The sequence below is a fragment of the Streptomyces sp. NPDC002669 genome (genome assembly GCF_042889165.1).
GTDB lineage: Bacteria > Actinomycetota > Actinomycetes > Streptomycetales > Streptomycetaceae > Streptomyces.
This window is the reverse complement of sequence record NZ_JBIAQQ010000004.1, coordinates 1-57,523: the sequence shown is the minus strand read 5'-3', so window position 1 is coordinate 57,523 and position 57,523 is coordinate 1. Positions and strand designations below refer to the sequence as shown.

Below are 57,523 nucleotides of genomic sequence, written 5' to 3'. Positions count from 1 at the left end.
CATCAGCGCGAAGAACCGCCCGGTCGCCTCCGGCGACGGTTCCGGCGGCAGCAACTCGTACATGAGCGCCCTGCAGACCGACGCCTCGATCAACCCGGGCAACTCCGGTGGCCCGCTGCTCGACGCGCGCGGTGCGGTGATCGGCATCAACTCGGCCATCCAGTCGACCGGCAGCAGCATCGGCCAGGCCCAGTCGGGCTCCATCGGCCTCGGCTTCGCGATCCCGGTCAACCAGGCCACGAACGTCGCCCAGCAGCTGATCAAGACCGGACAGCCGGTCTACCCGGTGATCGGTGCCACGGTCACCATGAACGAGAAGACGGGCGGCGCGGTCATCTCCGACCGGGGCGCGAGCGGTACGGAAGCCGTCTCGAAGGGCGGCCCCGCGGACCGGGCGGGCCTCCGGGCCGGCGACGTCATCACGAAGTTCAACGACACGGTGGTCGACAGCGGCCCGACCCTGATCGGCGAGATCTGGACCCACCAGCCCGGCGACCGGGTGACCCTGACCTACACGCGCGACGGCAAGTCGTCGACGGCCGAGGTGGTCCTGGGCGAGCGCAAGGGCGACAGCTGACCGACCGGCCGTCCTCGCCCCGGCCCCGGCTCACGGCCGGGAGGCGCGGCCCGGTCCGCCCGGGCGGACCGGGGGAACGGTCCCGAAAACCGTCGTGGCGCGAGAGCGCCATCGCGGGCCATGGACGTGCCGGCCGGAAGGGGTGTCCCTCATCGAGGGGCACCCCTTCCGCATGGGCCCGCCCCGCCCTGCCCGGATCCGGTACGCGGACGATCCGACGGCGGCAAGTCCCCATACGGGGTTGAGTACGTGTACTCAATCCCGGGTCAACCAGGGCTGACAGCCTGTGACCCGGCGGCGCGGAGGGGCGTCGCGGAAACAGCTGACACGCATTCACGGGGAGACCTGTCATGTCCCGACGCATCGTTCTGTCCTCGGCCGCCGCCGTCATCGCCCTCGGCGGTGCCGGGGCCTTCGCCCTCGCCCACGCGGGGGACCGGCCGTTGGCCGTGGAGAACGGCGCGGCCCGCTACACGGCCCCCGAGGGGAACCGGGACGGCTCGTTCACCTTCACCACCGAGGTCACGGCGCCCTCCGGCCTCAAGAACCTGAAGGTACTGGCCTGGCCGGCGACCGGCCCCGCCTTCGCGAAGAGCGGGCCGACCGCGAAGGACATGGCCGAGGTGGAATCGGCCACCTGCCGGCCCGCCGATGACGGCATCGTCCGCTGCGCCTACGAGGTCACCGTGACCGCGGCCGACGCCGCAGCTTCCGGGAAGGGCACCTGGTACGTCGCGACCCTCGCCACCGCGGACGACGGCGAGACCGTGTTCGACGGGAAGACGTCGGCCTTCACGACCGGCTGATCCGCGAACCCGGAGACGGGACACATCGCGCAGCCGGGCAGCGGCTTCGGCGGTACGAGCCCCCGATCGGGTAACCCGGCGGCGGCGCGGTCGAGCGGGCGCACTCGCGCCGGGGACGTCACGGCACGCCCGAGAACGGCCCCACCCCAGAGACCCAGACACCCAGCCCCACCCACACGAGGAGCCAGAGTTGTCCGCCTCCCCCACATACGCCGAACCGTCGTCCGGCACCCCGCCGTTCTCCGGCCGCGCCGACGGTACCGGCCGCACCGGGCGCCGACTGCCCGCCGTCCTCGCGGTCCTCGTCGCGACGGCGCTCGTGGTGTCGGCGTTCGGCGCCGAGGACCCGGCCACCTGGGTGCTGGAGACGGTGTGGGTGATGCTCGGGCTGCCGCTGCTGATCCTGCTGCGCCGCCGGTTCCCGCTGAGCGGACTGCTGTGCGGCCTGCTGGCCGTGCACGCCGCGGTCCTCGTCGTGGGCGGCCACTACACCTATGCGGAGGTACCGGCCGGCGACTGGGTGCGCGACTGGTTCGGCCTGGACCGCAACCCCTACGACCGCTTCGGCCACCTCATGCAGGGCTTCGTCCCGGCGATCCTGGTGCGGGAACTCCTCGTCCGGACCTCGCCCCTGCGCGGCAGCCGCTGGCTCGCCCCGCTGACGGTCTGCGCCTGCCTCGCCTTCAGTGCCGTCTTCGAAATGCTGGAGTGGCTGGCTGCCGTGACCGGGGGACAGGCGGCCGACGCGTTCCTGGCCACCCAGGGCGACGTCTGGGACACCCAGTGGGACATGTTCTGCGCACTGATCGGCGCCACCTGCTCGCTGCTGCTCCTCAGCCGCTTGCACGACCGTTCCCTCGTCCGCCTGATGGTTCTCACGAAGCACTGACGCCGGGGCCCCGCGGAGGGCCGATGACGGTTCTAGCGAAGGCCGGCCCGGGCGCGAACAGGGCCGATGGACCTCGTACCGACCACGGCCCCCGGGCGGGGTCCGGGGCCGGTAGGCTGTAGCCGCTCCGCAGCAGGCGGGCGGGGCATGGGTGGGTTGCCCGAGCGGCCTAAGGGAACGGTCTTGAAAACCGTCGTGGCGCGAGTCACCGTGGGTTCAAATCCCACACCCACCGCTTTGCAGGTCAGAGGAACAGTTGTCAGAGGGTGGGCTCCGGAATCCGGAGCCCACCCTCTGTGTACACGGTGTCTCACTCTGACTCGCCTGCATCCCGGCCCTGACCCGCCCGAACACAGCCTTGTGTAACGCCCCTAGAACCGTCCGCGGATCTGCTTACCCGTTGTGCTCTCGGAGTGGTTCAGCGCGTCGTAGACCTTATGACCGGAGTCGCGGGCGCCGCCGGCCCAGGAGACGGTGCCCCGGTCGGTCACCTTGGCGGCGATACCGCTCCAGTACTTCGCCTCGCGTTCCCACTGGATGCCCTCCAGCAGACGCTCCAGACTGACGCCCTCGGGCAGGGGGTCCGTGCTCCAGGACATGACCCGATTCATGGTCGCGCCCAGTCCGGCCACGACGGCAGGGGCGGTGACGGCAGTCTTGGCGTGGAAGAGTGCGGCGTTCTCCTGCAGGAATGCTCCTACCGTCTCCATGACCTCGCGCTGGACGACGAGCTTGTCCGGGCGGTCGCCGTTGGAGTCAGCGGGGATGTCCTCGTGCTCGATGCCGGTCGATGCGGCGTGGATGCCGGCCTTACCGAGCATGGCTGTGGAGATGAGGGTCCTCAGGACCGACAGTGTCATCCATTCCGGAGCCTTGTCCGACACCTGACGCTTGCCGGTAAGGATCAGGCTGGACAGCGGGACCGTGGTCTCGTCGACCACCACCTTCAGTGACTCCATCAGCTTGCGCGTCACAGTGGTGCCGAAGTCGCGACCATCCATGGACATGGCCAGGGACTTGTCGACCGGAACGCCCTTCAGGTTGCGGTCGTGGAAGATCTGGCGAGCGGCCATGGTGCTGATGCCATGGAAGATCTCGAACGACAGCGGAATCGCGCCGAAGTCGAAGTCTTCCTCCAGCTCGAACGCAGCCGGGTTCTTCTTGATCCGGTGCCAGGCGGTGACCTGGGTCTCGCTGTCGAGAGCATAGAGGCCGTCCTTGATCGGCAGGGCCGCTGACCCTTCCTCGGAGATGACCAGCGGGCGCGGCGACCACAGGGTGATCTGCGGCAGCGACCAGCCGTCTCCGAAGTCTCCCCGCAGGCCAGCCGCAATGTAGTCGGCATACTCGCCGATGTTCTTGGCCTTCTTGCTGCCTGCCGTGCCGATGAGCCGCTGGATCTCGGCACGCGTACGGGCGTACTCGCTGACCGGCTGTCCAGCCTTCTGTGCGCGCTTGGTTGCGTCCTCGACCTCCTGGGGGTCGTTGACGATGGCGAGCAGGTTCTCGCAGTCGATGACGCCGTTCGCCATAACCCCCTTACGAATCTCCCGGAGGTCGACGGGCAGGCCGGTGGTGACCGGCTTCAGAGACTTGGGAATGGTCATGAGTCAGCCCTCCACTGGGCGTCACTTTGACGCGCCGTCATATAGGGGGACGCTACCGGTCGGGCTGTCAGACGGTCAACTGAGGTGTGTGTAATCGCCGATTCTCAATGCCGCAGTAGATGATCCCTCGTCTGCGGTAGGTGGAATCTTGCTAGAATGTGGCTGCGGTGAGTGCCTTCTATGCCAAGACGACCGTCCGCGGAAAGCCTCTCCCCTGCATCAGGTGACAAGTCACAGAGAAGGGGAGGGCGCCCTTCGTCGTTCTTCTTGTCCAGTGCGCTGACGATCGCCAGGGTTCCTCACCGTTCACGCATCCGTTCTGACCTGCTGCGCGAACCCCTGTGAACATCGGCGTACGGCCACGCGAACAGCCGGGAGGCGTGTTGGCGATGGAGGGCCGGGTGGAGGGCTGGGCAACCAGCACGGTTCATGTGCGGGCCAGTTGAGCTTTCCAGAGTGGCGCCCCGGGTGTCGGCCCAGGTCAACGCGTGCGGGTTGGAAAGTCTGGCCGGTCTTGAAAACCGTCGTGGCGCGAGTCACCGTGGGTTCAAATCCCACACCCACCGCAGTGGATTCGTCCCCCGACCGGCATCGCCGGTCGGGGGACGTTCCGTGTCACCGGTGCCCGGGGCGTCCGGTGTCGCCGGTGGTGAGGCGGGCCGCCGATTCGACGGTGGCGCGGGCCTCGTGCTCGGTGAGGCCGGTGTGGACGGCGGCCCGGACGAGGGCGTCCGCCAGGGCGTCGCCGAAGCCGTGTTCGTAGGCGCGGCAGGCGGCCCAGAAGAGCCGGGTGTTGCGCTGGCCCTCGTGGGCCGCGAGGACGAAGCGGACCAGCCCCCGGCCCCGGTCGGGCCGGGCCGTGGCCGGGCGGTGGGGGCGTGCGGGTGGTACGAGCAGGCGCAGGAGTGCGCGGGGGCAGGGGGCCGGCGGGAGGTCGGCGGTGCCCGGGGCGAGGCGGTAGCCGCCGTGGGCGGTGACCGAGCCGGGGCCCACCAGGTAGCCGCCGGCGCCGCGGACGTCGATGCCGGGGGCGAGCCGGCTCGCCGAGTTCGGCACCGGAACGTCCGGCGGGCCGGTCAGCCAGATGTGCCGTCCGCCGCTGGGGGTGAGCACCGTGATGGTCGGCGGGATCGTGAACAGGTGGTGCAGTGCCAGCCGCTGGAGCGAGGCGGCCGAGTCGCCGCCGGTGGCGTCGACGTCCAGGTCGATGCCGATGAGGTGGTGCGGGGCCCGGCCGCAGGCGATGCCGTAGCCGGTGGCCCAGGGGGCGGCCGCGAAGAGGGCGCGTACGGCGGCGGGGTCCGTGGTGGCGTCGTGGACGCCGTGGCCGGGAAGGCCGCACGCGCCCCGGCAGGTGGAACGGCGGCCGTCGTTCCGGTGCGGGGAGGGGAGCGCGGGGAGTTTGCGGGCGGTCAGCGGGAAGACGGGGAGCCCGCGCTCGGCGGCGGAGAGCGCGTGGGCGAGGGCCAGGGCGGCGGTCTGCCGGGCGGTGATGGCCATGACTCTATTTTCGTACGAATGTTCGATGAAGGGAAGGGGGCGCGAAATCGGCCGCAGGGCGGCTGCCGGAACGCTTCTCCTGCGGGGTGGCGCGGGATTCTGCGTTCCGGAAGCGGCCGAACGGGGGGCGTGAGGGGTGCGAGTCGGCACTTCCGGGGCGCATGAAGGTTTGTCGGAAGGTCCTCATGCTTGCGGGGTAATCGGGCCGTACGGGTGATTCGCCGAGGGGACGGTGGGCAGTCCTGGTCTCGCGACGTCGCGACCGACGCAGAGACGGCGGGCCGACTGCCTCGGTACAAGCCGTGCTTCCGGTTCCTGGAGGAATTCACATGGCAAGCATCCGTACCGCTCGTGTTCTCGCAGCCGTTGCCGCCCTGCCTCTCGCCGCCGTGCTCCTCGGCGGGGTGGCCCGGGCCGACAGCGGCTCGTTCGCGAACGACGGATCGAACGCGGGCGTCGCGACGGTCGTCGGCGGCGGTGTCGCCGACGACAACCTGGGCAATTCGTCCACGTCGCAGCAGCAGGCCGTCGGCGAGGAGGCGTCGAACCGGAGCGCGTCCGCGCAGGTGAACGGCTCGGCGTTCACCGCGATCGACCAGCACGACGAGAGCGTCACGGTGAACTTCGCCAACCTCTGGTGAGTCCCCGGCCGGGCAGGGTTCGGCCGGGGGCGGGCCGTGACCGGTCGGGCGGCGGCCCGTGCGACGTGCTCCGGCACCCGTGCGGGCCGCCGTGCGCCGTGCCTCGTGATCCGTGCCGTTGGCAGGGCGGCGCGCGCACCGGTTCGGGGTGTCGGCGACCTTGACAGTCGCCCCGTATCTGACGGACAGTCAGAAACCAGTCGGGGCAAGCCCCGGTCCGTACGCCCGTGTCCGGAAGGCGGCCGCCGTGCATCTCGTCCAGACGGAACGCCAGCGACAGCTGCGCGCCGAACTGCGCGCGTACTTCCGCGAGGTGATGCCCCACCGGGACACCGGGACGGCCCCGGGCGCCGAGGACCCCGCCGAGCAGCGGCGGCTGCTGCGCAGGATCGGTGCCGACGGGATGCTCGGACTCGGCTGGCCCGTCGAGTACGGCGGCCAGGGGCGCGGCGCCGACGAGCAGTTCATCTTCTTCGACGAGGCGTACCGGGCGGGCGCACCCGTCTCGATGGTCACTCTGAACACGGTGGGCCCGACGCTGATGGCGTACGGGACCGAGGAGCAGAAGGCGTACTTCCTGCCCCGGATCCTCGGCGGCGACCTCGTCTTCGCCATCGGCTACAGCGAGCCCGAGGCCGGTACGGATCTCGCCGCACTGCGCACCAGGGCGGTGCGGGAGGCATCCCCGCCGGACCCCCGCGGGGACGGGGGCGGCGAGCACTGGGTGATCGACGGGCAGAAGATCTTCACCAGCAACGCCCAGAACGCGGACTGGATCTGGCTCGCCTGCCGCACCGACCCCGACGCGCCCAAGCACCGGGGCATCTCGATCGTTCTCGTCCCGACCGACGCGCCGGGGTTCTCCTGGACCCCGATCGAGACCGTGGGCGGGCTGACCACGACGGCCACGTACTACGACGGGGTACGGGTGCCCGTCACCAACCTGGTCGGCGCGGAGAACGGTGGCTGGGGGCTGATCACCAACCAGCTGAACCACGAACGGGTGGCGCTCGCCGCGATCGGGATGCAGGCCGAGGACTTCTACGCGGCGGCGCTCGCCTTCGCCCGCACCCCCGACCCGGTCACGGGCCGGCGCCCGGCCGACGAGCCGTGGGTGCGCGCCCGGCTGGCGGAGGCGTACGCCCGCCTGGCGGCGACCCGCCTGCTCAACTGGCGCCTGGTGAGCGAGGTCGGGGCGGGTTCACCGGCGCCCGGCGAGGCGAGCGGCGTGAAGTTCGCGGGGACCGAGAGCGCCGTCGAGGTGTACCGGATGTGCCAGGAGATCACGGGAGAGGCCGGTGTGCTGCGGGCCGGTTCGCCCGGCTGTTTCGGGGACGGGGAACTGGAGCGGATGAACCGGGCCGCGCAGATCAACACCTTCGGGGGCGGGGTGAGCGAGGCGCAGCGGGAGATCGTCGCGACGATGCGGCTCGGCATGAAGAGGGGTGCGCGATGACGGGCCCGCGGGAGAAGAAGCCGGTGGCCCGGGAGCGGCCGCCGGAGGAGGAACCGGCACCCCGGGACCGGGAGCCCGACGGGCTGTACGGGCGGCTCAAGGAGTTCGAGGGCCGGCCGGCCGCGACCGCCGGGGTGGGCAAGGACCCGGTCAACGAACCGATGATCAGGCACTGGTGCGAGGCGATGGGCGACGCCAACCCGGCGTACACGGGACCGGACGCGATCGCCCCGCCGACGATGCTCCAGGCGTGGACGATGGGCGGGCTGTCGGGCCACACCGACCGCTCGGCGGCGTACGAGGAGCTCTTCGGGCTGCTCGACGGCGCCGGGTACACCTCGGTCGTCGCGACCGACTGCGAGCAGGAGTACCTGCGCCCGCTGCGGCCCGGGGACCGGATCACCTTCGACGCGGTGATCGAGTCGGTCTCGCCGCGGAAGACGACCCGGCTGGGGACGGGGTACTTCGTCACGACGCGCATGGACGTCCGGGCGGACGGCGAACCCGCCGGGACGCACCGCTTCCGCATCCTCAAGTACGCGCCCGCGGCGCGACGCCGACCGGAACGGGAGGAGCCGCCGCGGGAGAAGCGGCTGCGCCCCCGGCCGGTGGTCAACCGCGACAACGCCGGCTTCTGGCGGGGCGTCGCCGAGCACCGGCTGCTGATCCAGCGGTGCGGGGACTGCCGCACCCTGCGCTTCCCCTGGCTGCCCGGCTGCAACGCGTGCGGCTGCCAGGAGTGGGACACGGTCGAGGCGAGCGGCGAGGGCACCGTCTTCAGCCACGTCGTGATGCACCACCCGCCGTTCCCCGCCTTCGCGGCCGAGGAGGGCGGCGGACCCTACGCGGTGGCGCTGATCGAGCTGGCCGAGGGCGTGCGGATGGTCAGCAACGTCGTCGGCGTGCCGTACGACAAGGTGCGCACGGGCATGCCGGTCCGGCTGGAATTCCTGCGCACCGACCCGGACTTGGAGCTTCCGGTCTTCCGGGGAGACGAGGGCTGAGATGGATTTCGTACCCACCGACGAACAGGCCGCCGCCCAGGGGCTGGCGGCGCGGATCTTCGCGGACCTGTCGACGCCCGAGCGCCTGGCCGGAGCCGGTACGGGCACGGACGCCGAGCTGTGGAAGAGCCTCTGCGCGGCCGGACTGGTCGCGGCCGTCGAGGAGATCGGCCTGCTCGGCCTGGTGCTCCTGCTGGAGGAACAGGGCCGGACGACGGCACAGGTGCCGTTCGCGGCGAGCTGTGTGTACGGGGTCCTCGCCGTCGCCCGGCACGGCACCGACGAGCAGCGGGAACGGCTGCTGCCCATGCTCCGGGACGGCGGCGCGGTCGCCACCGGGGCATTTCCGGAACGGGGCGGGGTGCGGGCGGACGCCGAGGGCCGGCTGAGCGGCGCCGTGCCGTACGTGCCGTGGCTGCGGGACGCCGGCCTCGTGCTCGTCCCCGACACGGAGCGGCGGCTGTGGATCGTACGGACCGGTGATCCCTGGGTGAGGACGGAGCCGGTGGAGACCACGGCGCCGTGGTCGGCGGCCCGGCTCGTGCTGGACGGGGCGCCCGGGGAGCGGATCGGCGGGGACGGCGCGTACGAGGAGGTGCTGGCCATGGGACGGACGGCGTTCGCCGGGCTCCAGGCGGGGGTGTGCGCCGGCTCGTTGGCCCGCGCCGTCGACCACGCGAACACCCGGGTGCAGTTCGGGCACCCGCTCTCCACCAAGCAGGCGGTCCTGCTGCGCGCCGCCGACGCCCACATGGACACCGAGGCGATACGGGTCACCGCGTACGAGGCCGCCTGGCGCCACGACGCGGGCCTGCCGTACGGGCGCCGGGCGCTGACCGCCGCCTGGTGGGCCTCGGAGGCGGGCAAGCGGGTGGTGCACGCCGGACAGCATCTGCACGGCGGCACCGGCGCGGACCTCGACCACCCGGTGCACCGCCACTTCCTCTGGGGCCGGCAGCTCGACGCCCACCTGGGCTGCGGCAGCGAGGTGCTCCAGGAACTCGGTGCGTCGCTGGCGAAGGAGGGCGCGGAATGAGGGCCGGCGAGGAGCTGGCGCCGCTGGAGATCGCGGTGACCCGCACCCTGATCGTGGCGGGCGCCCTCGCCTCCCGCGACTACCAGGACGTCCACCACGACGCGGAGGCCGCCGGGGAAAAGGGGTCCCCGGACATCTTCATGAACATCCTGACGACCAACGGCCTGGTGGGCCGGTACGTCACCGACCGCCTCGGCCCCGCGACCGTGCTCCGCAAGGTCGTCATCAGGCTGGGCGTGCCCAACTACCCCGGCGACACCATGGTCCTGAGCGGCAGGGTCACCGCCGTGGGGGAGGACGGGACGGCCGAGGTGGCGGTCGTCGGCACGAACGGACTCGGACGACACGTCACCGGCACCGTGACCGTCGGCGTCCCGGCGGAGCCGAGGACCGTCGCCGTCCCGGCGGCTCCGGGGGAACGGAACGGCCGGGAGGGGGCGGCATGAGCATCCGCAGGGCCGACTCGCTCGGCGGCAGGGCGGCGGTCGTGGGCATCGGGGCGACCGAGTTCTCCAAGGACTCCGGCCGCAGCGAACTCAAGCTGGCCGTCGAGGCGGTGCGGGCCGCCCTGGACGACGCCGGGCTGACCCCGGCCGACGTGGACGGCCTGGTCACCTTCACCATGGACACCAGCCCCGAGATCACCGTCGCCCAGGCGGCCGGGATCGGCGAGCTGTCGTTCTTCTCCCGCGTCCACTACGGGGGCGGGGCGGCCTGCGCCACCGTGCAGCAGGCGGCGATGGCCGTGGCGTGCGGAGTGGCCGACGTCGTGGTCTGCTACCGCGCGTTCAACGAGCGCTCCGGCCGCAGGTTCGGCTCCGGGGTGCAGCGGCGGGAACCCACCGCGGAGGGCACGGCGCTCGGCTGGAACCTCCCCTTCGGGCTGCTCACGCCCGCCTCCTGGGTCGCCATGGCCGCCGCGCGCTACCTGCACGCATACGGGCTGACACCGGAGGCGTTCGGCCATGTCGCGGTCACCGGCCGGCGCCACGCGGCCCGCAACCCGGCAGCGTACTTCCACGGGAAGCCGATCACCCTGGCCGATCACGCGGCGTCCCGGTGGATCGTCGAACCGCTGCGGCTGCTCGACTGCTGCCAGGAGACCGACGGCGGCCAGGCGATCGTCGTCACGAGCACCGAGCGGGCCCGGGACCTGCGCCGGCCGCCCGCCGTGGTCGTCGCCGCCGCCCAGGGGGCCGGGCGGATGCAGGAACAGATGACCAGCTTCCACCGCGACGGCCTGACCGGCCTGCCGGAGATGGGGGTGGTGGCTCGCCAGCTCTGGCGCACCTGCGGCCTCACCCCCTCCGAGATCGACGTGGGCATCCTCTACGACCACTTCACCCCGTTCGTCCTGATGCAGCTGGAGGAGTTCGGCTTCTGCGCGCCGGGCGAGGCCGCGGACTTCGTCGCGGCGGACGCGCTGCCCCTGAACACGCACGGGGGCCAGCTGGGGGAGGCGTACCTGCACGGGATGAACGGGATCGCGGAGGCGGTCCGGCAGATCCGGGGCTCGTCGGTGAACCAGGTGGCCGGGGCGGCCAGGGCCCTGGTCACGGCCGGTACCGGCGTGCCCACCTCGGGGCTGATCCTCGGCACGGACGACTGACCGCGCCCGGCCCGAGGCCCGTGCCCGCACCCGCGAGAAGCGCCCCGCGGGCCCCCGGGGCGGGGACCGGCCTCTCGGGGGCGCCCCTGAGCTCCCCACGACGACGGGTCCACCTTCAGGAGGTGGGGCCTGCACCACCCCTACACCCTGAGGGGGACGCGGTTTCGGGACCTGGGGCCGATCCCCCCGGCGGCGCCCGCTCCTAGCGTGGAGCCATGACCACGCCAGTCTGCACGGGCGGCTCCGGGGGAGCCGCCGCCACCGGTCGTGCGCCGCACACGTCGTACCCGGTGCACCCGCCGCACAGCACGGGGCACGGCTCGTACAACCAGCCGGGCTCCCACGGTCCGCACGCGTCGCAGAGCGGCGCACACGCCTCGCACGGCGCGTGCTCCCCGTACGCCTCACGGCCCCAGTACGTCCCGTACCCGTCGTTCTCCTCCTACGTACGGGCGAGAGGGCCCGTGCTGCTGCGCACCGCGCGTTCGCTCACCGCCAACCCGAGCGACGCCGAGGACCTGCTGCAGACCGCGCTGGCCAAGACGTACATCGCCTGGGAGCGGATCGAGGACCACCGGGCGCTCGACGGCTACGTGCGCCGGGCGCTGCTGAACACCCGGACCTCGCAGTGGCGCAAGCGCAAGGTCGACGAGTTCGCCTGCGACGAGCTGCCCGAGCAGGAGGCCGCCCCGGCCCCCGACCCGGCCGAGCAGCAGACGCTGCACGACGCGATGTGGCGGGCGGTGCTGAAGCTCCCGGACCGGCAGCGGGCGATGGTCGTCCTGCGCTACTACGAGGACCTGAGCGAGGCCCAGACCGCCGAGGTGCTCGGGGTGTCCGTCGGCACCGTGAAGAGCGCCGTGTCGCGGGCGCTCGGCAAGCTCCGGCAGGACCCGGAGCTGGCCCCGGTCAGATGACCGGGCCCGGTCCGGTCACACCCGGCGTTCCCCCGGTGACCAGGGGCGACGTCGATGCGCCGAGCGGGCCGATTTTGCCGAGCGACACCGATTCGTGCTCCCGGGACTAGTGACATACCGCGCGGTATGCGCGCAGAATCAGCGAAACCCTACTGCCGCGTAGCGCCCAACGGGAGGACGCCGTGCTGAGCACCATGCAGGACGTACCGCTGACTGTCACCCGCATCCTCACCCACGGGATGACCATCCACGGCAAGTCGCAGGTGACGACCTGGACCGGCGAACCCGAGCCGCAGCGGCGCAGCTTCGCCGAGGTCGGCCGGCGCGCCACACAGCTCGCGAACGCGCTGCGCGACGAGCTCGGGGTCCGGGACGACCAGCGGGTCGCGACCCTCATGTGGAACAACGCGGAGCACGTGGAGGCGTACCTCGCGATCCCCTCGATGGGCGCGGTGCTCCACACCCTCAACCTCAGGCTCCCCGCCGAGCAGCTGATCTGGGTCGTCAACCACGCCGACGACAAGGTCGTCATCGTCAACGGCTCCCTGCTGCCGCTGCTCGCGCCGGTGCTCCCCCACCTGAAGTCGGTCGAGCACGTGATCGTGACGGGGCCCGGCGACCGTTCCCTCCTGCACGGCGCGGCGCCCCGGGTGCACGACTACGAGGAACTGATCGCCGGCCGCCCGACCACCTACGACTGGCCCGAGCTGGACGAGCGCCGGGCCGCCGCCATGTGCTACACCTCCGGCACCACCGGCGACCCCAAGGGCGTCGTCTACTCCCACCGCTCCATCTACCTGCACTCCATGCAGGTCAACATGGCCGAGTCGATGGGGCTGACGGACCAGGACACCACGCTGGTGGTCGTCCCCCAGTTCCATGTGAACGCCTGGGGCCTGCCGCACGCGACGTTCATGTCCGGCGTCAACATGCTCATGCCGGACCGTTTCCTCCAGCCCGCCCCGCTCGCCGAGATGATAGAGCGCGAACGGCCGACCCACGCCGCCGCGGTGCCCACCATCTGGCAGGGCCTGCTCGCCGAGGTCACGGCCAACCCGCGCGACCTGTCCTCCATGGCCCGCGTCACCATCGGCGGCGCCGCGTGCCCGCCCTCCCTCATGAAGGCGTACGACGAACTCGGCGTCCGGCTCTGCCACGCCTGGGGCATGACGGAGACCTCACCGCTCGGCACCATGGCCCACCCGCCCGCCGGTCTGACCGAGGAACAGGAGTGGCCCTACCGCGTCACCCAGGGCCGTTTCCCGGCCGGGGTCGAGGCGCGGCTGGTCGGGCCCGGCGGCGAACACCTGCCGTGGGACAACGAGTCGGCCGGTGAGCTGGAGGTGCGCGGCCCGTGGATCGCCGGCGCCTACTACGGGGGCGCGGACGGCGAGGACCTGCGGCCCGAGGACAAGTTCAGCGCGGACGGCTGGCTGAAGACCGGTGACGTCGGGGTGATCAGCGAGGACGGCTTCCTCACCCTCACCGACCGGGCCAAGGACGTCATCAAGTCCGGCGGCGAGTGGATTTCGAGCGTCGCGCTGGAGAACGCCCTGATGGCGCACCCGGAGGTGGCCGAGGCCGCAGTCGTCGCCGTCCCGGACGAGAGGTGGGGCGAGCGCCCGCTCGCGACCGTGGTCCTCAAGGAGGGGGCCGACGCCGACTACGAGGCGCTGAAGGACTTCCTCGCCGAGTCCGGCATCGCCAAGTGGCAGCTGCCGGAGCGCTGGACGGTCATAGCGGCGGTACCGAAGACCAGCGTCGGCAAGTTCGACAAGAAGGTGATCCGCAAGCAGTACGCGGAGGGCGAGCTGGACGTCACCCGGCTCTGACCGGCTGCCCGCCCGGCAGGCTCGGGCCCGGCGGAACGACGCGAGGGCGGTACGGGGTCTCCCGTACCGCCCTCGCCGTGTTCCGGTGGATCAGTTCGTGCCGATCTTCGCGAGCAGGTCGACGATGCGCGACTGGACCTCTTCGCTCGTGGAGCGCTCGGCCAGGAAGAGCACGCTCTCGCCCGACCCGAGCTTCGGCAGGTCCGAGCCGGACATGTCGGCGGAGGTGTAGACGACCAGCGGGGTGCGGTTCAACTGGCCGTTGGCGCGCAGCCAGTCGATGATGCCGGCCCGGCGGCGGCGCACCTGCATCAGGTCCATCACCACCAGGTTGGGCCGCATCCGGCCGGCGAGCGACGCAGCCTCGCTGTCGGTGGCGGCCCGCGCCACCTGCATGCCGCGCCGTTCCAGCGCCTCCGTCAGCGCCTCCGCGATCTCCTCGTGCTCCTCGATCAGCAGCACCCGCGAGGGGTGCTGCTCGCTGTCGCGCGGGGCGAGCGCCTTGAGGAGCACGGCGGGGTCGGCACCGTACGCCGCCTCCCGCGACGCCTGCCCCAGACCGGCCGTCACCAGCACCGGGACCTCGGCCGCCACCGCCGCCTGGCGCAGCGACTGGAGGGCCTTGCGGGTGATGGGACCGGTGAGCGGGTCGACGAAGAGCGCGGCGGGGAACGCCGCGATCTGGGCGTCCACCTCCTCGCGGGAGTGCACGATCACCGGCCGGTAGCCGCGGTCGCTCAGCGCCTGCTGGGTGGAGACGTCGGGCGCGGGCCACACGAGCAGCCGGCGCGGGTTGTCCAGCGGCTCCGGGGGCAGCTCGTCGTCGACCGGCTGCGGGGACGGCCGGTTGGCCACCTCGACCGCGCCGCCCGGACCGTCCAGCGGCTCCGGCCCCTCGGCGCCCTCGTCGGGCGCGCCTATGGCGAACGAGCGTCCTTCGGCCTCCGGCGCGGGCAGCCGCTGTCCGGGCACCTGGCCGTGCGGACCGTCCGGAGTCCCGGCGGACGGCGACGGCTGGGCCGTCTGGGGCCTGGCCGACGGCGACGGGGCGCCCTGCGACGGAGGCGCGGCCTGCGGGCCGTGCTCGTCCTCCGGCGGGGCGGCGAGCTTGCGGCGCCGCCCGGCACCGCCGAGCGTCTGGTTCTGCTGGTGCGCGATGTGCTGGGCGAACGGCACGCCCTGCCCGAGCGTCCGCACGCTGAACGCGCGCCCCTGCGTCGAGTCGGACGAGCCGCCGGGCACCGGGGCCTCCGCGGGCAGCGGCTGCCTGCGCGCGTCCTGAACGGGCGTCGCACCCCGCGCGGAGCCCTCCGCACCGCCCGCGGGAGCAGGGACGGCCGCGGTGCCGGTGGTGTGCGTGGTGTGCCCGGGGGCGTCGGCCGCGGCGTCCTCGACGGGGCCGACGGGGACCTCGGACCGCTCGCCGGGCGCGACCGGCACGGCCGGGCCCTGGCCCGAGGAACCGTCCTCGTCCCAGCCGCCAAGTCCCTGGGGTTCCTGCGGCAGGTGGGGCGGCTGCGCGTGCTGCGACGCGCCCTGCCCGCCCTGGCCCGGCTGTTGGGGCTGCTGGGGGGCTTCGGGACGGCGGGCCCGGCGCCGGCCGGTCGGCATGGGGTGCGGGTGGGGCGGGGTGTGGTCCTCGCCCGGTGCGAGGGCCACGGCGTCATGGCGTCCGGGCAGCGAGGCGTCCGGATCGGCCGCCTCGGCCGGGGAGCGGTCGGCCTCCGCGGGCGGAAGCGCGAACGCCGTACGGGCTCCCGCCGGCGCGTCCTGGGCGGACCGCTCCTGGGTGGCGGCCAGCGCCCGCCGGGCCCTGCGCCCGGTCGGCTGCTGGGGCGCCTGCGCCGGACCGGCCGCGGAATCCGGCACCGGGGAAGCCGCGTCCGGGGAGACGGGCGCCGGGGCCGCAGTCGTGCCCGCGGCCGGGGCCTGCGCCGGTACGGGGGCGGCGGCAGGCAGGGCCGGCCGGTTTCCCGCGCCGTGCCGCGCCCGGTGACCACCCGTCGGCACCGGAGTCTGCTCCCCGGCCGGAACGCCCTGCGGCGGCACGGTCCGGCCGAGCTGCGGACGGTCGCCGTCCTGCGCGCCGGTCTCCGCCGTCACCGCGGCCGGGGCCGCGGGCAGCGCCAGCGCCTGCCCCGGGCCCTGCTGACCGTCGGTCTGCCCGGCACCGGGCTCCCGCCCCTGTTCGGGCGACTGGAGCAGCTGGGCGGGCAGCGGGATCCGGGCACCGCTCTCGGCCGGGCTGGGCCGTCCCCGCCTGCGCCCCGACCCCTGGGTCCGCTGGGCCGCGGCGAGTTCCTGCGGGTCGTAGGCGGTGCCGCCCTGCGAGTCGTTCGCCCCGGACCCGCGACGGGCCCGGCGCCGACCGGTCGGCTCGGCCGCGGCGGTGTCGCCGTCCTGACCGGAACCGCCCACCGGGCTCTCCAGGAACGCGTCCGTCGACGCCCGGCGCGCCCGCCGCCGGCCACCACCGGTCTGCTGCCCCGCGGTCTCTGGGCTCCCGTCGCCGGACGGCACACCGGCCTGCGGCCCGGCCTCCGCCTCCGGCCCGGGCGAGGGCGGCGCCACCGTGCCCGAACCCGCGCCCAACGGCACCTCCAGCACGTACGCGCTGCCGCTCGTCCCCGGGACCTCGTGGGTCTGGAGCACCCCGCCGTGCGCCCGCACGATCCCGCGCACGATCGGCTCGTGCACCGGGTCTCCCCCGGCGAACGGGCCGCGCACCTCGATCCGTACGACCTCGCCGCGCTGTGCCGCCGCCACGACGATCGTCGAGTCGACGTAGCCGCCGCCCGGCACCACGCGGGCCTTGCCGGTCGAGTCGACCCCGGCGACGTCCGCGACCAGGTGGGCGAGCGCGGTCACCAGCCGGGCCGCGTCCACCTCGGCCTCGATCGGCGGCGCGTGCACCGCGAACTGGGCGCGGCCGGGGCCGATCAGCTCGACGGACGCGTCGATGCCGGCCGTCACGACCGAGTCGAGCAGCACGTTCGACTTGGTCAGCTTCTCGGCACCGGCGTCCAGGCGCTGGTAGCCGAGGACGTTGTCGACGAGCGTGGTCATCCGGGCGTAGCCCGCCGCCAGGTGGTGCAGGATCTGGTTGGCCTCGGGCCACAGCTGGCCGGCCGGGTCGGCGGCGAGCGCGGCGAGTTCGCCGCGCAGCTCCTCCAGCGGGCCGCGCAGCGACTCGCCGAGCACGGCGGTGAGCTGGGTGTGCCGGGCGGTCAGCGCCTCCAGCTGCTCGGTCCGGGCCTCCAGCTCGGCCGCGTACCGCTCGGAGCGGTCGGCCAGTTCGGTGCTGTGCCGTTCGTCGAGCGCGGCGATCTCGGCGGTGTGCTTCCCGGTCAGCTCGGCGATCTCGGTCCGGTGCCGCTCGGTGAGCTCCTCGTAGGGCCTGCGGTCGGTGAACGTCATGACGGCGCCGACCAGCTGGTCCCCGTCGCGGACCGGCGCGGTGGTCAGGTCGACCGGCACCCGGGCCCCGCTCTTGGACCACAGGACCTGCCCGCGCACCCGGTGCTTGCGCCCGGACCTGAGGGTGTCGGCCAGCGGCGACTCCTCGTACGGGAACGACTCGCCCTCCGCCCGCGAGTGCAGGATCAGCGGGTGCAGCTCCTGGCCGCCCAGGTCGCTGGCGCGGTAACCGAGTATCTGCGCGGCGGCGGGGTTGACCAGGACGACCCGGCCGTCCGTGTCCGTGCCGACCACGCCCTCGGCCGCGGCGCGCAGGATCATCTCGGTCTGCCGCTGCGAACGGGCCAGCTCCGCCTCGGTGTCGACGGTGCCCGACAGGTCCCGCACGACGAGCATCAGCAGCTCGTCGCCCGAGTAGCCGCCGCCGTACCCGTTCTGGAAGTCGTTGTACGCGGCCTGCCCGTCCTCCAGACCGGCGCTGGTGACCTCGACGGGGTACTCGGTCCCGTCGGTCCGGCGCGCGATCATCCGGGTCGGCTTCGTACGGCCGCGCTCGTCGGCCGCCTCGGGCCGCCGCATCGAACCCGGGATCAGCTTGGAGTCGAACTCCGGCAGCAGGTCGAGGAGCCCGCGCCCGACGAGCGCGGTGCCCGGCGTCTCGAACATTTCGAGCGCGATGGTGTTGGCGTTGACGACCGTGCCGTTGCAGTTGACGAGCAGCAGCCCGTCGGGGAGGGCATCGAGTATGGCTGCGAGGCGAGCAGTGCCTCGGGACGGCCTGCTGCTCACGACGACGCTTCCTCCCTGATTACCGCACCTTGCCGACAGCGGGCCCCATCTTGCCCCTCGGGCCGCAGGCTGTCACTGGACGAGTCTAAAGGCAGCCGGGGGGCGGGGGACGGCGGATGAGGGGGAGCTCTCACCAAGGACCTGTGCATGTGGTGTACGACTCCTGCCCGTCGTGTGCTGTCCGATGGCCCCGGAACGGCGCGCGCCGCGCCCGTCCGGGGCGACGAACCCCTGGTCACGGGGCCGTCCCCCGGCCCGTACCCGGAACGGGCCCGTCCACTCGCCCGCCCCCGCCGCCCTTCCTCGAATCCGTTCGAATGAATCCGGATCCATCGGATCGTTTCGTCGAAGGGATCCGGCCGCCGTCTCACCGGACGTTGGGGAGCACCGGCCGCAGATTGTTCCAGCGGGAGATCTCGCAGCCGTTGACCCGGGTGAAGACCGTGTCGATGTGCCGTCCGTCCCAGGTGCCGGTGACGTGGGCGGTGGCGGGTCCCCCGTACTGCATGGTGCACGGCGCGTTCTCGGGCACCGGGGCGAACGGGTTCTCCCCCTCGTCCGCCAGCTCCTCCAGCCGCCCGCAGGCCCGCCCCGCCACCGGATGGGTCCCGCCCGCCGGCTCGCACCGCAGCTCGAAGGTGCCCTCGGCCGCGGGGTCCCCCGAGTCCGAGACCGTGATCGTCAGCCGGGTGGGGCCGTCCTCCCCCTCCAGTCCGGGCAGGGGCAGCGGGATGGGCAGCGGGAGCGGACGGCTGTCCGCGGTCGCGGCCGGTGCCGCCGCGGACAGCACGGCGAGGGACACGACGGCGGTGAGGGCGAGACGACGCAGCATGCGGGCTCCTGTGCTCGTGCACTTCGAAGGGAGTGCCGGTGGAACGACGTGAACGACCGGAGGACGACGCCTCCGCCTTCACTAACGCTCCGCACGCCGCGGCGTTGCGCAACCGCGGGCACTTTGCCCTCGCGCCCGGATCCCTAGTACCGTAGGCGGCGATTGGTGACACGGCGCTCAGCTGTGTCATCATCTGCACACACCGCTCGCGCTCGCGCGGGAAGTGTATGGAGGCGTCGCCTAGTCCGGTCTATGGCGCCGCACTGCTAATGCGGTTTGGGTCTTAAAGCCCATCGAGGGTTCAAATCCCTCCGCCTCCGCTTTCTGCTCGGGGAGTTCGGCCCACTTCGGCCGGACTCCCCGAGTCGTTTCCCGAGCCTTCTCCGGAGCCGGTCCACCACCCTTGCGCCGATCGGTGACTCTTCCGGGCTACGGCTGCTTCCGGTCGGCGCAGGGGGTGCAGCAGGACGGGGCCGGTTCGACGCAGATGACGACCGTGTCGGTGTTGTCGCCGGGGTCGGGGTCCTTCTCATTGGCGGTGGCGGAGGCGGAGTTGCTGACCGGGCCGGGTCCGGTGGCCCTGGCGCGCAGGACGAGGGTGGCCCCGGCGCCGACGTCCAGGGCGCCCACGGCCCACCGGCCGGTGGCCGGGTCGTAGCTTCCGGGCCCGTCGGCGGACAGGAGGGCGAGGCCGTCCGGGAGCCGGTCGGTGACGGTGACCCCGGTGGCCCGGTTCGGTCCGGCGTTGCGCACGGTGACGCGGTAGGTCACCGTCTGGCCGACGGTGACGGTGGTCGCGTCGGCCGCCTTGACCACGGCCAGATCCGCGGCCGGGTTGACCTGTGTGACCTGCTCGTCGGAGGTGGACGTCAGCGGCTCCGGGATGTCGCCGAGCCGGTTCTCGTAGGTGGCGGTGGCGGTGTTCCTGATCTGCGTGCCGCCGGAGGCGCGGTCGATGGTGACCCGGTACTCGGCCGTGGTTCCCCCGGGCAGGGTCTCGGTGTTGGGCAGACTGCCGCCCTCACCGGCGGTGGCGGTGTTGCCGAGCCGGAAGACGACGCTGTCGGCCGAGGCGTCGTAGTACGCCTGATCGCCGTCGCGCGCGTCGGTCTTCACCCCGGCGTTCGGGCCGTCGACGATGCGCAGGGAGCCGGGCAGGTACGTCGTGCCCGGCGGGACGGCGTCGGTCAGGACGAGGTTCTCGGCCGCGCCGCCGCCCTCGTTCCTGGCGTTGACGCGGTAGGTGATGACGTCGCCCACCTCCAGCGGCCCCGTGGGTGCGGCGGTCTTGGTGAGCACCACGTGGGGGGCGGTGCCGAAGAAGATCCCGTCCAGGAAGTTGCCGATGCTCTGGTTGCCGCCAGCGGCGGAGACGGAGCGGAAGGCGAAGCGCGTCAGCGTCTGACCGGCCGGGACGGTGTAGGTGCCGGTGTAGTGGCCCCAGGCGGTGGTGCCGTCGGTGAAGCGCCGCTGCTGCACCGCGGCGCCCGGCGCGCCGATGTCCAGCGCCATGGTGTCCTCCCCCTGGCGGCCCCGGTGGTACAGCCGCCAGTACAGCTTCGTCCCGGGAGTGGTGGGCAGGTCCTGGTAGAGCGTGGAGACCTGATTGGCGTTGAGCTCGGCGAACTGTGCGCCGTCGGCCGCCGGCACCCCGTTGAAGCCCGAGTGCCACAGCTCGATCAGGTGGTCGGAGGCGGTGGTGCGCCAGCCCGGAACGCGCTTGGGCGCCTGCGTCTGCGAGGCGTCCGGAAGGAATTCCATACTGGCGACGGCGGGCTGTTCGAAGCTGCCGTTGACCAGGTTGACCCGGAGCGGGGCAGGAGGTGTGGACATGGTTCTTCCCCTCAAGTCGACGCTGCTGGACTGCACCGCCGTCCGGCCGCACGTCCGTGCGCCGTGGCGGAGCCGACGCACCCGGTAGCGCAGTACATTCGAGGCGCTGCGTAAAGTGACGGCCGGAGGGGTTCGGTCAATCCCGCACGACGGGTTTGCACTCCCCGCTCCCGTCCCCCGCCCGCCGCCCCGCTGCCCGGCCCGGCCCCTCGCGCCGCATCCCTCGCGCAGGCCCCCCGATCCCCTCCAGCCCACCCCGTCATGGCCGGAAACCTCCGCCGTACCTCCGGCCCCCACCCTTGCGCAGGGTGAAACCGTCCCCAACGGAGTTGACGCCTCCCGGAGTCATGACGGAGCCATGGCGGAGCCGCGACGGTGCCCGTGCGGAAGCGGCCTCATGGCCGCGGGCCACCGCGGACTCAGATGTTCCGGATCTTGCGCCGACGCCGCGCCGCGCCCCGGCCCCCGCGCGGAGCACCGTCACGCGAATGGCGGCGGAGAGACCTGCCCGAGCCGCCCACCAGCTGCCCCGCGCAGCCGCGAAACGAGGCGTTTCTGCAGGTAGGGGCGGGTTTGGTTAATGGATTTCGCGCTACGGCGCAGGTCATGTAATGTTGTTCTCGCAACGCCGACCGGGAAGAAAAAAGCCCGGAACGCCAAGCACTCGTAGCTTAACGGATAGAGCATCTGACTACGGATCAGAAGGTTGCAGGTTCGAATCCTGCCGAGTGCACAGCAAGCAAGAGGCCCCGGAGAAATCCGGGGCCTCTTGCGTTGTCCGGACGTACCGCAACGAAGTACGGCACGGGTGCGGGGTGCGCGGTCGACAATGGCCGCATGACGTTGACGATTTGGGTTGACGACTGGCAGATGCAGTGCTGCGGAGAGCGCTTCGTGCCGGGGGACGTCGTCTCGTGGAGGCTGCTGGAGGTCGATCCGGAGGAGTACGCCGATGTCGTCGGCAGTGAGCGCGCGGCCGGGATCGACTTCCGCGAGGAGCGTCACGGCCAGGGGGAGGAGCGCGCGCCCACCACGGTGGAGGTGGTCTCGATCGACGAGGTGCACTGCCGTTACGGGGTGCCCCCGGGTGCCGCGGACAAGGTGAACCACCCCGTTCCGGGCACGACCGTGCTGGTTCCGGTCGGGGCGGCGGACGGGTGGGCGGAGGCCGGGCTGAAGCTTCGCTTCGCGGGTTACCTGGTGACCGCCCGGCGTGTCGCGGACGGGGCGGGAGGTGCGGCTGCTCGCGACCGCTGAGGGAGCCGGTGGGACGGGCCTCGCGGGTCTCCCCGGCTTCCCGGGTCTCCCCGGCTTCCCGGGTCTCCCCGGTCTCGCCGGGCTCCCGGACCTCCCGCGTCGGCCGTACGGTGATGGTCACGTCGAAGGTGTCGGGGGAGGACGGTCATGGGCGTGGAGCATCCGCACGGGTGGGCGGTCGACGCGATCCGGCGGGTACGGGGCGACGGCGGTCCGGCACCGACGCCGCTGCGTCGGCTCCGGCTTCCGGGCCCCGCCTTCCAGGACGTCGAGGTCCACGCCAAGGACGAGTCGGCGCATCCCACCGGCAGCATGAAGTACCGGTTGGTGCGGGCCATGTTCTGCCATGCGATCGCGAGCGGAACCCTCACGGCGGACACGCCCGTGATCGCCGCGACGAGCGGGGCGGTCGCTGTCGCCGGAGCCCGTTTCGCGAGGCTTCTGGGGCTGGAGTTCACGGCGGTCGTACCGGGGCGGACCCCCGCGCGTGCCCTCGCCGGGATCGAACGGGAGGGCGGGCGCTGGCGGGTGGGCGAACTGCCTCCGGCCGCGGTGCAGGAGGAGGCGGGAGCGCTGGCCGGGCGGTGCGGCGGCTGGTTCCTGGACCACTTCACCGACGCGGAGCCGGCGACGGCCGGATCGGGCGAGCCGACCATCGCCGAGGAGATCTTCGAGCAGATGGGCGGCGAACCGCACCCCGTCCCCGCGTGGATCGTCGTCGGCGCCGGGACGGGTACGACGTCGGCGACGATCGGGCGCCATCTGCGGCGGCACGGACACGGGTCCGGGCTCGCGGTGGTGGACCCGGAGAACTCGGCCTACTTCCCGGCGTGGGCGAGCGGTTGCCGCGACTACGCCACGGGGATGCCCTCGCGGATACCGGGCATCGGCCGCCCGCGGACCGAGCCCGGTTTCCTGCCGACGGTGATGGACCTGGTCATCCCGGTACCGGACGCGGCGTCCATCGCCGCCACCCGGTGGCTTCGCACCGTCACCGGGATCGAGGCGGGGCCCGCCACCGGCACCAACCTCTGGGGGATCTGCCGGCTGACGGCCCGTATGCGGGAGGAGGGGGTGCGGGGCAGCCTGGTCACCGTCATCGGGGACACCGCCGAGCCGTACCGGGCGACGTGCCTCGACCCGGACTGGGCGCGGGCGCAGGGGCTCGACTGCGCGCCCCACGAGGCCGTTCTCCAGGAGTTCGCCCGCACCGGGCGATGGCCGGGGGCGTGACACCCTCGGTCGGCGGGCGGCAGGGGCCGGGGGGAGTTGCCCCCGCCCGGTGGGGTTCTTCTGGGAGCCTTGGGGGTCTTTTCGTCGGTCCTGCGCGGGGGTTCGTACACATGGGGTGGCAGTGCACCGGGATGCGGTGGCCCGAGGCGCGGGGGGTGCCGGTGCTGGGGTGGCGGCGGGGCGGGGAGGTGCGGGTGAGTGCGCCGGCGTACGGGACGGAGGTGGGGTTCCGGGCCCGGGGCGAGCGGCACTGCGTCGGGGCGCGGGGGAACGTGTGCCCGGTGGGGGCCGTGGTGCCGGGGCGGAGCACGGGGGCGCGGTGTCCGGAGTGCGCGCGGCTGGACCGGGCGCACTCGGTGGCCGCCGACACGATCGCCGACGACCCGAGGACGTACCGGGTGTACCTGGCCTGGTTCGGGCCCGGCATGGTGAAGGTCGGGATCACGGCCGAGGCGCGGGGAGCGGCCCGGCTGCGGGAGCAGGGGGCCGTGGTGTTCAGCTGGCTGGGGCGCGGGCCGTTGATGGCGTGCCGCCGCACGGAGGAGGTGCTGCGGGCGGCGCTCGGGGTGCCGGACCGGATTCCGTACGCGCGGAAGAGGGCGGTGCGGGGGATGCTGCCGGGGGCGGCGGAGCGCGGGGCGGAGCTTTCCGGGCTGTACGGACGGGCCGCGGCGCTGGAGGGGGCGGGGTGGCCGGAGTCGCTGGAGCGGTTGCCGCTCGAAGTGGTCGACCACGTCGGGCTGTTCGGGCTCGACGGCGGGGTGGAGGTGGCGTGGGCGGTCACCGGGCTGGTGGACGGGGGCGCGGTCGCGGGGCGGCTGGTGGCGGCGGCCGGGCCCGATCTGCATCTGGAGACGGCGACGGACGGGCCGGTGGTGCTGGACACCCGGTTGATGACGGGGTGGGAGCTGGAGGCCGCCGGGGCCCGGGGCGGGGTGCGGGTGCCGCTGAGCGACATCGGGGGCGGCGGGGTGCAGGGCGGGCTGTTCTGAACGTCCGGGCGGGGGTGGTGGGGAGCGGCCCGTGGCGTTCTGGGATCGTCGGTCCGGGACGGCGGTCCGTCCGGCGGCGATGCGGGAGAGGGGCACGGGATGAGTGGCACGAGCGGTGACGTCGACGACGTCGTGCGGTTCCGGGAGCGGCTCGGGCTGCCCGGACTCATCGACGTCCACACGCACTTCATGCCCGACCGGGTGCTCCGCAAGGTCTGGGCGTACTTCGACTCGGCCGGGCCGCTGACCGGGATGGAGTGGCCGATCGCCTACCGGCACGACGAGGACGAACGGCTCGCGCTGCTGCGCTCGTTCGGCGTCCGCCGGTTCACCTCGATGCTGTACCCGCACAAGGCCGGCATGGCGGCCTGGCTGAACGGCTGGGCGGCCGACTTCGCGCGCCGGGTGCCGGACTGCCTGCACACCGCGACCTTCTTCCCGGAGGAGGGCGTGGAGCGGTACGTGCGCGAGGCCGTGGAGGCGGGGGCGCGGGTCTTCAAGTCGCACGTCCAGGTCGGGGCGTACGACCCCAACGACCCGCTGCTGGAACCGGTCTGGGGGCTGCTCGCGGAGGCCGGCGTCCCGGTGGTGATGCACTGCGGCTCGGGTCCGGCGCCCGGAAAGCACACGGGCCCCGAACCGGTCGGACGGCTGCTCGCCCGGCATCCCCGGCTGCCGCTGATCGTGGCCCACATGGGGATGCCGGAGTACACGGACTTCCTGGACCTCGCGGAGCGGTATCCGCGGGTGCGGCTCGACACGACGATGGCGTTCACGGACTTCACGGAGGACTTCACCCCGTTCCCGGCGGCCGGACGGGGGCGGCTCGCGGCGCTCGGCGACCGGATCCTGCTGGGCACGGACTTCCCGAACATCCCGTACCCGTACGCGCATCAACTGCACGCGCTGGAACGGCTGGGGCTGGGGGACGACTGGCTGCGGGCGGTCTGCCACGGGAACGCGAGCGCGCTGTTCGCCGTGGACTGACCGGCCGGGGCGATCCGCCCTCCGGGTTTTCTCAGGGAATTCACAGAAACGGGAAAGACCCCTCTCAGAGGAGCCTCACAGGGTGGGGGCATGACGACGACCTCGCCCCGGACGCCCATGACCTCGCCCCGGACCACGATGCCTTCGCACCGGGCGGCGGCACCTTCGACTTCGCCCCGGACGACCACGGCCCCGCCCCGGACCACGGCCTCGCCCCAGGGGCGTACCGAACTGCTGAGGGCGGACCGCAGCCCCGTCCGCGTGCTGGTGGTGGACGACGAGGCACCGCTCGCCGAACTGCTGTCCATGGCCCTGCGCTACGAGGGCTGGGAGGTGCGCAGCGCCGGGGACGGCGCCGGGGCCGTCCGGATGGCGCGCGACTTCCGGCCGGACGTGGTGATCCTCGACGTGATGCTGCCCGACACGGACGGCTTCGCCGTGCTCGGCGGGCTGCGCCGGGAACTCGCCGAGGTGCCGGTGCTGTTCCTGACCGCGCGCGACGCGGTGGAGGACCGGATCGCCGGTCTCACGGCGGGCGGCGACGACTACGTCACCAAGCCGTTCAGCCTGGAGGAGGTCGTGGCACGGCTGCGCGGGCTGATCCGGCGCTCCGGCACGGCGACCGCGCGCAGCGGTTCGACGCTCACCGTCGGCGACCTGGTGCTCGACGAGGACAGCCACGAGGTGAGCCGGGGCGGCACCTCCATCCACCTGACCGCCACCGAGTTCGAGCTGCTGCGCTTCCTGATGCGCAACCCGAAGCGGGTGCTGAGCAAGGCGCAGATCCTCGACCGGGTGTGGAACTACGACTTCGGCGGCCAGGCCAACGTCGTCGAGCTGTACATCTCGTACCTGCGCAAGAAGATCGACGCCGGGCGGTCGCCGATGATCCACACCCGGCGCGGGGCGGGGTATCTCATCAAGCCCGGGGAGTGACCCCGGTGAGCACCCCGGGACGGGCGGGACGCGCGGGGCGGGGGGCGCGGAAGGGGTCGTGGACGCTGCGGACCCGGCTCGTGGTCTCGGCGGTGATGCTGATCGCCGTCGTCGCCGCGGTCATCGGGTCGGTCACCACCATCGCCTACCGCAGCTACATGTACGGGAAGCTCGACGACCAGCTGGACGCCGTCGCCGTACGGGCCGCGAAGCCGCCCGGCGGCGGGCTGCCGATGCCCGGCGACGACCGGCCGTGGATCCGCGACCCGCTGGCCTTCGTCGACGCGCGCGGACTGCCCGTCGGTGCCTTCGGGGCCGTGGTGGCGGACGACGGCCCGGTCACCGCGTCACGGGTGGTCGTGGAGAGCACCACCGTGCCGGGGCCCGGGGACGAGGACAGCGGGCAGCCGATGACCACCGCCCAGCGCGACGCCCTGGCGGCGGCGGGCATCGCCGCCGGGGAGGGGGCGCGGAACGTCGACCTGCCGGGGCTCGGCTCCAGCCGGGTGCGGGCGGTCACGGACCCGAAGGGGACGACCCTCGTCGTGGGCCTGCCCGCCGCCGAGGTGGGTTCCGCGCTCACCACTCTGATCCTCGTCGAGGTCTGCGTCACCGGGGCGGGCCTGATCGCGGCCGGCATCGCGGGCGCCGTCATGGTCGGCGTCGCGCTGCGCCCGTTGCGCCGGATCGCCGCGGCCGCCACCCGGGTCTCCGAACTCCCGCTCCACAGCGGCGAGGTGGCGCTCCTGGAACGGGTCCCGGACGCCGAGGCCGATCCGCGCACCGAGGTCGGCCAGGTGGGCGCCGCGCTCAACCGGATGCTGGGCCACGTCGGTTCGGCCCTGGCGGCGCGTCAGGAGAGCGAGACGCGGGTGCGCCGGTTCGTCGCGGACGCCGGCCACGAGCTGCGCACCCCGCTGGCCTCGATCCGCGGCTACGCCGAGCTGACCCGGCGCGGGCGCGAGGAGACCGGCCCCGACACCCGGCACGCCCTGGGCCGGATCGAGTCCGAGGCGGAGCGGATGACGGGCATGGTGGAGGACCTGCTGCTGCTCGCCCGGCTGGACGCCGGACGCCCGCTGGCACCGGAGCGCACGGACCTCTCCCCGGTCGTCGTCGACGCGGTGAGCGACGCCCGCGCCGCCGACGGGGGCGGCCACCACTGGCGCCTGGAACTGCCGGACGAGCCCGCGACCGTGCACGGCGACCCGACCCGGCTCCATCAGGTGCTGGTCAACCTGCTGGCGAACGCCCGCACCCACACCCCGCCCGGTACGACCGTGACGGTCGGCGTGCGGGCCGCGACCGGCCGGCCGTGGGTGACGCTGGAGGTCCGGGACGACGGGCCCGGCATCCCGCCCGAGCTGCTGCCGCACGTCTTCGAACGGTTCGCGCGCGGTGACGCCTCGCGTTCGCGCAGCGCGGGCTCGACCGGGCTCGGGCTGGCCATCGTGGAGGCCGTCGTCGCCGCGCACGGCGGCCGGGTGGAGGTGGACTCGGTGCCCGGACGCACGGTCTTCGCCGTGCACCTGCCGGTCGGGCCGCAGGACGCGCCGGAGCATTCACAGGCGGAGGACAGGCTCGGCACATCGGTGTGACAGCGCGGTCGGTGAACGTCGGGGCATGCGAACCGACACTCCCCGGAGCGCCCTGCCGGCCCGGGACCACCTGCTCGCCGCGACAGCCGGTACGGCCGATGCGGCCGGTCCGGCGGGTGCCCCCGTGCTCGACGTGGTGGTACCCGTTCACAACGAGGAGAAGGACCTCGAACCCTGTGTGCTGCGCCTGCACGAACATCTGACGCGCACCTTCCCGTACGCCTTCCGGATCACCGTCGCGGACAACGCCAGCACCGACCGGACGCCGCAGGTGGCGGCCCGGCTCGCGGCGGCGATGCCCCGGGTGCGGTCGCACCGGCTGGAGGAGAAGGGCCGGGGGCGGGCGCTGCGCACCGTCTGGTCGCATTCGGACGCCCCGGTCCTGGCGTACATGGACGTCGACCTCTCGACCGACCTCAACGCGCTGCTGCCCCTGGTCGCGCCGCTGATCTCGGGCCACTCCGACCTGGCCATCGGCTCCCGGCTGACCCGCAGTTCGCGGGTGGTGCGCGGGTCGAAGCGGGAGTTCGTCTCGCGCGCCTACAACCTCATCCTCCGTTCGTCGCTGGCCGCCCGGTTCAGCGACGCGCAGTGCGGGTTCAAGGCGATCCGCCGCGAGGTGGCGCAGAGTCTGCTGCCGATGGTCGAGGACCCCGGGTGGTTCTTCGACACGGAGCTGCTGGTCCTCGCCGAGCGGGCCGGGCTGCGCATCCACGAGGTGCCGGTCGACTGGGTCGACGACCCGGACTCCACCGTCCACATCGTGCGGACGGCGGTGGAGGACCTGAAGGGCGTGTGGCGGGTGGGGCGGGCGCTGGCGGTCGGCGCGCTGCCGCTCGACCGGCTGGCGCGGCCCTTCGGGGACGACCCGCGCGACCGCGTGCTGAAGGGGGTGCCCGGCGGCCTGGCCCGTCAGCTCGTCGGGTTCTGCGCGGTCGGCGCGCTCTCCACGCTCTTCTACCTCGCCCTGTACTCGCTCTTCCGGCTGGGCGCCGGCCCGCAGCTCGCCAACGGGGGTGCCCTGCTGGTCTCGGCCGTCGCCAATACGGCGGCCAACCGGAGGCTCACCTTCGGGGTACGGGGCCGGGGCGGGGCCGTCCGCCACCAGGCGCAGGGCCTCGTCGTCTTCGCCATCGGACTCGCCCTGACCAGCGGCTCGCTGGCCGCGCTGGGAGCGGCCTCCGGATCACCGTCGCACGGCACGGAACTCGCCGTGCTGATCGCGGCCAACCTCGCGGCGACCGTCCTGCGGTTCCTGCTCCTCCGCGCCTGGGTCTTCCCGGACCGGTCCGGCGGAGTCGCCGGGGCCACCGGGGCCACCGGGACCGCCAGGGCCGCCAGGGCCGCCGGGACCGCCGGGACCGACGGGACCGACGGGGCCACCGGGGCCGCTGGGATCGCCGGGGCCGCCGCAGACATCCACCACGAACAGGGGAACGCCCGATGAGCACGCCGCATCCCGATCGCTTCCCGCCCCCACAGGTCCCGTCCCTGCCGCCGTCCTCCTCGCCGCCACCGCCCTCGTCACCGGCCGCCGCCGCGCCGGGCCACGGGCGTCCGGACGGCCCGGTGCGCCGCGCCCTGCGGGGCCGGCCCGAGGACCCGCGCTGGGCGCGCCCGGCCTTCCTCGGCCTGCTGCTGGTCGTCGCGCTCGCGTACTTCTGGAACCTCAGCGCCTCCGGCTACGCCAACTCCTTCTACTCCGCCGCCGCCCAGGCGGGCAGCCGCAGCTGGAAGGCCCTCTTCTTCGGCTCGCTGGACGCGGCCGACGCGATCACCGTCGACAAGCCGCCCGCCGCGCTGTGGCCGATGGCCCTGTCGGTGCGGGCCTTCGGCCTGAACTCCTGGGCGATCCTGGCCCCGCAGGTGCTGATGGGGGTGGCCACGGCCGGGGTGCTGTACGCGGCGGTGCGCCGCCGCTTCAACGCCGCGGCCGGGCTGATCACGGTGGCGGTGTTCGCGCTCACGCCGGTCGCCGCGCTGATGTTCCGCTTCAACAACCCGGACGCGCTGCTGGCGCTGCTGATGACCGTCACCGTTCACTGCGTGCTGCGCGCGATGGAGAACGGCCGGACGGCGTGGCTGGTGTGGGCGGGGGTCGCGGTCGGGGCGGCCTTCCTGGCGAAGACCCTCCAGGCGTTCCTGATCCTGCCGCCACTGGCCGTGCTGTACGCGGTGTTCGCACCGGTGTCCGTCCGCCGGAGGTTCGGCCAACTGGGGCTCTCGGCGCTGGCGATGACCGTCGCGGGCGGCTGGTGGGTCGCGATCGTCGAACTGTGGCCCGCCTCGTCGCGCCCGTACATCGGCGGCTCGCAGAACAACTCCTTCCTGGAACTGACCTTCGGCTACAACGGCCTCGGCCGGATCAACGGCAACGAGACCGGCAGCGTCGGCGGGGGCGGCCGGGGCGGCGGTCCCGGTGGCGGTGGCGGTCAGTGGGGGGAGACCGGCATCGGCCGGATGTTCAACTCCGAGGTCGGCGGCCAGATCTCCTGGCTGCTGCCCGCCGCGCTGATCCTGCTCGTCGCGGGCATCGTGCTGACCCGGCGGGCGAAGCGCACCGACACCGCCCGCGCGGCGTTCCTCGCCTGGGGCGGCTCGCTGCTGATGACGATGGTCGTCTTCAGCTTCATGGCGGGCATCTTCCACCAGTACTACACGGTCGCCCTGGCCCCGTACCTCGCCGCGCTCGTCGGCATGGGCGTCACGGTCCTGTGGGAGGAACGGGCCAGGTGGTGGCCGCGTGCGGTGCTGGCCGGCTCGGTCGCCGTGACCGCGCTCTGGGCGTACGTCCTGCTGGGCCGGACCCCGGACCACCTGCCGTGGCTGCGCTGGGCGGTCCTCGTCGGCGGCCCGGCGGGCGCGGTCGGGCTGCTGTTCGTCGCGCGGGCGGGGCGCCGGCTGGTGGTCGCGGTGGTGGCGGTGGGTTTCGCCGCGTCGCTGGCGGGCCCGACGGCGTACACCCTCAGCACGTTGAACACCGGGCACCAGGGCTCGATCGTCACGGCGGGGCCCTCCGGCGGCGGCCCGATGGGCGGTCCGGGCGGCGGTCGCGGGGACGGCGGATTCCCCGGCGGCATGCGCTTCCCGGGCCGGAACAACCAGCAGAACGGCAATCAGCCGGGTACGAACCCCGGCACGAACCCGGGCCCGCCCCCCGGCGGCACCTTCCCCGGCGGCATGCCCGGTGGCACGTTCGAGGGCGGTCAGGGCGGTCAGGGCGGGCCCGGCGGCGGTGGAGGCGGCGGCATGGGCGGCCTCCTCAACGGCTCGTCCGTCGGCTCCGAGGCGAAGAAGCTCCTGGAGAAGGATGCCGGGGACTACACCTGGGTCGCGGCGGCCATCGGCTCGCAGAACGCCGCGAGCTACCAACTCGCCACCGAAGAACCGGTGATGGCGATCGGCGGCTTCAACGGAAGCGACCCGTCCCCGACGCTCTCCCGGTTCAAGGAGTACGTCGAGGAGGGCCGGATCCACTACTTCCTCGCGAGCGGCATGGGAGGCGGTCCGGGCGGCGGCGACGGCACCTCGTCCTCGATCTCCTCGTGGGTGGCGGAGAACTTCGAGGAGGTCACGGTCGGCAGCGCCACCTTCTACGACCTGACCAGCCCGAAGAACGACACGTAAGGACTCAAGGGCTCAGGATCTCGGCTCCGCAGCAGCGGGTCCGCGACGACAGGGCGGTGGGGGGGGGGGGGGGGCCGGCCCCCCCCCCCCCCGCGCGCCCCCCCCCCGCGCCCCCCCCCCGCGGGGGGGGCGGCGGGGGGGGCGGGCGGGCGGCCCCCCCCCCCCCCCCCCCCCCCCCCCCCCCCGCCGCGTCGCGTACCCGCACGGAGTCGCGTCCCTCTGCGTTGTACACCGTACGAGAACTCTTGTACGGTGTATGTCGACCATCACTTGTACGCCGTACAGGAAAGCGGGGAACCGTATGACGGCGACTGCTGCAGAACAGAGCCCCCTCTCGGCGCCGAGCCATCCGCAGCGCTGGCTGATCCTCGGCGTCATCTGTCTGGCCCAGCTCACCGTGCTGCTGGACAACACCGTCCTCAACGTCGCGATCCCCTCCCTCACCCGGGAGCTGAAGGCGTCCACCGCCGATGTGCAGTGGATGATCAACGCCTACTCGCTCGTCCAGTCGGGCCTGCTGCTCACGGCGGGCAGCTCCGCCGACCGCTACGGGCGCAAGAAGATGCTCATCACGGGGCTCGCCCTGTTCGGCATCGGTTCACTGGCGGCCGGACTGTCCCAGTCGTCCGGGCAGCTGATCGCGGCCCGCGCCGGCATGGGCGTCGGCGGCGCGCTGCTGATGACCACGACCCTGGCCGTCGTCGTGCAGGTCTTCGACGACAGCGAGCGGGTCAAGGCGATCGGCATCTGGTCGACCGTCAGCTCGCTCGGCTTCGCCGTCGGGCCGCTGGTCGGCGGGGTGATGCTCGACCACTTCTGGTGGGGCGCGATCTTCCTGATCAACATTCCGGTCGCGGTCCTCGGACTGGTGGCCGTCGCGCGGCTGGTCCCGGAGACCAGGAACCCCAGCGGCGACCGGCCCGACCTGCTCGGCGCGCTGCTGTCCACCATCGGCATGGCGGCCACCGTGTACGCGATCATCTCCGGCCCGGAGCACGGCTGGACGTCGGGCCGGGTGCTGCTGACCGCCGCCGTCGGCATCGTCTTCGTCGCCGCCTTCGTGCTGTGGGAGCTGCGCATCCCGCACCCGATGCTGGACATGCACTTCTTCCGCAACGAGAAGTTCGTCGGGGCGGTCGCGGGCGCGATCCTCGTCGCCTTCGGGATGGGCGGTTCGCTCTTCCTGCTGACCCAGCAGCTCCAGTTCGTCCTCGGCCACGGGCCGCTGGAGGCCGGGCTGCGCACCGCCCCGCTGGCGCTGAGCGTCATCGCCCTCAACCTCACCGGTCTGGGCGCCAGGCTGGTGCCCAGGCTGGGCACGCCGGTCACGATCGCGGCCGGGATGAGCCTGCTGGCCGCGGGCCTGGCCGCCGTCGCGCTGCTCGGCGGCAACGGTTACGGCGGCATGCTGTTCGGCCTGGTCGTGATGGGGGCGGGCATCGCGCTCGCCATGCCCGCCATGGCCAACGCGATCATGAGTGCCATTCCGCCGGAGAAGGCGGGCGTGGGCGCCGGGGTCAACGGCACCCTCGCCGAGTTCGGCAACGGGCTGGGCGTGGCCGTGCTCGGTGCGGTCCTCAACTCCCGGTTCGGGGCCCTCGTCCCGGCCACCGTGGGGACCGCGTCGCTGCCCGTGGCGCTCGCCTCGGCCGCCGACGACGGCGAACGGGCGCGGATCACGGACGCCTTCGCCTCGGGGCTGGAGGCCAGCCAGCTCGTCGGGGCGGCCGCGGTGCTGGCCGGCGGCCTGCTCGCGGCCCTGCTCCTGCGCCGCGCGGAGCGGGCGGAAGCCGTTCGGGGAGCCGCGGCCGGTACCGCGGCATAGCATCGTGCCGGGGCGTGCGGGTCCTGCCGCAGGTCCGCCGCGTGCGCCTGAGCACGCGGCGGAACCGTCCCGGAGGCAGGGTTCCGCCCCCACGGGCAAGACGAGGAGAGTTACGTCATGGTGTCCGCGACCGGTCGTGTGAAGAACCCCGCCAGGCCCAGCGTGTGGCTGGACCGGCCGGCACCCTCACGCACCCGCAGGACGGACCAGCAGCCCGGCCTCGACCGGGACAGGATCACCGCGGCCTCGGTCCGGCTGCTGGACGCCGAGGGCCTCGCCAAGTTCTCCATGCGCCGGCTCGCCGCCGAGCTGAACGTCACGGCGATGTCCCTCTACTGGTACGTGGACAACAAGGACGACCTGCTGGAGCTGGCCCTCGACGCGGCCTTCGGCGAACTGCCGCCCCCCAGCGAGGACGCGCCCTGGCAGGACCGGCTGCGCGAACTGGCGACCGAGTACCGCAGCCTGCTGGTCCGGCACGTCTGGGTGTCCACGCTCGCCGGGCACTACCTCAACATCGGCCCGCACGCGCTGCTGATGTCGCACTCCGTCCAGGACGTGATCCGGGCGACGGGCCTGCCGCCGGAACGCCGCCCCGGCGCGCTCTCCGCGGTCTTCCAGTTCGTGTACGGATTCGGCACCATCGAGGGCCACTTCGCCCAGCGCAGCGCGGCCGCGGGCATGACCCAGCAGGAGTACTACCGGTACGCGCTGGGGACCGTCCGGGACCAGCCGCAGGCGAACCAGATCATGGAGTCCGCACAGGAGCTGATGGAGGCCGGGGGCGGCGACACGGTCGAGGAGATCCGCGACCGCGACTTCGCCGTCGCCCTGGACCTGCTCGTCGCGGGCATCGAGGCGCTCCGGGACCGGTAGCGGCCCCGGGCACCAGGGCGCACGGCCTTCGGCCCCCGTACGCGGGCCCCGGACGGACGGCCGTCAGTCGCCGGACGCCGGGCGGGCCGGGAAACCCCCGGTGGCGACCGGACCCCAGCGCTCCGGAGTGATCCGGATGATCGACTTGCCCTGCTCGACCATCGCCGTCCGGTACTCGTCCCAGTCCGGGTGCTCACCGGAGATGTTGCGGAAGTACTCGACGAGCGGCTCGACCGACTCCGGCGCGTCGATCACCTCCGCCACCCCGTCGATCTGAACCCACGGACCGTTCCACTCGTCCGACAGCACGATCACGCTGACCCGCGGATCCCGCTTCGCGTTGCGGGTCTTGGCCCGCTCGGGGTAGGTCGAGACGACGATCCGGCCCGAGTCGTCGACACCGCAGGTCAGCGGGGAGCCCTGCGGACGGCCGTCGGCCCGGGCGGTCAGCAGGATCGCCCGGTGCCGGGGCCGTACGAAGGCGAGCAACCCGTCGAGTTCCACGGTCGTGTTCGTCGCGATGTTCGGTGCCATGTCCGCAGATTACGACGGCGGGGTCCGCCCCGCAGGGCACCGCGTCCGGCACTCCGCGCGGCACTTCGGGCGGGCCGGGCCCCGGCCCGGATCACGACGACGGGGAATCGCCCTGCACGGCCTGGATGTCGAGGTCCACCCGCAGCGTCGTGCCGATCGCCGAGATGCCCGCCCGCACCACCTGGTTGTAGTTCATCGCGAAGTCCTCGCGGTGCAGCTCCGCCGTCGCGCTGAAGGCCGCGCGCACCCCGCCCCACGGGTCCGGGCCGGTGCCCAGGTAGCTCAGGTGCAGATCCACCGGGCGCACCACGCCGTGCAGCGACAGTTCACCGTGGACCAGCCAGCGGTCGGGACCGACCGGGGACAGCCCGTTCGAGCGGTACGTGATCTCCGGGAACCGGTCCACGTCCAGGAAGTCCGGCGAACGCAGGTGCTTGTCCCGCATGCCGTTGCCGGTGTCGATGCTGGCCGCGCCGATCACGGCCTCCACCCGGGACTGCTCGACGTCCTTCGAGATCTCGATCCGGCCGCTGAACTCGGTGAACCGGCCGCGCACGCTGGAGATCCCCAGGTGCTGCGCCGACGCCCCCACCGAGGAGTGCGCCGGGTCCAGCGACCAGGTGCCCGGCGGCGGCAGCTCCACGCCGCCCTGGCGGGCCAGCACCACCGTGCCGGCCTCGACCCGGCCGCTCGCCGTGACGAGGGCGGTGGAGGCGGCGGGGGCGTACCCGATCGCCGTGACGATCACCGTGTACGCGCCGGCCTGGAAGGGGGTGTCGGTCCGTACCGCCCCGTCCTCGTCGGCCGTGGCCCGCAGCACCTGCGCGCCGGTCATGTCGGTGACCGTCACGACCGCGTGCTGGACGGCCCAGCCGTCCCGCGTCCGTACCTGTGCGCGAAGTCCCATGCGTTCTCTCCCTGCTCTTCCTGCTCGCCTTGCCGGTTCTGCTCGTCCTGCTCGGTGCCCCCATGAGTCGGGCCCCGGGGCGGGGACGGCAGGCCGTCCCCTGCCTGCCGTCCCCGCCACCGGGGCCCATTTCCGCCCGCGGGTGCGGCGCCTCCGCTCGAAGCGCCGCCCCCGCCGGAGGTCCGTTACTCGCCGGGGTGGGCGAGTTCGATGTCGTGGCCGTCGACCCCGTGACCGGCCACGGTCAGCGCGCCGGCCACCGGCGGGTAGCCGGTCGCGACGACCGAGTACTCGCCCGCGTCCAGGTCGGCGAAGGCGTACGCCCCGTCCTCCCCGGTCGTCGCGGTGGCGACCACATTGCCTGCCGCGTCCACCAATGTCACCCGTGCGTCCGCGAGCGGCTGCCGGGCGGCACCGGCCCGCACGACGCCCCGCACCAGGGCGCCGGACCGCAGCGCGGCCTCGATCCGGGTGACGCCCTGGCCGCCGATCTCCACAGGCAGGGCCAGCGGGCGGAACCCGGCGGCGTTCACCGCGACGGTCACCGAACCGGGCACCAGCTCCCCGAAGGCGAACTCGCCGCTCTCGCCGGACGCGCCGGTGGCCAGTACGTCGCCGCGCACGTCGGTCACGATGACCATGGCGCCCCGGACCGGCTCGGCGGTCTCCGCGGTCCGCACGGTTCCGGCCAGCCCGCTCGTGCCGGAGAGCAGGATGTCGAACGCGACCGGCTCGTCGCCGACGACCACGGTGGACGCCTGCGGCTGGAAGCCGTCGGCGGACGCGATCAGGACGTAGCTGCCGGAGCCCGGCGCGTCCAGCTCGTAGCCGCCGTCGGGCCGGGCGACGGAACGTCCCAGCTGCCGGCCGGCCAGCGAGATCAGCGTGACGGCGGCACCCGCCAGGGGCGCGCCCTCGGCGCCGCGGACCACACCGCGCACGGCTGTGCCGCGCAGGGTGGCGACCGGTGCCTCCAGGGTGTCGGCCGGGGCGCCCCCGGCCGATTCGACGGCGGTGACGGCCGGGGCCCCGACCGCGGCGACGGGGACCGTGTCCGTGACAGCGGCCTCGACGGCGGTGGCCTCGACGGCGGTGGCTTCGACGGCGGTGGCTTCGACGGCGGGGGTCTCGCTCACCGTGTTCGACTTCAGCGCGACCTCCTTGATGAAGATCGTGATCAGGAAGGCGACCAGCGCGGCTGGAGCGGCGTACAGGAAGACGTCGCCGACCCCGTGCCCGTAGGCGCTCTCCACGACCGTGCGGAACGGCTCGGGCAGCTTGTCCAGGTCGGGGATGCCCCCGCCGCCGGTACCGCCGTGGCCCATGGCCGCGCCCTGGGGACCGAGGTCGGCCAGGCCGTCCTTGACGTAGTGGGTGACGCGGTTGGCCATGACGGCGCCCAGCGCCGAGACCCCGATCGCACCGCCGAGGGAACGGAAGAAGGTGACGACGGAACTGGCGGCACCGAGATCGGACGGGTCGACCTGGTTCTGCGTGGCGAGCACCAGGTTCTGCATCATCATGCCGATGCCGAGACCCATCACGGCCATGTAGACCGCGATGTGCCAGTACTCCGTGTCGTACCGGATGGTGCCCAGCAGCCCGAGCCCGGCGGTGACCAGGAAGCCGCCGCTGACCAGCCAGGCCTTCCAGCGGCCGGTCTTGGTGATGATCTGGCCCGAGACGGTCGAGGAGATGAACAGACCCGCGATCATCGGGATCGTCAGGACACCGGACATCGTCGGCGACTCGCCGCGAGCCAGCTGGAAGTACTGGCTGAAGAAGACGGTGCCGGCGAACATCGCGATGCCGACGAACAGCGAGGCCAGCGAGGCCAGCGTGATGGTGCGGTTGCGGAAGAGGCGCAGCGGGATGATCGGCTCGCTGGCCCGGGTCTCGACGGCGACGAAGACCGCGCCGAGGAGGACGGAACCGACGACCATCACGGCGGTCTGCCAGGACAGCCAGTCGTACTTGTCACCCGCGAAGGTCACCCAGACGAGCAGCAGCGACACGGCGGCGCTGATGAAGAACGCGCCCCACCAGTCGACCTTGACCTCGCGCTTCACGACCGGGAGCTTCAGCGTCTTCTGGAGCACGATCAGCGCGATGACGGCGAACGGCACACCGACGTAGAAGCACCAGCGCCAGCCCATCCAGCTGGTGTCGGTGATGACACCGCCGAGCAGCGGGCCGCCGACGGTGGCGACGGCGAACACCGCACCGATGTAACCGCTGTAACGACCGCGCTCGCGCGGGGCGATCATCGCCGCCATCACGATCTGCGCCAGGGCGGAGAGACCGCCGACGCCGATGCCCTGGATCACGCGGCAGGCGATCAGCATGCCGCTGCTGGTCGACAGACCGGCCACGACCGAGCCCGCGACGTAGATGACGAGGGCTATCTGGACCAGCAGCTTCTTGCTGAACAGGTCGGCGAGCTTGCCCCACAGGGGGGTGGTGGCGGTCATCGCCAGCAGCGAGGCCGTGACGACCCAGGTGTAGGCGCTCTGGCCGCCACCGAGGTCGGAGATGATCTCCGGAAGGGCGTTGGAGACGACCGTCGACGACAGGATCGCGACGAACATGCCGAGCATCAGCCCGGCCAGGGCCTCCATGATCTGCCGGTGTGTCATCGGCGCGCCGGACGAGGGATCGGGTGACCCCCCGTGCTTGGCGTGGCCGCCCCGCACACCGGTGGGTGTGGTCGTAGCCATTGAGTTCCTTGTCTTTGCTTCTGTTACACGGGTGTACGGGTGTGCACGTCGTTGTCGCCGTCGGCCTGCCGGGAACGGCAGTCGCCGCCGTGCTTTCCGGGGCCGCACCCACCGGGGCCGCGACAGACGAAGCTGTCGCGCAACCGGGCCAACAGCGTGTTGAGCTGTCCGACCTCGTCGTCGGACCAGTCGGAGAGGTTGTGGGCGAACATCTCGGTGGTCCGCCGGTTCAGATCGCCGAGGACGGTGATTCCGTCGGGGGTCAGCCGCAGGATGCGGGACCGCCTGTCCGCCGGGTCGGGAGACCTCTCGATCCAGCCACGCTCGGCCACATGGGCGACATGACGGCTGGTCACCGACATGTCGACGTCCAGCAGCTCGGCGAGCCGGCTGATCCGCATCTCGCCGTGCTGGTGGAGAAGGGCCAGCACGACGGCGGAGCCCCCCGGGCAGTCGGCGGGCAGGCTGCGGGCGAGACCTCGCTTGACGGCCCCCACGGCGCTCAGCTGCCGGGCCAGTTCTTCGTACTGACTCCGTGCGGCCACGGGACCCCCCAGACATCTCATCAGTTCATGTTGTTGCTTAGGGCAACCATATGAGCCATTGGTTGCTACAGGCAAACGAAAAGGGGCTTGCAGAAGTAAAGGAACGCAAAAGGCTCCGTAGGGTGCGAGTCAAAGGCGCAGCGTGCGGGGGCCGCCCTGGGGCGGATGTGTCTCGCGTCACGGGCGGGGTCCGTGGGGCGGGCGCGAAGGGCGGCCGGGACGGTGGCCCGGGACGCGATCGCGGAGGCCCGCGGGGGCTTCCGTCGCCGGTTTCCGGTGCCCGGTGTCCGGGGCATGATCGCGGAGGCTTCCGTACCGGTTTCCGGGGGTTCCGCTCCGGCCGTCGGGCCCGGCTCCGGCCCTTCGCCGACCCGGGGGTTGGGCGGTTGTGCCGAGTTCGCTAGGGTCCTGGCCCATGGCACACAACCCCCACGCCCCGCAGGGCCCCGAGGGCAATCACGACCCGGCCGGCAGCACCCAGATGTTCCGCGCCTTCGTCGACGAGGGCGAGCCGCAGCGCCGGCAGCAGCCGGCCGCGTCGTCCGGACCGAAGGTCGGGGTGATCGCCGCCGTCGTCGCGGTGGTCGTCGTCCTCGGCGCGGTCGCCTGGCTCGCGCTCGGCTGACCGGAGCGGGACCGCTCCACCGACCGCCGGGTGATCACCCCGATCACCGCGGCCGCCGCATGATCACCGCGGCCGCCGTCCGTCCCCGTCCGTCCCCACCCGTCACTCCGATACGGCGGTGACCTCCCTGGTCTCGACATGCATCCCCAGGGGCACCCGCCAGGCGTCCACGCAGACGGTGTACGTCCCCGTCCGTGCCGCTCCCGCGTCGATCGGCACGGGCAGCGGCCCGGTCGACTCGACGGTCCCCCAGTCGATCCCCAGCCCGCCGATGATGTGCGTGGCGAAGGTGACCGTCCCCGAGCGTGCCGGAGACCCTCCGGTGTTCCGGAACTCCACGGTCACCTTCTCGCACCAGCGCTCGTCCGCCGCCGCCCGCACGGGGGTGCCCACCGTGAGCACGGCGGGCCCCGCCGGGGTGGTGGCCCCGGGGCCGGGGCGCGAGGGGGACGCGGACCCGCCCCCGGATCCCGGCGTACCGGGTGTGCCGGGCGGCCGGGAGGGCCCGCCGCCCGCCCCGCCCGTACCGTCCTCCGTACCGCTCCCTGCCCCGCCCTCCGGCCCGCTGCCCGGCGCCGACGGTCCCGGGGTGGCCCCGGGGCTCCCGGGGCGCTTCCCGCCCCTCCGCTCGTCCCGGCCACCGTCCCGGTCGCGTCCCGCGGCGCGGCCGTCCCGGTCCAGCGGGACCAGAGTCACCTTCCCCGACGGCGCCACCGCTCCGGCCGGACTCCGCCCGGATTCCGCACCGGCCGCGCCGACCGCCGTGTAGCCGTCGCCCGTCGCGCCGCCGCAGCCGGTCAGCGCACCACCCAGCCCCAGACACAGCACGACCGCCGAGGCGGCTGTCACGGTGCCTCGGCGGCCGTTCGAATCGAGCATCTGACGTCGCATCGCGCCAGTGTGGCTGACGGACCGTCAAATCTGAACCCTCGTGCTCCGGTGCGGGAGTCCACGGCGATCAGTCGGCGATGAGTCCTTCCCTGAGCTGGGCGAGCGTACGGGTCAGCAGGCGCGAGACGTGCATCTGCGAGATGCCGACCTCCTCGCCGATCTGCGACTGGGTCATGTTGGCGAAGAACCGCAGCATGATGATCTGGCGCTCGCGCGGCGGCAGCTTGGCCAGCAGCGGCTTCAGCGACTCGCGGTACTCGACGCCCTCCAGCGCCGTGTCCTCGTAGCCGAGCCGGTCCGCGAGGGAGCCCTCGCCGCCGTCGTCCTCGGGGGAGGGGGAGTCCAGCGAGGAGGCGGTGTACGCGTTGCCGACGGCGAGCCCGTCGACCACGTCCTCCTCGGAGACCCCGAGCGCCTTGGCCAGCTCGGGCACGGTCGGCGACCGGTCGAGCTTCTGGGCGAGCTCGTCACTGGTCTTCGTCAGCGCGAGCCGCAGCTCCTGGAGCCGGCGCGGGACGCGCACCGACCACGAGGTGTCGCGGAAGAACCGCTTGATCTCGCCGACGACGGTCGGCATCGCGAACGTCGGGAACTCCACGCCCCGTTCGCAGTCGAACCGGTCGATCGCCTTGATCAGGCCGATCGTGCCGACCTGGACGATGTCCTCCATCGGTTCGTTGCGGCTGCGGAAGCGCGCCGCGGCGTACCGCACCAGCGGGAGGTTGAGCTCGATGAGTGTGTCCCGTACGTAGGCACGCTCCGGGCTGTCCGTTCCGTCGGGGCCGACGGGGCCCAGCGCGGCGAGCCGCAGGAACAGGGAGCGGGACAGAGTGCGGGTGTCGATGGCTTCCGGCGAGCTGGTGAGCGCTGCGGGTGCGGGTTCGTTCTTGGTGAGCGTGAGCACCTTCGAGCTGCCCTGTTCTTCGGACATGCCACCCCCTTGAGGTCGCGGACGGTCGCGTCGAGCCGCGACCATCGGAGGAACGCAGCCTCCACCTGAATACCGGAGGCGAGGCCACGGCAAACGCGGTTCCCGCAGAATGTCACATGTCGGCAACACGCTGTAGTGACAAGTCGACAAGTCTTTGTGGCGTCTGCGCAGTTAACAAGGGGTGCGGCGGAACAGGGCCGCGAGAAACGGACTTTGGCTTCTCTACCCGATCCGGTTATGCCTCGATCCTGTTTGCGGATCGGAGCCGGGCGAAGCTTCTGGCCAACAGCCTTGACACGTGCATCTGGGAGACGCCCAGCTCGGCGCTGATCTGCGACTGCGTCAGGTTGCTGTAGTAGCGCAGCAGGAGGATGCGCTGCTCGCGCTCGGGAAGCTGGACGAGCAGGTGCCTGACGAGATCGCGGTGCTCGACCCCGGCGAGGGCCGGGTCCTCGTAGCCGATCCGGTCCAGCAGCCCGGGCAGCCCGTCACCCTCCTGGGCGGCCTCCAGGGAGGTGGCGTGGTACGAGCGCCCCGCCTCGATGCAGGCGAGCACCTCCTCCTCGGAGATCTTCAGCCGCTCGGCGATCTCGGCGGTGGTGGGGGAGCGGCCGTGGGCGGTCGTCAGGTCCTCGGTGGCCCCGGTGACCTGCACCCAGAGCTCGTGCAGCCGACGGGGCACGTGGACGGTCCGCACGTTGTCGCGGAAGTATCGTTTGATCTCGCCGACGACGGTCGGCATCGCGAACGTCGGGAACTGGACGCCGCGTTCTGGGTCGAACCGGTCGATGGCGTTGATCAGGCCGATCGTGCCGACCTGGACGACGTCCTCCATCGGCTCGTTGCGGCTGCGGAAGCGCGCCGCGGCGTACCGGACGAGGGGCAGGTTCGCCTCGATGAGCGCCGCCCGCACCCGGCCGTGCTCGGGGCTGCCCGGCTCCAGTTCCTTGAGCTGGCCGAAAAGCACCTGTGTGAGGGCCCTGGTGTCGGCCCCCCTGTTCCGTGCGGGCGTCGCCGCTTCACTCCGTTCGACGCAGTCGTCCCGACTGCTCCGGTCGACCTGGCCGCCCTGCCCGGCGTGACCGGACTGACTCGTCTGTGCGGACTGGGGAGGCACTTGAGGCGCTGTACTGGCCGGCACGATGAGGCCACCCCTTTGCGGTCGACTTCGGTCAACTCGTCCATTAAAAGCGGTCATAGCATCACAAGACATGTGCACTGTGTGCAAGCACCGTATAACATCGTGTTGGGGTCAAACTGGTTCAACTTGGTTTAAATGCCAAAAAAGCCCCTCACCGTCATGGTGAGAGGCAATCGAACAGTGGCACTTCGTCAGGAGCGCCAAGCCATCGAACGCATGGGGCCCACCGGCCCCTGCGTTCATCGGGGCCGTGGGTTCATCGGGGCCGTGGAGGCATCCGCCCGCCCGGTTTCGGCCTGTCCGGACCGATCAGAACGGGTAGTCGGCGATCACCCAGGTGGCGAACTCGCGCCACTGCCCGGCGGCGGCCTGGTGGGCGGGGTGCTCGATGTACCGCTTCAGGGCGTCCTCGTCGGCGACCGCGGAGTTGATGGCGAAGTCGTAGGCGATCGGCCGGTCGGTGATGTTCCAGGCGCACTCCCAGAACTCCAGCTCGGGGATCTGCCCCTCCAGGTCACGGAAGGCCTGCGCCCCGGCGACGACCCGCGGGTCGTCCCGCTCGACGCCGTCGTTCAGCTTGAACAGGACCAGATGGCGGATCATGGGTACTCCTACTTCACGAGCTCGGTCATGAAGTCACCGACGCCCTGTGCGGCACTCGAAACGCCCTCGAACCCTACCTGGACCAGGTCGGCGGCCCGCGCCGGGGAGGTGATGATCGTGTACAGCACGAAGACGACTACCACGTAGAGCGCTATCTTCTTCGCTTGCGCCATCAGCCCCTGCCTCCCCTTCGATCCCCTGTGCAGTCGGGCGATTCTATCCGTACGTACGACCGCATCCCCGTGGGGATCGCGCCCACTCACACGGCCTTTAAGGACGAAGGACCCCCCGATCGAGGCCCTTCGTCCGCCCGCCGGCCCCCTTCGAGGGAGCAGGATGGGGAGTGCGCCCGACGGATCCGGCAGGAGCCCGAAGGGCGAGGAACAGGCCCTCACCACGGGACCCCGCCGCGAGATCCCCCCTGACCGCGACGAGCCCCGAGAGCCCGTTCCCCGGGGGAAGCGGCTTGTCCCCCCGATACCGCTTCCCCCGCCAGTCTTTCCCCGCATCAGCGGGGAACCGCGCCGCTGGCCTCGGTCCTGCGACATCTCGGGGTCAACCCCGCGTTCGCGGGGACCACCCACTGTCCCAGGCTTCGGCAAGCGGAACCATGGGACCACTCCTCGGCAGCCGCGCGGAGCATGGTCATGCAGGGACCACCCCCGCACGCGCGGGGACCACGCGGAGCGGCCGACGACGGCCGACATCATCGGGGGAACACCCCCGCACGCGCGGGGACCACCGTGGTACTTCGCGAACGAGGACTGCTCGATGGGGGAACACCCCCGCACGCGCGGGGACCACGGATCACCATGAAGTCCATCAAGCTCCGTCACGGGAACACCCCCGCACGCGCGGGGACCACTCGACCGCGGCGACCAGGGCCTCGACCTGTCCGGGAACACCCCCGCACGCGCGGGGACCACCCGATTTCGTCGAGGATCGGCTCGGCCTCGCGGGGAACACCCCCGCACGCGCGGGGACCACGGCCCGACCCTGGATCGAAGACCCCGCCGGTATGGACGTCCTGGGAACACCCCCGCACGCGCGGGGACCACCAGCTCCTCAACAACGACGATGCCTGGCGCAAGGGAACACCCCCGCACGCGCGGGGACCCCGGGCCTTGTACCCGGCCTTGGGAACACCCCCGCACGCGCGGGGACCACACGGGAATTCAAATACCCCTGCCGCGCTGCGGGGGAACACCCCCGCACGCGCGGGGACCACAGAGTAGACGTCCTCCCAGTAACCCAGGGGGCGGGAACACCCCCGCACGCGCGGGGACCACAAAAATCCCGACCAGCGCCCCGCGCAGCAGCGGGGAACACCCCCGCACGCGCGGGGACCACCGCCCGGAAGGCGGGCGGCCCGTCAGTGCGGGGGGAACACCCCCGCACGCGCGGGGACCACCGGTACGCCCGGTAGCGCCACTGCGGGCGCTGCGTCTCGGGGGGAACACCCCCGCACGCGCGGGGACCACCACCCCGGCGACGAGGAGGCCGAGGGGTGGGCGGGAACACCCCCGCACGCGCGGGGACCACCGGTTGAGCTGGGACAGGAGCACCACGGGGATGGGAACACCCCCGCACGCGCGGGGACCACACCGGATCGGAGGCCCGTTTCGACAACTGACGAGGAACACCCCCGCACGCGCGGGGACCACTACCTAGATCGACTCAGGCCCGGCGGCCGGGAGGGAACACCCCCGCACGCGCGGGGACCACATCGTCGGCTACGAGCGGGCCTTTGAGGACACGGGAACACCCCCGCACGCGCGGGGACCACAGCAACTGACCTGCTGGTTTATGCGCGGCAGAGACCGTTTTTACTTACTTCCTCGGATACCGGCAAAGGTATCTTTCCTCTCTTTTCGGATGCCGGGAATCGGTGCTCGGCTCCGTCCCGCGAGGTCATCGCTTCGTACAGCCGTATCTATCGGCCGCCGTATTTTCTCCGCTTCGACGCCTTGCTCCAGCCCTGGCGGGGTACGCCGGCCGGTTTTTCCGTGGAGCGTGGGGATTTCGGGTTCGGGCGGCGGATCAGGGTGAGGCCCTCGTGGTCGGTGGGGTGCCATGAGTGGTCGTGGGTCTCGAAGGTGTAGCCCTGCTCGTTGTTCGTCTGGTACGCGAGCAGCGCCCGCCCCTCGCCCGCGTACTGGCGGACCTCGTTCCACAGGGCTTCGCGGATGCGTGCCGATGGCGCACCCAGGAAGACCCCCGGGGAAATCTCCAGCAGCCAGCGCGTGAGGAATCCCCGCAGACCGACGGGACAGTTGGTGAGGACGATGACGGTCACCAGATGATCTCGTCCCCGTAGTTGCGACCGCTCTCGACGTGGCGGTCGCCGTCGGACTGGAGGGTGACCCGGTCCTGCGATGTGCCGTCCGCCTCCACCGTGTCACGGGTGCCGTCGTAGCCGAGCAGATCCTTGATGTCCTGGACACAGCGGTCGAGCAGGCCGATCCGGTTGATGTGGTCCCGGAGCATCCGGCGGGTCCGCGTCGCCACGTCCTCCTCCCCCTCGGCCGCCGCGTCGAACGCGACGGGGATCGCGATCTCCGTCCGGTAGAAGTCCGCCACGTCCATGACGAACGAGCGCTCGTGCCCGGAGTGCACGAAACCCAGGCCGGGAGAGCAGCCCAGAGCCGCGATCACGGAGTGCGAGACCCCGTACATGCACTGGGCTGCGGCCGTGATGGCCTGGTTGGGTGCGTCCCCCGCCGAGAAGTCGTCGCGGTGGTACTCACGGCGCCGCCACGGTACGCCCGTACGGGACGCCTCGCGTTTGTAGCAGTCCCTCAACCGCCGCCCTTCCATCCCGAGGAGGTCCTGCCGGGTGCGACCCGCGGTGTCCTCGCCGGGGAAGCGCAGGCGGTACATGGCCCGCGCCACGTCCAGCCGGGTGCGCCGGTTCGCCCAGGCGGCGGCCTGTGCCTCGATCATCCCCGAGGAACGTGTCAGGGCCCGCCCACCCGCGTAGTACCGCACCCCGTGCTCTCCCACCCAGGTCACACCGGCACCGGATTCGCCGAGGAGTGCCATTGCCTGGTGGGTGACACGGGTGCCCGGTCCGAGCAGCAGAGTGCCGATGGTGGCGGACGGAATGTGCGTGATGCCGTCCGCGTCCTCCGCGGTGATCGCGTTGGAATCCCGGTGTACCGTGCAGCGCTCCAGGTAGACGAAGGAGAGCCGGTCCCCGACCCGGGTGAGTTCTCGGGGCGAGGACGCGCCCCTGCGGCCGACCGTGCTCATGCCTTCCCCTGTACCGCAGTCAGGGTCATCAGGCCGCAGCCGTACGCCTTTGCCTTCCCCAGACCGTGGGTGAGCGTGCGGCGGAAGAGAGCCGCGTCCGTGATGCGCAGACGGCCGTCGAAAGTGACCTTCGTGATCTGTACGTCGTTCCTGCCCGCCTTCTCCGGGGCACGACGGAACCTCAGCGGGATCTGGTCGCGGACGAGCAGCTCGTACTCGTCGCCCTCGGGCAGCAGCCGGCGCTCCTCCGGCTTCCGGACGATCTCGAAGCCACCGGTTTCCTCCCGCTTCAGCAGCCAGTTCATCTGGTGACGGGGTGTCTTGTGCGCGGCACGCTTCGTCCGCTCGCCCTCCTTCACGTACTCGTGGCGGATGTTGTGCACGGGATTGGCGGTGAGCCTGAAACCCCAGGTGTCGCCCGGTTGGAGGGCGGTGAGGAAGTCCTCGTACCCGAACGTCGTCCAGCCCGGCTCGTCCGAGGCGGGCCAGCCTGCCTGTTCGACCAGGTGGGTCAGGTCGGGGCGGGTGGGGCTGACGATGTACAGCAGCGTCTCGGACGTGCCGTTGCGGTCCACCCGCCACAGCACCCGGGGACCGGTTCCTTCCCGGGACGGCGGAGTGGGGAAGGACATGTTCACCGCTCCGTGCATGCGGTGCGGTGAACCGAGCAGTTGCCGGGCATCGGATCGTCCGGTGTTCACGCGGAAGCGGGTGAGGTACATCAGGCGGTCCTCGATGTGACGGGCGTGAGGAGATCGGTGGGATCGTGGGGAGGGGGAGACGACTGAGGTGACCCGGCCGTGCCGGGCGCGGGGATCCGGAGCGTCCGGATCCCACGCAGTCCGTATCGCCGGTGCCGCGCGTCGAAGCTCACCGGAAGGTCCCGCAGCGTGAAGTCCGGCCGGACTTCGGGCGGACTGTCCAGCAGTAGATCCAGATGCGCCGCGCCGGATGCCGTCAGGCGTCTCCGGTACCGCTCGGACGCCTCCCACTTCGCCTCGCGCAGGGCTTGCTCCAGGCCCATGTCCAGCGGTTCCCCGATCGTGATGGGCTCTGAGGGCGGGCAGGAACGGCGACCCAGGTACGGCAGGAAGACGGGTTCCAGCAGCGCCTCGTACAGCCGCTGGACGAGCGCCGCCTCGCCACTCACACCCGCGACGAACACGGCGTCCGCCAGATAGAAGCGCTCCGACAGCGGCATCGCCTTGAGCGTGTCGCTGTGGTGCGCCGTCTGGAAGTCCCGCAGCCGGGTGCCGGGCTGATCGATGCGGACGCCGAACTCCAGCGCCGCCAGATCGGAGAGGTCCGCGTCCCGCCTGCGTCCCTGGGACGCGGCGAGGAGCCCGGCGACTCCGCTCTTCGTCGGTGCGTTCTCGGTGGTGCGGCGCACGAAGCGGGCCGCGGACCCCCAGGACTGCAGAGGGCCCGCGAGCCGCATCAGCAGCACGCTCATGCCCCGGACTCCGAAGACGCACCGGTACGGCCGACGGTCGCCGTCTCCGGTTCAAGCCGGGCGACCACGGTGTCCCCCACGGCCGTCAACAGCTCGGACAGGCCCACGTCGGTACCCAGGACGTCGAGCGCGCTCGTCTCGTCGCCCACCCGCAGCACCCAGCCCTGATCGTTCCCGGTGAGTCCGTACCGGCCTTCCAGGTCCGGGGCGAAATCGGCGAGTTTCTTGCAGGCGTTCCGCAGGTAGCCGCCGTTCTCACCCATCGGCACCGGCTGCTCGAAGGCTCCGACATAGCTGACCGGTCGCCGGGAACGGACCTTGACGATCACGGCGGCCGGCAGCGTCTGGTTGCCGAAGGTGTTGATCTTTCCCGTCGGGAGCGAGGTGATGAAGCCTTCGAGGAACGCGGTGACCGCGCGCCGGGTGGGCTCCACCGGCCGGTTCTCGTCGTCCCCACCGGAGCCCAGGTTCTCCTGGAGCCGGTTCACGTCGACTGCCGCGTACCGGTACAGGGTCGCGGAGTTGAACTCGACCGTGCCGATCATCCCGGCGCCCGACTCGTCGTCGGGGTTCCTGTCGTCGACCGCCGTGTAGTAGTCCGACTCGACCTCCACCGGGTGCACGCTCAACGCGTGGGCGACCTGCACCGCCGCGTCCACGTTCAGATCGGCGGAATCCGCGACCATGCGCCCGAACAGTGCGATGTCCACGGAGTGCTCGGTCTTGACGGCCTCCTTGGCGCGGCTCTTGTTCGCCTTGACCCCGAGGAATTCCTTGAGCGCCTTGACGTCACCGCCCTTGCCGCCCTCGACCGTCAGCGCGGCGAGCGCGCCGAACTGCCGGTCACTGAGGAACATGAGGTACCCGGATTCCCCGGCGAGGTCCTCGGCGTCGGCGTCCTTGCTCTTGCGCTTGGGTGCGGTGATCTTCGAGCCCGTCGCCGTGGAGACCGTCTCGGTGGCCAGCTCCCGCGCGGCGGCGAGTGTCAGCGACGGATCGAGTGCCTGGACGCGTCCCGCGAGTTCCTCGACCACCTTCTTGGTACGGACGCCCAGCTCCGACTTGTCGAGCAACTCGTCGAACGCCTTGCGCGTGGCCCGCTTCCACGCCTGGCTGGACACCCGGGAACGCCGCACACCGCCGTACGTCGCCGACTTCGGCGCCCCCGTGTCGTCGCGGTTCAGATTGCTCGGCGGGACGGTCTGGAGGATGTGGATGTCGAGAATCGTCCTGGTCACGTGCTTTCAAGTCCTCTGTTCGGTAGGGCGGTACGGATGGCGGGAGCGGTTCGTCGAAGTGACGGTGGAAACACGGAAGAGATGGCGAAGACGACCGTGGGACTCACTCCCCGGCGGCGTACCCGGCATACGTGCCGTCGTCGTCCGCACCCAACGTCGGGTCGATCGCGTCGCCCTTCTCGGCGGCCGATGCCTTTTTCCTGGCGGCCAGGTGGAACTCGCGCCCCCACTCGCGCTGCACGCCGGCGCGTGCGCTGCGGTCCTGCCACCGGTAGAGCTGACCGGCCAGGCGCGCGTAGTCGAGGGGCAGCGGCTCGGGCACGGTACGCAGGAGCATCACGATCTCCCTGAGCCGCACGGCGACGGACTGGAACGACTCGGCCGTACCGACCCTGACCAGGCGCTTGCGCAGGGTGGACTCCTCCTCGTCCGCCCGCTCCGGTTCCTTCAACCGGATCAACGCGCGGACCGCACCGCCGAGGTCCTTCCCCCTGGTGTGCGTGTTCTGGTCACGGCGGGACTGCTGGTGCAGCGCCCACAACGTCGAGGCGAGGAAGACTGCCTCCTCGGCGTCCTTCCGGCGGTCGAAGTCCGTTCTTCCCTCCAGCAGTTCGGAGAGATTCTCCAGAGCGCCGATCCCCCACAGGTCCTGGACCTCATGCGCTCTCTTTCCCGCGCCACGCCGCAGCCGGGCCAGTTCCGACACGGCCGTCGACTCGTCCTTGAGATACCGGGGTTGGATCCGTGCGATGTACGTGTGCGTCGCGCGCTCGACCAGTTCGCGGACCGTTGGTTCGTCCGGTCCGCCCTTGCCGCCGACGCGATCGGGTTGCGTCGAGGTGGTGCTCATGTGGTTCCTTCCGAAGGGTTGGCGTCGGGGCGAGGGCCGTCGGAGGGAGGCCCGGAGGGTGGCTTCGGCAGCACCTTGTTGATCCGGGTCCGGAACCACAGGTCCGCCCGCGAGCTGTCGACCCAGCGTTTGCCGACCCCGGGAACCTCCACCACACGTCCCTCAGCCGCCGCCCGCCCCGCGCTGTCGAGCAGTTCGCGGCCGAGGGCGAGGACGATTCGGCGGGCGTCGGCCTGCCACGCGGTACGTGCGGCGATCGGGTCCGAGGTCTCCCCAAGGCTCACCACCCAGTGCCGGTACGGCCCGTCGAGTGCCCCGAACCCCAGGTCGCGCGCGGTGTCCGTGGCCGGGCCGGGCGGCGCCCCCGTCGCGCGGGCGAGGTTCCCCGCCAGATGCCCCAGCGCCGACACGGCCCGCTCGGCGTCCGTGACCGCGTCCACCGCCGCCGCACCGTGCAGCGGACGGTGCTCGTGCAGCAGCACGACCGGCAGGGTGATGCCGTCGTCCACCACCTCGTCCACCACGGACTGCTGCGTTCCGTACACCGCGCCGACGAGCCGGGTCCGGAACAGAGCCTTCTCCGGCAGAACACCATCGCTCGGGTTGGAGAGCATGGCCAGCCACTTCACCACCCCGGGCGGCTTGCTCTCATCCGTTCCCCGCCCCGATGTCTCGCCGTCCGACTTCTGCGCGTACAGCAGGCTCGCCAGCCCTCGCCAGGCGGCCCGGCCCGGATCGTGCTGACGCGGAAGGTAGACCAGCGGCCGCCCCAGTTTCTTCTCCTGTGCCCGGCTGCGCCGCCATCCGGTCATGGGCTCCGTCTTCCACCGGTTGGCGGGCGCGAGCGCGTCGCCGTAACCGAGTACGACCCCCGTCACGTCATCGCCTTCGGTGTGCAGGAGCAGCCGGCGCGACTGCCAGGTGTAGAGGTCGCGCGGACCGGCGGGGCGGGGGACGGACGGGTCGTCCTCCAGCACCCCGGGGCCGGGCGGATGCTCGCGGCGCCAGACCGGCAGGTCAGCGGCCGGGTCCGCGATGAATTCCACGATGCCTTCCCCGGTCGGGATCAGGTTCAGCAGCAGCGTCTCGCGCAGTGTGTGCCCCTCGGCGTGGACGCCGCCGAGCCCACCCACCCATCCGACGCCCTGGGGATAGACCTTCCCGCCCTTGGCCCGGTCGTCGCCCTCCATCCCTGACTTGATGCCGGACGAGTCGTAGGCATGGGTGTGGACCAGCCACCGGGCCGCCTCGGCCGGGCTCAGCCGGTCCACCCCGGGCCGACGCATCGAGAAGAACGCCTCCCCGTTCGGAACGTCGGCGACGATCCGGTTCAGCGAGGCGACCTCGTGCTTCGCCGTGTGCAATCCGGCGACCTGGAAGAACGGGCGCTCGGGGTGGAACAGGTCGAAGCGCTCGCGGTGACGGTCGAGGTAGTCCGCAACGACGGCGAAGGACTTCTCGTCGTGCCACAGCTCCTCCCAGTCCTCCAACTCCGCCGGAGCACCGGACCTCTTGCGGCTTCCGGACTTCCCGCCCTCCGCCTCGTCGAACGCGTCGTACAGGATCGCGAGCAGCAGCCGCAGCAGGGCGAACTCCTGGGTGGGCAGATCACCCACCAGCCGCCGCAGCGTGTGGGCCTGGGCGAAGACCTCCGCCAGTGACAGCTCGTCCGTCGTGCCGTCGTCGCGCTGCACGGGCAGCCAGGGTCGGGAGACCAAGTCGTAGGAAGGCACCATCGGTTCGAGCCCCTCTGTTCCGCTTGCTCTGCGCGTGCTGCTTGTTCTGCGCGTGCCGACGGAACCCACCCGGAGTCCGTCATCGGCGCTGTAGTGGATCTCCAAGCCTGACAGGCGGGTCTGACAATGCTCGTCGAGCACGAGCAGCAACTCGCCCGCCAGCCACGGGCACTCCTTCACCTGCCAGGCCGGAACGACGAATCGCTCCAGCTCGGAGATGGTCCGGTCGATCATGCCCTGGTGCGTCAGGACGCGGGGCAGCGTCAGCGCGCTCGCGGCGACCGCCTCGGCGGCCCGGCGCACCGGCGGCGTGTGCTCCGGAAGATCCAGCCCACCGCGCCCGTCCCCGAGCCAGCCCACCGTGGTCAGTCGGCCGTCCTCCCGGCGCTGGACGACGAGCACCTCCAGGGTTTCCTCGCTGTCCCGTACCTGGGCCAGCCCGGCGCGGCTGTCGTCGGCGTCACCGGCGTTGCCGTCCAGCCAGCCGATCACCGCCCGCCCGGCCCGCCGGACCGGGGAGAGCCGGAACGCGTCCGCGCTCACCCGCTTCTCGGTGAGCTTCTTCAGATACTCCCGTCGGGCGATGGCCAACGCGGACGCCCAGTCCTCGGGGCCGACCGGACGGTCGTCGTAGGCGGCCTGCACGAGCGGACTGATGTGGTCCGGCAGCACCAGCGGGGTCCCGTCGAAATGCGGACCGAGTACCGCCAGCGCACGCAGCAGGGTGTGCTTCCCCTGGTACACGGCGATCGAGCCATCCACCGGAGCAGGCGGTTCAGCGCTCCAGTCGGACCCCCCCGTCACCAGGCAGCGCGCCTTCACCAGCAGCGGCGGACGGGTACGGGGATGGCGGTGCAGCCGCCCCATGCGCTGAAGCATCAGGTCCACGGGGGCCAGGTCGGTGACCAGGAGGTCGAAGTCGATGTCGAGCGACTGCTCGACGACCTGGCTGGCCACGACGATGTGCGGCCCGGTCGGCCGGTCGCCGCCGGGGCCGAACCGTTCGCGCAGTTCGGTGTCCTTGCGCGCCCGGTCGGCGGCGAGGAACCGGGAGTGGGCGACGGTCACGGCCTGCGCGCCGAAGCGCTCCCGCAGGTGCTCGGCGGCCTCCAGCACCCGGTCGACGGTGTTGCGCACGACCAGCGCGCATCCCCCGTCCCGCAGCTCGCTCTCCAGCCGTCCCACCAGCGCCGGGAGGTCGTCGTCGAGCCGTTCCACCAACACCTCGGTATGGCGCCCCGAGGCGGGCTCGGGCCGCGCGGTGCGGACGACGCCACCGGGCGCGACCGCGGTGATCAACGGGTAGGCGTCATCGGGCAGATGCAGCGCTTCGGCCAGCTCGACCGTCTCCCCACCGGCATACGCCGCGGCCAACTCCCGCCGCCTCGATGCCGGCAGGGTCGCGGAAAGCATCACCACCGGCACCCGGTAGGCGGCCAGCCACTCCAGTACCCGGTCGAGATAGGTGTTCATGTACGCGTCGTAGGCATGTACTTCGTCGATCACCACGACCTTGCCCGCGACGGCCAGATGCCGCAGCGCCAGATGCCGGCTCTTGAGCCCGGCGAAGAGCACCTGGTCGATGGTCCCCACCGCGAAGGAGGAGAGCAGCGCCTTCTTCCGTCCGCGCAGCCATTGATGGGCGTGGAGCCCGGCCGGGTGGGTGAGATCGGCGCAGCCTGGATCGGACAGCTTGTCCTCGCTGTCCAGCTCCACGGCGGCGATCGTGCGGCTTCCCTCCTTCAACATCCCGGCCCACACCTCGTTGAGCGCGGCCTTGGCATGGGCGAGGACGACGGACCGCGGCCCGTCCGCGGGCAGCCGCTTCAGCCAGCCGAGCAGCCGGGGGAACATGGCGTCCCCGGTGGCCCGGGTCGGCAGCGCGACCAGACAGCCCCCCGCGCCGGTACGGGCCGCCAGAATCTCCGCCGCCGCGAACGCCGCCTCGGTCTTGCCCTCGCCCATCGGCGCCTCGATGATCAGCAGCCCGGCGGCGGGCATGCTCCGCGCCATCCGTACGGCTTCCTCCTGCACGGGCCTGATCCGGGCACCGTCGGGCAGCTCGAAGCGCTCCCGGAAAAGCTCCTCCGCACTTCCCTCCGGTTCCTCCGGCCGCCACGGTCCCGGCAGATCCAGCCCCTCCCAGGCGGCATCGAGCCGCCGGGCCTCGCCGTCCTTCCCGTCCAGCGACGACCAGGACGAGGCGTCATACGGGAACAGCTCGGACGAGCTGGCGATCCAGTCGGAGACGATCACGAGCGCCGTCAGCACCACCTGGACGGGCTGCGGCAGCCGCACGGCCTGCCACTGGGCGAGCCGCCCCTCCACCCCGGCCCGCCGCGCACACGCGTCCAGCAACTCGTACTGCACCGAACGCCAGACGGCCTCGCTGTCCCCTTGAGTACGCAACAGCTGCGGATGCAGCCCGAGGTCATGGATTTGCTGGTGGTCCGGCGGCGTCCCGTGATGCCCGCCGGCCACGATGGCGAACTGCGCCGAGGCCCGCCCGCTCCACCCGAACCGCTCACCCAGCCACTCCTGTATGAGCAACTGCCCGGCCAGCCCGTGCGGAGCCATCCGACGGTCTTTGCCGAACTGCTTCTGGTCCGGCATGTCGAGCCCAGCCCGCCGCATCCGGTGGGCAAGCCCGTCCACCTGGCATGCAAAAGCGGGCGTGGCCTTACCGATATCGTGCGAACACGCCAGAAATACGGCCAACTGTCGGGCGCCCCCCGCGCCTTCCGGAAGCGACTCCGCGATGAGTGCTTTCACGTTCTCCGGCACCCACACGTCCCACAACCGCCCGGCGACAGCGGCACTGTCCGCCATGTGCCGCCACAGCGGGAGCCACTCCTCTGTCACCCGATCGTGCTTGCCCCAGGCCGTGCGAGCTGCGGGGGACAACTCGACGTAGGCGGTGAGGACTTCGGGGTGATCATGGCGCATGGGTGTATTTGACATGAGTGGATGCCGTTCATGTGTCGGATTCCGAAATGGATCAAGATTGATCGATTCTGATCGAGCTGGGGCTTTGGGTGGTCGGCTCTTTGTCCACAGGTTGAGGGCCGGGGCGTCAGGGATGTATAGGGCAGACACCTGGTCATTCGCGAGGCGCGGCCGGAAACCGGTCGTGGGCATTACGAGGACTCCTTGCCGGACTTGCTGAGGTCCCAGGGCCGCCACACCGAACTGGATGGGCCGGGTCTGGGATCGCCCGCATGCACGGGGACCACCACCTGGCCCACTGGTTCCTCGCGCGAGAGCAGGGACCAACCCCGCGTGCGCGGGGACCATACGACGTCCATGAGGTGCGCGACGGTGAACGGGGGACCAACCCCGCGTGCGCGGGGACCACACGGGAACGGATGGGACACCCACTGCTTAGGGGGGACCAACCCCGCGTGCGCGGGGACCACACGTCGTGGTGATCGATGTGCCTGGCCTCGTCGGGACCAACCCCGCGTGCGCGGGGACCACGTGGCCGCGCTGGCCCTCCCCGAGGACCAGTGGGGACCAACCCCGCGTGCGCGGGGACCACACGGTCGACGTCGCGACCGGCCAAGTCGTCCAGGGACCAACCCCGCGTGCGCGGGGACCACGTATCTCACTCGCGCCCGAACTCGCCGCCCAGGGGACCAACCCGGCGTGCGCGGGGACCACGGACCCTCTCGACCTCGGCCCGCATCCGCGGGGGGACCAACCCCGCGTGCGCGGGGACCACACCGGCCTTGAATGCCGCCTGGGCGTACAGGAGGGACCAACCCCGCGTGCGCGGGGACCACCGGACTCGGGCATGATGCAGCCGGCCCAGTCGGGGACCAACCCCGCGTGCGCGGGGACCACGAGGATCAGGTCGGTGTGGAAGTCCTCCGGCAGGGACCAACCCCGCACGCGCGGGGACCACACTTCCTTGTCGAGGAACTTCAGGGCGTCCTGGGGACCACCCCCGCACGCGCGGGGACCACGGCGCACAGGCGACCGCAGACAGGCGGAGCAAGGGACCACCCCCGCACGCGCGGGGACCACCGCCGGAACGGACCTCGCACAGCTCCGCCACGGGGACCACCCCCGCACGCGCGGGGACCACCCCGCCGCCCCAGGGCGCACCGCCGTCCTCCGGGGACCACCCCCGCACGCGCGGGGACCACCTCCGGGCCGACTGGAAGTCTTCGAGCTGAGCGGGACCACCCCCGCACGCGCGGGGACCACGTCGGGACCCTTGTCCGGTGTGTTCTATGGGTAGGACCACCCCCGCACGCGCGGGGACCACAAGCGCGGCCGCGGCCGCAACTCGATGGTGCCGGGACCACCCCCGCACGCGCGGGGACCACCCCCGGAAACACCGAGCCTGCCCTACGTGCTGGGGACCACCCCCGCACGCGCGGGGACCACGCGCCTCGGAAACCGCGGCCTCAACGTCCCGAGGGACCACCCCCGCACGCGCGGGGACCACCGTGCAGTTTGGCCGGCGGACCCGGCCCGCGGAGGACCACCCCCGCACGCGCGGGGACCACGACGCGCTCTTCGACGGCGAGGACGCCGCCGAGGGACCACCCCCGCACGCGCGGGGACCACCTGGCGTGTGCCCACGGCGGGCGCACCGGGCCGGGACCACCCCCGCACGCGCGGGGACCACGAAGTCGTCGGCGGCGAGACCGAGTTCACGGAGGGACCACCCCCGCACGCGCGGGGACCACGTGCACTCGCCCACGGTCGCCGGATCATGATCGGGACCACCCCCGCACGCGCGGGGACCACGTGCACTCGCCCACGGTCGCCGGATCATGATCGGGACCACCCCCGCACGCGCGGGGACCACATATCCGGCCAAGCTGCCTCCGTGGACGGCGTGGGACCACCCCCGCACGCGCGGGGACCACCTGCTGGCGGTCGGCTTCGGCGCGGGCGATGAGGGACCACCCCCGCACGCGCGGGGACCACGTGTGGTCCTTCTTGAACTCCTCGGCAGTCTTGGGACCACCCCCGCACGCGCGGGGACCACTTCCCGCCCGACATGATGACCGTGCTGCCCGAGGGACCACCCCCGCACGCGCGGGGACCACCCGTTGTTCACCGACGTCTACGGCCTGCGCGGGGGACCACCCCCGCACGCGCGGGGACCACCACAGCGGTCCCTCACAGGTGTGCGCGTACGGGGGACCACCCCCGCACGCGCGGGGACCACCAGGTCGCTGGCAGGAAACCGGGCGACTTCGTGGGACCACCCCCGCACGCGCGGGGACCACCGGCTGAGCGAGGGCCGGTCAGGTCATCAGCGGGGACCACCCCCGCACGCGCGGGGACCACGGGGTCAACGCCTTAGCCACGTTCTTCCTGTTGGGACCACCCCCGCACGCGCGGGGACCACGTGGATCAGTGCCGGTCAAACCCGCCGTACTGGGGACCACCCCCGCACGCGCGGGGACCACTCGGTAAGTCCCTTTTTGTGCGCTGGCATGATGGGACCACCCCCGCACGCGCGGGGACCACAGCCGCCCATGCTTCCCCAGGTACAGAACGCGGGGACCACCCCCGCACGCGCGGGGACCACCCCGTACGGGTCATCAAGAGCCTGACCGTTTCGGGACCACCCCCGCACGCGCGGGGACCACAGCAACTGACCTGCTGGTTTATGTCGGGCAGAGGCTGTTTTTACTTACTTCTTGAAAATCCGGCAAACGGGGTGCTTTCGCTCTAAGTGGAGCATGTAGGGCACTCCTGGGTGACTCCATGCCCCCACCTCCACCAGGCAGGCAGTAGCTTCCCGCCGACGCATCCGCCCCGTGAGCGTAGTTCACCTGGCTCACTCCGTGCCCCCGGTTGGCAGGTCCCGTGCCGTGTAGTAGGCCCGGAGTGCGGCTTCGCTGCCGGAGCCGAGGGCGGTCTGGATGCGTTGGTAGTGGGCCGAGCGGAGGTCGCCGGCCACGATGAGGTGGGGGTGCTGGGTGGCGGGGGGGGGGGGGGGGGGGGGGGCGGGGCGGGGGGGGTGGCGGACCCGGTAAGCGGGTGGGGAAGTCGGAGCGG

43 protein-coding genes, 3 tRNA genes, 1 pseudogene and 2 CRISPR repeat arrays (1 of these 49 cut by a window edge) are annotated in these 57,523 nt (G+C 72.2%); of the genes and pseudogenes, 25 read left to right on the top strand and 22 right to left on the bottom strand.

Translation table 11 applies throughout. From position 1 onward, the window contains the following. The 4 genes from ACFYW1_RS07170 to ACFYW1_RS07155 form a co-directional block, all read left to right on the top strand. Positions 1–577, top strand: the end of a protein-coding gene (locus ACFYW1_RS07170; RefSeq protein WP_388988315.1) for a S1C family serine protease. It extends 941 nt beyond the left edge of the window; only the last 577 of its 1,518 coding nucleotides appear in the window; its start codon lies off the left edge, out of view; its stop codon occupies positions 575–577. A 350-nt stretch (positions 578–927) separates the two neighbouring features. Then, complete coding sequence (locus ACFYW1_RS07165) at positions 928–1,383, top strand: DUF5707 domain-containing protein (protein ID WP_388988310.1); 456 nt, start codon at positions 928–930, stop codon at positions 1,381–1,383. A gap of 280 nt (positions 1,384–1,663) precedes the next feature. Further along, positions 1,664–2,272, top strand: coding sequence for a DUF2238 domain-containing protein (locus tag ACFYW1_RS07160; RefSeq protein ID WP_388989290.1), 609 nt, complete (start codon positions 1,664–1,666; stop codon positions 2,270–2,272). Between the two features lie 150 nt (positions 2,273–2,422). Continuing rightward, positions 2,423–2,507, top strand: a tRNA-Ser gene (locus ACFYW1_RS07155). A gap of 136 nt (positions 2,508–2,643) precedes the next feature. On the opposite strand, the gene ACFYW1_RS07150 is transcribed toward ACFYW1_RS07155, so the two are convergent. Next, positions 2,644–3,879 carry a DNA sulfur modification protein DndB gene (locus ACFYW1_RS07150; RefSeq protein WP_388988307.1) on the bottom strand — a complete coding sequence of 412 codons (1,236 nt, stop codon included), beginning with the start codon at positions 3,877–3,879 and terminating at the stop codon, positions 2,644–2,646. Positions 3,880–4,494: 615 nt separating this feature from the next. Beyond that, positions 4,495–5,379 carry a bifunctional DNA primase/polymerase gene (locus ACFYW1_RS07145; RefSeq protein ID WP_388988304.1) on the bottom strand — a complete coding sequence of 295 codons (885 nt, stop codon included), beginning with the start codon at positions 5,377–5,379 and terminating at the stop codon, positions 4,495–4,497. Positions 5,380–5,708: 329 nt separating this feature from the next. On the opposite strand from ACFYW1_RS07145, the gene ACFYW1_RS07140 reads away from it, so the two are divergent. The 8 genes from ACFYW1_RS07140 (at position 5,709) to ACFYW1_RS07105 (ending at position 13,874) form a co-directional block, all read left to right on the top strand. Then, positions 5,709–6,020: a hypothetical protein gene (locus ACFYW1_RS07140; protein ID WP_388988301.1), complete on the top strand. Its 312-nt coding sequence runs from the start codon at positions 5,709–5,711 to the stop codon at positions 6,018–6,020. A 247-nt stretch (positions 6,021–6,267) separates the two neighbouring features. Then, on the top strand, positions 6,268–7,476 hold the full coding sequence (locus ACFYW1_RS07135) for an acyl-CoA dehydrogenase family protein (protein WP_388988298.1): 1,209 nt from the start codon (positions 6,268–6,270) through the stop codon (positions 7,474–7,476). Next, complete coding sequence (locus tag ACFYW1_RS07130; RefSeq protein ID WP_388988295.1) at positions 7,473–8,480, top strand: bifunctional MaoC family dehydratase N-terminal/OB-fold nucleic acid binding domain-containing protein; 1,008 nt, start codon at positions 7,473–7,475, stop codon at positions 8,478–8,480. The genes ACFYW1_RS07135 and ACFYW1_RS07130 overlap by 4 nt, the downstream gene beginning before the upstream one ends. A 1-nt stretch (position 8,481) precedes the next feature. Beyond that, entirely contained in the window at positions 8,482–9,516 is a 1,035-nt protein-coding gene (locus ACFYW1_RS07125) for an acyl-CoA dehydrogenase family protein (RefSeq protein WP_388988292.1), read from the top strand. Continuing rightward, positions 9,513–9,962 carry a MaoC family dehydratase gene (locus ACFYW1_RS07120; RefSeq protein WP_388988289.1) on the top strand — a complete coding sequence of 150 codons (450 nt, stop codon included), beginning with the start codon at positions 9,513–9,515 and terminating at the stop codon, positions 9,960–9,962. Before ACFYW1_RS07125 ends, ACFYW1_RS07120 begins: the two co-directional genes overlap by 4 nt. Continuing rightward, on the top strand, positions 9,959–11,125 hold the full coding sequence (locus tag ACFYW1_RS07115) for a lipid-transfer protein (protein ID WP_388988286.1): 1,167 nt from the start codon (positions 9,959–9,961) through the stop codon (positions 11,123–11,125). Before ACFYW1_RS07120 ends, ACFYW1_RS07115 begins: the two co-directional genes overlap by 4 nt. A gap of 215 nt (positions 11,126–11,340) precedes the next feature. After that, complete coding sequence (locus ACFYW1_RS07110; RefSeq protein ID WP_388988283.1) at positions 11,341–12,042, top strand: SigE family RNA polymerase sigma factor; 702 nt, start codon at positions 11,341–11,343, stop codon at positions 12,040–12,042. A gap of 182 nt (positions 12,043–12,224) precedes the next feature. Further along, positions 12,225–13,874, top strand: a complete 1,650-nt coding sequence (locus ACFYW1_RS07105) for a long-chain fatty acid--CoA ligase (RefSeq protein WP_388988280.1) — start codon at positions 12,225–12,227, stop codon at positions 13,872–13,874. Positions 13,875–13,964: 90 nt separating this feature from the next. On the opposite strand, the gene ACFYW1_RS07100 is transcribed toward ACFYW1_RS07105, so the two are convergent. Together ACFYW1_RS07100 and ACFYW1_RS07095 are read right to left on the bottom strand one after the other, a co-directional pair. Next, positions 13,965–18,080, bottom strand: coding sequence for a PAS domain-containing protein (locus tag ACFYW1_RS07100; protein ID WP_388988277.1), 4,116 nt, complete (start codon positions 18,078–18,080; stop codon positions 13,965–13,967). Between the two features lie 367 nt (positions 18,081–18,447). Beyond that, entirely contained in the window at positions 18,448–18,912 is a 465-nt protein-coding gene (locus ACFYW1_RS07095; protein ID WP_388988274.1) for an SSI family serine proteinase inhibitor, read from the bottom strand. 229 nt (positions 18,913–19,141) lie between these two features. On the opposite strand from ACFYW1_RS07095, the gene ACFYW1_RS07090 reads away from it, so the two are divergent. Further along, a tRNA-Ser gene (locus tag ACFYW1_RS07090) sits at positions 19,142–19,232 on the top strand. Between the two features lie 109 nt (positions 19,233–19,341). Here ACFYW1_RS07090 and ACFYW1_RS07085 read toward each other — a convergent pair. Next, positions 19,342–20,745, bottom strand: coding sequence for a hypothetical protein (locus tag ACFYW1_RS07085; RefSeq protein WP_388988271.1), 1,404 nt, complete (start codon positions 20,743–20,745; stop codon positions 19,342–19,344). Between the two features lie 660 nt (positions 20,746–21,405). Between ACFYW1_RS07085 and ACFYW1_RS07080 the strand changes: the two genes are divergently transcribed. From ACFYW1_RS07080 to ACFYW1_RS07030, 11 genes are all read left to right on the top strand, one after another. Beyond that, positions 21,406–21,478: transfer RNA gene (locus tag ACFYW1_RS07080), tRNA-Arg, on the top strand. Positions 21,479–21,582: 104 nt separating this feature from the next. After that, on the top strand, positions 21,583–22,002 hold the full coding sequence (locus ACFYW1_RS07075; protein ID WP_388988269.1) for a DUF6578 domain-containing protein: 420 nt from the start codon (positions 21,583–21,585) through the stop codon (positions 22,000–22,002). Between the two features lie 147 nt (positions 22,003–22,149). After that, on the top strand, positions 22,150–23,235 hold the full coding sequence (locus ACFYW1_RS07070; protein WP_388988266.1) for a PLP-dependent cysteine synthase family protein: 1,086 nt from the start codon (positions 22,150–22,152) through the stop codon (positions 23,233–23,235). Between the two features lie 110 nt (positions 23,236–23,345). Further along, positions 23,346–24,227 carry a DUF2797 domain-containing protein gene (locus ACFYW1_RS07065; RefSeq protein WP_388988263.1) on the top strand — a complete coding sequence of 294 codons (882 nt, stop codon included), beginning with the start codon at positions 23,346–23,348 and terminating at the stop codon, positions 24,225–24,227. Positions 24,228–24,326: 99 nt separating this feature from the next. Continuing rightward, a complete protein-coding gene (locus ACFYW1_RS07060; protein WP_388988260.1) occupies positions 24,327–25,214 on the top strand; it encodes an amidohydrolase family protein in 888 nt (295 codons plus the stop codon). Between the two features lie 90 nt (positions 25,215–25,304). Continuing rightward, positions 25,305–26,150, top strand: a complete 846-nt coding sequence (locus tag ACFYW1_RS07055; protein ID WP_388988257.1) for a response regulator transcription factor — start codon at positions 25,305–25,307, stop codon at positions 26,148–26,150. 95 nt (positions 26,151–26,245) lie between these two features. Beyond that, complete coding sequence (locus ACFYW1_RS07050) at positions 26,246–27,748, top strand: sensor histidine kinase (protein ID WP_388989287.1); 1,503 nt, start codon at positions 26,246–26,248, stop codon at positions 27,746–27,748. 25 nt (positions 27,749–27,773) lie between these two features. Next, positions 27,774–29,195: a glycosyltransferase gene (locus ACFYW1_RS07045; RefSeq protein WP_388988254.1), complete on the top strand. Its 1,422-nt coding sequence runs from the start codon at positions 27,774–27,776 to the stop codon at positions 29,193–29,195. Next, complete coding sequence (locus ACFYW1_RS07040) at positions 29,192–31,375, top strand: glycosyltransferase family 39 protein (protein ID WP_388988251.1); 2,184 nt, start codon at positions 29,192–29,194, stop codon at positions 31,373–31,375. Before ACFYW1_RS07045 ends, ACFYW1_RS07040 begins: the two co-directional genes overlap by 4 nt. A gap of 301 nt (positions 31,376–31,676) precedes the next feature. Beyond that, positions 31,677–33,200, top strand: coding sequence for an MFS transporter (locus ACFYW1_RS07035; RefSeq protein ID WP_388988248.1), 1,524 nt, complete (start codon positions 31,677–31,679; stop codon positions 33,198–33,200). A gap of 117 nt (positions 33,201–33,317) precedes the next feature. After that, positions 33,318–34,076, top strand: coding sequence for a TetR/AcrR family transcriptional regulator (locus tag ACFYW1_RS07030; RefSeq protein ID WP_388988245.1), 759 nt, complete (start codon positions 33,318–33,320; stop codon positions 34,074–34,076). A gap of 63 nt (positions 34,077–34,139) precedes the next feature. Here ACFYW1_RS07030 and ACFYW1_RS07025 read toward each other — a convergent pair whose 3' ends face one another. The 4 genes from ACFYW1_RS07025 to ACFYW1_RS07010 form a co-directional block, all read right to left on the bottom strand. Beyond that, positions 34,140–34,610 carry a PPOX class F420-dependent oxidoreductase gene (locus ACFYW1_RS07025; RefSeq protein ID WP_388988242.1) on the bottom strand — a complete coding sequence of 157 codons (471 nt, stop codon included), beginning with the start codon at positions 34,608–34,610 and terminating at the stop codon, positions 34,140–34,142. Positions 34,611–34,701: 91 nt separating this feature from the next. Next, a complete protein-coding gene (locus ACFYW1_RS07020; RefSeq protein WP_388988240.1) occupies positions 34,702–35,517 on the bottom strand; it encodes a YceI family protein in 816 nt (271 codons plus the stop codon). 185 nt (positions 35,518–35,702) lie between these two features. Then, the gene (locus ACFYW1_RS07015; protein ID WP_388988236.1) at positions 35,703–38,234 is read right to left on the bottom strand and encodes an MFS transporter; all 2,532 of its coding nucleotides are present in this window, start codon (positions 38,232–38,234) and stop codon (positions 35,703–35,705) included. 23 nt (positions 38,235–38,257) lie between these two features. Continuing rightward, positions 38,258–38,779 carry a MarR family winged helix-turn-helix transcriptional regulator gene (locus tag ACFYW1_RS07010; RefSeq protein WP_388988233.1) on the bottom strand — a complete coding sequence of 174 codons (522 nt, stop codon included), beginning with the start codon at positions 38,777–38,779 and terminating at the stop codon, positions 38,258–38,260. A 415-nt stretch (positions 38,780–39,194) separates the two neighbouring features. On the opposite strand from ACFYW1_RS07010, the gene ACFYW1_RS07005 reads away from it, so the two are divergent. Next, a complete protein-coding gene (locus ACFYW1_RS07005; protein ID WP_148837043.1) occupies positions 39,195–39,404 on the top strand; it encodes a hypothetical protein in 210 nt (69 codons plus the stop codon). A gap of 102 nt (positions 39,405–39,506) precedes the next feature. Here the strand turns inward: ACFYW1_RS07005 and ACFYW1_RS07000 are convergent, their stop codons facing one another. From ACFYW1_RS07000 to ACFYW1_RS06940, 13 genes and pseudogenes are all read right to left on the bottom strand, one after another. After that, complete coding sequence (locus tag ACFYW1_RS07000; protein WP_388988229.1) at positions 39,507–40,295, bottom strand: hypothetical protein; 789 nt, start codon at positions 40,293–40,295, stop codon at positions 39,507–39,509. A gap of 67 nt (positions 40,296–40,362) precedes the next feature. Beyond that, positions 40,363–41,226, bottom strand: a complete 864-nt coding sequence (locus ACFYW1_RS06995; RefSeq protein ID WP_388988226.1) for an RNA polymerase sigma factor SigF — start codon at positions 41,224–41,226, stop codon at positions 40,363–40,365. Positions 41,227–41,461: 235 nt separating this feature from the next. Further along, on the bottom strand, positions 41,462–42,343 hold the full coding sequence (locus tag ACFYW1_RS06990; RefSeq protein WP_388988223.1) for an RNA polymerase sigma factor SigF: 882 nt from the start codon (positions 42,341–42,343) through the stop codon (positions 41,462–41,464). 333 nt (positions 42,344–42,676) lie between these two features. Then, positions 42,677–42,970, bottom strand: a complete 294-nt coding sequence (locus ACFYW1_RS06985) for a Dabb family protein (protein ID WP_283852888.1) — start codon at positions 42,968–42,970, stop codon at positions 42,677–42,679. A gap of 8 nt (positions 42,971–42,978) precedes the next feature. Continuing rightward, a complete protein-coding gene (locus tag ACFYW1_RS06980) occupies positions 42,979–43,143 on the bottom strand; it encodes a hypothetical protein (RefSeq protein ID WP_388988218.1) in 165 nt (54 codons plus the stop codon). Between the two features lie 479 nt (positions 43,144–43,622). Then, a CRISPR array of direct repeats spans positions 43,623–44,756; the repeat unit is 29 nt; unit sequence GGGAACACCCCCGCACGCGCGGGGACCAC. 147 nt (positions 44,757–44,903) lie between these two features. After that, entirely contained in the window at positions 44,904–45,266 is a 363-nt protein-coding gene (gene cas2e, locus ACFYW1_RS06975; RefSeq protein ID WP_388988215.1) for a type I-E CRISPR-associated endoribonuclease Cas2e, read from the bottom strand. Next, positions 45,263–46,222, bottom strand: coding sequence for a type I-E CRISPR-associated endonuclease Cas1e (gene cas1e / locus ACFYW1_RS06970; RefSeq protein WP_388988212.1), 960 nt, complete (start codon positions 46,220–46,222; stop codon positions 45,263–45,265). Before cas1e ends, cas2e begins: the two co-directional genes overlap by 4 nt. Beyond that, complete coding sequence (gene cas6e, locus ACFYW1_RS06965; protein WP_388988209.1) at positions 46,219–46,944, bottom strand: type I-E CRISPR-associated protein Cas6/Cse3/CasE; 726 nt, start codon at positions 46,942–46,944, stop codon at positions 46,219–46,221. Before cas6e ends, cas1e begins: the two co-directional genes overlap by 4 nt. Then, on the bottom strand, positions 46,944–47,675 hold the full coding sequence (gene cas5e / locus ACFYW1_RS06960; protein WP_388988206.1) for a type I-E CRISPR-associated protein Cas5/CasD: 732 nt from the start codon (positions 47,673–47,675) through the stop codon (positions 46,944–46,946). Before cas5e ends, cas6e begins: the two co-directional genes overlap by 1 nt. Next, entirely contained in the window at positions 47,672–48,913 is a 1,242-nt protein-coding gene (gene cas7e, locus ACFYW1_RS06955; RefSeq protein WP_388988203.1) for a type I-E CRISPR-associated protein Cas7/Cse4/CasC, read from the bottom strand. Before cas7e ends, cas5e begins: the two co-directional genes overlap by 4 nt. A 103-nt stretch (positions 48,914–49,016) precedes the next feature. Further along, entirely contained in the window at positions 49,017–49,763 is a 747-nt protein-coding gene (casB, locus tag ACFYW1_RS06950; RefSeq protein ID WP_388988200.1) for a type I-E CRISPR-associated protein Cse2/CasB, read from the bottom strand. Continuing rightward, positions 49,760–54,445 (bottom strand): type I-E CRISPR-associated protein Cse1/CasA, encoded by a 4,686-nt coding sequence (casA, locus tag ACFYW1_RS06945; protein ID WP_388988197.1) that lies wholly within the window; start codon positions 54,443–54,445, stop codon positions 49,760–49,762. Before casA ends, casB begins: the two co-directional genes overlap by 4 nt. A 266-nt stretch (positions 54,446–54,711) precedes the next feature. Next, positions 54,712–57,111: direct repeats of the CRISPR family, unit length 21 nt; unit sequence CCCCGCACGCGCGGGGACCAC. 191 nt (positions 57,112–57,302) lie between these two features. After that, positions 57,303–57,523, bottom strand: a pseudogene (locus tag ACFYW1_RS06940) (pyridine nucleotide-disulfide oxidoreductase); the annotation flags it as partial.

What these genes read in the sequence shown, in the direction of transcription:
- casA (WP_388988197.1), bottom strand. Translation starts at nt 54,445, where the DNA reads ATGCGCCATGATCACCCCGAAGTCCTCACCGCCTACGTCGAGTTGTCC.
- ACFYW1_RS07095 (WP_388988274.1), bottom strand. Translation starts at nt 18,912, where the DNA reads ATGCTGCGTCGTCTCGCCCTCACCGCCGTCGTGTCCCTCGCCGTGCTG.
- ACFYW1_RS07125 (WP_388988292.1), top strand. Translation starts at nt 8,482, where the DNA reads ATGGATTTCGTACCCACCGACGAACAGGCCGCCGCCCAGGGGCTGGCG.
- ACFYW1_RS07050 (WP_388989287.1), top strand. Translation starts at nt 26,246, where the DNA reads ATGCTGATCGCCGTCGTCGCCGCGGTCATCGGGTCGGTCACCACCATC.
- ACFYW1_RS07045 (WP_388988254.1), top strand. Translation starts at nt 27,774, where the DNA reads ATGCGAACCGACACTCCCCGGAGCGCCCTGCCGGCCCGGGACCACCTG.
- ACFYW1_RS06985 (WP_283852888.1), bottom strand. Translation starts at nt 42,970, where the DNA reads ATGATCCGCCATCTGGTCCTGTTCAAGCTGAACGACGGCGTCGAGCGG.
- ACFYW1_RS07140 (WP_388988301.1), top strand. Translation starts at nt 5,709, where the DNA reads ATGGCAAGCATCCGTACCGCTCGTGTTCTCGCAGCCGTTGCCGCCCTG.
- ACFYW1_RS07060 (WP_388988260.1), top strand. Translation starts at nt 24,327, where the DNA reads ATGAGTGGCACGAGCGGTGACGTCGACGACGTCGTGCGGTTCCGGGAG.
- ACFYW1_RS07015 (WP_388988236.1), bottom strand. Translation starts at nt 38,234, where the DNA reads ATGGCTACGACCACACCCACCGGTGTGCGGGGCGGCCACGCCAAGCAC.
- casB (WP_388988200.1), bottom strand. Translation starts at nt 49,763, where the DNA reads ATGAGCACCACCTCGACGCAACCCGATCGCGTCGGCGGCAAGGGCGGA.
- ACFYW1_RS07025 (WP_388988242.1), bottom strand. Translation starts at nt 34,610, where the DNA reads ATGGCACCGAACATCGCGACGAACACGACCGTGGAACTCGACGGGTTG.
- ACFYW1_RS07115 (WP_388988286.1), top strand. Translation starts at nt 9,959, where the DNA reads ATGAGCATCCGCAGGGCCGACTCGCTCGGCGGCAGGGCGGCGGTCGTG.
- ACFYW1_RS07070 (WP_388988266.1), top strand. Translation starts at nt 22,150, where the DNA reads ATGGGCGTGGAGCATCCGCACGGGTGGGCGGTCGACGCGATCCGGCGG.
- ACFYW1_RS07165 (WP_388988310.1), top strand. Translation starts at nt 928, where the DNA reads ATGTCCCGACGCATCGTTCTGTCCTCGGCCGCCGCCGTCATCGCCCTC.
- cas5e (WP_388988206.1), bottom strand. Translation starts at nt 47,675, where the DNA reads ATGAGCGTGCTGCTGATGCGGCTCGCGGGCCCTCTGCAGTCCTGGGGG.
- cas6e (WP_388988209.1), bottom strand. Translation starts at nt 46,944, where the DNA reads ATGTACCTCACCCGCTTCCGCGTGAACACCGGACGATCCGATGCCCGG.
- ACFYW1_RS07005 (WP_148837043.1), top strand. Translation starts at nt 39,195, where the DNA reads ATGGCACACAACCCCCACGCCCCGCAGGGCCCCGAGGGCAATCACGAC.
- ACFYW1_RS06980 (WP_388988218.1), bottom strand. Translation starts at nt 43,143, where the DNA reads ATGGCGCAAGCGAAGAAGATAGCGCTCTACGTGGTAGTCGTCTTCGTG.
- ACFYW1_RS06995 (WP_388988226.1), bottom strand. Translation starts at nt 41,226, where the DNA reads ATGTCCGAAGAACAGGGCAGCTCGAAGGTGCTCACGCTCACCAAGAAC.
- ACFYW1_RS07020 (WP_388988240.1), bottom strand. Translation starts at nt 35,517, where the DNA reads ATGGGACTTCGCGCACAGGTACGGACGCGGGACGGCTGGGCCGTCCAG.
- ACFYW1_RS07030 (WP_388988245.1), top strand. Translation starts at nt 33,318, where the DNA reads ATGGTGTCCGCGACCGGTCGTGTGAAGAACCCCGCCAGGCCCAGCGTG.
- ACFYW1_RS07120 (WP_388988289.1), top strand. Translation starts at nt 9,513, where the DNA reads ATGAGGGCCGGCGAGGAGCTGGCGCCGCTGGAGATCGCGGTGACCCGC.
- ACFYW1_RS07110 (WP_388988283.1), top strand. Translation starts at nt 11,341, where the DNA reads ATGACCACGCCAGTCTGCACGGGCGGCTCCGGGGGAGCCGCCGCCACC.
- ACFYW1_RS07150 (WP_388988307.1), bottom strand. Translation starts at nt 3,879, where the DNA reads ATGACCATTCCCAAGTCTCTGAAGCCGGTCACCACCGGCCTGCCCGTC.
- ACFYW1_RS07040 (WP_388988251.1), top strand. Translation starts at nt 29,192, where the DNA reads ATGAGCACGCCGCATCCCGATCGCTTCCCGCCCCCACAGGTCCCGTCC.
- ACFYW1_RS07075 (WP_388988269.1), top strand. Translation starts at nt 21,583, where the DNA reads ATGACGTTGACGATTTGGGTTGACGACTGGCAGATGCAGTGCTGCGGA.
- cas1e (WP_388988212.1), bottom strand. Translation starts at nt 46,222, where the DNA reads ATGAGCACGGTCGGCCGCAGGGGCGCGTCCTCGCCCCGAGAACTCACC.
- ACFYW1_RS07000 (WP_388988229.1), bottom strand. Translation starts at nt 40,295, where the DNA reads ATGCGACGTCAGATGCTCGATTCGAACGGCCGCCGAGGCACCGTGACA.
- ACFYW1_RS07035 (WP_388988248.1), top strand. Translation starts at nt 31,677, where the DNA reads ATGACGGCGACTGCTGCAGAACAGAGCCCCCTCTCGGCGCCGAGCCAT.
- ACFYW1_RS07130 (WP_388988295.1), top strand. Translation starts at nt 7,473, where the DNA reads ATGACGGGCCCGCGGGAGAAGAAGCCGGTGGCCCGGGAGCGGCCGCCG.
- ACFYW1_RS07085 (WP_388988271.1), bottom strand. Translation starts at nt 20,745, where the DNA reads ATGTCCACACCTCCTGCCCCGCTCCGGGTCAACCTGGTCAACGGCAGC.
- ACFYW1_RS07055 (WP_388988257.1), top strand. Translation starts at nt 25,305, where the DNA reads ATGACGACGACCTCGCCCCGGACGCCCATGACCTCGCCCCGGACCACG.
- ACFYW1_RS07145 (WP_388988304.1), bottom strand. Translation starts at nt 5,379, where the DNA reads ATGGCCATCACCGCCCGGCAGACCGCCGCCCTGGCCCTCGCCCACGCG.
- ACFYW1_RS07065 (WP_388988263.1), top strand. Translation starts at nt 23,346, where the DNA reads ATGGGGTGGCAGTGCACCGGGATGCGGTGGCCCGAGGCGCGGGGGGTG.